A 57,671-nucleotide genomic window follows, 5' to 3' on the forward strand; every position below is an offset into this window, starting at 1 on the left:
TAAACTAATACCTTTAAATCAGAAATAACGACAAATTAATAATGGCAAAAAGATACTTCTATAAACAACTCCAAACGCCTCATACACCATCCTCACTTCATAAGGGTATAGCAATTGCCTTCTGCCCGTGTGAAAGCGTTACAACTCTTGAAGCTTTTTGCGTAAAGTGTCACGGCTTACACCAAGTTACCTGGTCAGTTCTATTTTGCTGATAAAGTTTGTTTTTTCCGGCAGTACCTGTTTGGTTGTTCGGCATGTAGAAGGCTAAAACAATATCAAAATCTTCGTTCTGGTCAAAAATCATTCTGCTTTGAATTAAAATATGGAAAACAGAATCTACATAAGCTTGAAAGATATGTGCGGAGTGGAGTAATTTATTTCCCTTTTAATTTTTTGGGATCTTGTCTATTATCAAAAAGTGTAACAATATAGATTTGGCGATTTTCAATCTTATAGTATATAGTGGTTTGTTTACTTAATATACACCTTCTCAATTCATTAGAGTTAGGACTTGCCTGAAACAACAAAGGGGTTCTCTTGATTAGTTGTAGTTTCTTATCCAGCAGGCGCGAAAATTTTTGGATCTCTTTTGTGGTCCACCGATCTTCAAGATAGTTAATTATGTTTTTTAAATTGCTGAGGGCTTCATCAGACCATATTAGCTTATAGGTATTTTCCATAGATATTACGGGCCGTTTCGTGGCTGTGAACCTTACCTTCCTCAATATCTTTTAAGCCTCTTTTTATCGATGCCAATTCTTCTTTTTCCAATAAATCCCACCAGTCTTTTGATGTGGAATACTCATCTTTAATACTCCGTAACTTTTCAATTACAGAGGAGTCATTAAGTTTTGTTATCCATTCTATAAGACTCAGTTTTTCTGCCGAAATATTCATATATTTTGATGTTATTGACTTTTCAAGCTTTCATATTATGTTACATATCTGTAAAAGTACGCTCAATTAAAGAATACTTTAATACGTTTTCAAATTGCATTGCCTATTATAAAAAACACAATTTATAATTTTCCCATATAAAAATAACACAATTTATTGAAATTGGGTAATGTGGTCTTACCAAGGTTTTGTAATATTCGAAGGTAATCCAACCCCAAAAGTCTCATATACCATCCTTACCTCATAAGGATAAAGCAATTACCTTCTACCAGTGCGCAATTGATAAAGAAAATATTTACACGCTTCCTTCTCATTGGCAAAGTGGCGTACAGAATGTTTCTCCCCCCTTTCCTGATAATATACTTCAAATACTACTGTGTGCTTTCCCTTCTTAATTGTCAGGGCCAATTTGTTCTCTGGCTGCTCGATCCATAAAGGCCATGCAGAAAATACCGGTCTTCTGGGATTTTGAGTTCCTTCAATTTTTGGCCAAGTGTATCAATAGTCATGGTTTGGATGCTTTCCAATTTTCTAACAAATATAATTGTTTTGATTTTGAAAAGCTCCCTAATGAAAACGTGGTGTTTGTTGAAAGAGTCCATGACTATCAAATCTTTTTGTGTATCTTGGTATGTATTAACTTTTGTCTAGCATATATGGACAAAAAGCTACCGTGGTATATAACTTTTAATTGGAAGTCTATTTTGGGAACGATAGCCGTTCTTGGCCTGATAGCAGGGTTAGCGGTTATTATGCTTCTTCCGAAGATTGTACGGAACTGGAAGCTCGAAAATTATCAAGGGGAAACCACAGCCAAGATTCTTTCTGTTAAAGAAAACATTACCACCAGGCAAGGAAGTGAGGGCAATAAGGTGATGGTAGCTAATTATTTTGTTAAATTTCAGTATGCGGTCAACGGCAATCAGTATATGAAGGAAAATTCTTTGGATGGAACTCACAAAAATGCCTACTACCTGAACAAAGTCGCAAAAAGCAATTACGAGATGCCCGTAACTATTCGATATGATCTGGAAAATTCCTCGAAGGCACTCATTATATTTGAGGAATGACTGGAAAAATATTAAATGTCTACGAAAAAAATGGCGCTAAAAACATAACGATTTCAGTAACGGATATGTCAGGCGAGTGGGTCAACGGACGAATTATAGACAACAAAATGTCAGCAGAAACCAAGGCTATTTTTAAAGAATTTCAGAGTCTTGCAGAAAACCAAATTTTTTCTCTATTAGATCAAAGTGCGGAGCGGATAGAAGCATTGGGTCTGAATCTCGGAGAGGGTAAACCAAAAATTTATGACGTACAAATCTTTGAGGATAAGATATCTTTCAAAATAGAATCCGTTACACCCCCAAAAGCCTAAGCCATTTAAAAGAGAAATAATCCCGCTTTTATTTGACGAATTCTTAATATATTCAAGCGTTATTGAAAGGGAGCGGACAAATAAAAAATGTACTTTAAATTATTTTTGACAGGATTATCAATGATTTCTTTCCTTGATAACCAAACTTATAACAGTTACTTTGACTCAAGGGTAATCGACCCCACTTATTCTACCCTGCCAATGGATCGTCACCAATTCAAGCCTGATACTTTGGTGGATCCTATAAACATTAACCGGCTCAAGGCACTGGAATTTTTAACGACAACCTTTGGTGTTATTCCATATGCGGAATCAGCAAAGCTTTGCCCAGTTAAGTCACCAGAATTTTTTGGGTTTTATCATCTGATCAATAAGCAAACCTCTAAACAGTTTGGTATCTTAAAGGTTTATTGCACTGACAAACCCGAAAATTGGCAGTATGACACCAAAAATGAAACATTTGTGGCCATTGAACTCTATGGAAACGACATCAAGGCATGGGATCAGGAATTTATTGGGATGACTAAGGAAATGTTGCTGAAATTCATGGGTTCCCGGTTTCACTATTTAAAAGGACAAACGATTTACGCTGATTTTGGTGAATACGAAGGAATTTTTTGGCTTAAAAATAAAGTCATCCACAAATTTGAAGTTAAAAAAACTTGCAGATAGCTTAAAGAGCTGGATTAGACGTTTATTTCTTCCATCGATTGTCTACCACATTGATGATCTTTACCACTTCGCTGTCAAAAGTATAAAAAATGGTGGTCCGCCTGTATAAAATTATACCTCTAAGATTTTGTTTGCCGGATTGCTTTGTTCCTATTTCGGGGAATGTGCGCAACAAGCCGATTAACTCCTCTACCCTGGTATGATACTTTTGGCCTGATGAACTTCCAAAATTATGTGTGATATAGGTTAATATTTTGAGGTAATTCGTTTTGGCCCTTTTAGTCCAGACAACACTTAGTTCCATCCAAACTGAGCTCTGACTTCCTTCATTACCGATTCGTGATCTTCCAAATTGGCTTTCTCAGTACTTTCTTGAAGGCTTAGTTCAGTATCTTCTTTTTGTTCATCGGTCAAGTTTTCAAACAGTTGGTTTTCAGTAAAATTCGATCTGCTATCGAGTATATTATATACTTGCTCCAACAGTTTTTGGTCCTTGGTTGAACTGATTATCTGTATGATTTTATTTCTAATTTTTTCATTCATACCTAAAGATACAAAGAATTAATCAAACTTGAGGTTGCTAATTGTGACGTTCTTTCCTTTTTTAACACCTATTGAAACAGGCGCTCAACACACAATTTCACAATATAGTAGACAGACAAATATTTTCGGAGCATTACTTTTCAATATATTATAAGTGCAGATAATTACCACATATAGATTAACAAAAAGTAATGCACTTACAAAATGAATCTGTTTTGTCAGCATTAGAATTTATCCTCCTTTTCTCTAAAAGCAGGCATATAAAACCACATAATTTATTTATAAAGGAAAGGTAGATGGTAAAAAATTTCTAAGCTGGGGGTAAAACTATAAATCAAAGCTATTAGGAACTTCTGTGCTCGTAAAACACAAGCCCAAAATTTGAAAAATAAAATAGCGATTTGAAGTGGTTATTAAAATGGGTAATTTCACACTTATCTAAATGATAATGCAGAAGCATGATCTTGCAGGTGACTATAAGCAATTTTCACATGTCGTTTGTCAAATAAATTGGTCTTACGCTCGTTCCAGTCAGTTAATTTTCTTATTATTTCGTTAACATCTTTTTTGTCATTCTGGGCATACAAGTAATCTACCGAAGCCAGCAACTCCAATGAAAAACTGGAAGTATAACCTCTTAACAATTGTATGATATTATCAAGACGTGCACGCTGCTCAGCACTTATTTGAGTATCGATATATGCTTTAATTTCGTCAATTTTATGATAGTTCAATTGCAACGGTTCAAATGGCTTTACCACATTCTGCTCCATTCCCTTTAAATATACCCCATTAAGATGCAACAACACATGATTTACCTGTACGGCATAAGGGCCATAATGGTGTGCTGCAAATTTAAGTTTCAACTTTTCACCACTTCTCTGCAAGAACCAGGCTAATTTATTCGCTACAAATAAAGAGCTCTGCTCACCCATGGCTTCATATTGAAACATTAAATATAACAACATGGCTCTTGCTGGTGTAAGCCTCACTTCTCCCGAAATATTTTCCCTCTGCAATATCTCTTTGATATGTTCATTGGGCGTGTAAACCTCAATCTCACAATCCAGATCATTAAGAGCCGCTTCTATTAATGCTTTTACTTTGTGCCATTCCAAGCCACCATGGCCACAACCTAAAGGGGGTATGGCTACACTTTTAATATCATTCGTTTTAATAGCCTCCTTAAGTGCTGTCAACCCTGTTTCGATGTATTCATATTTTGAATTACCACGCCAATGTTTTTTTGTAGGAAAGTTGATTATGATTTTCTCTTGCATTAAATCACTATCTTCTACTACTAAAACTTGCCCAACAGAGAAGGTGCCTTCATCGCAGGCATTTTTATAAACCTTAAAATTATGTGGAAACCTCTTCTTGAACTGCAATGCGATTCCTTTGCCCATTACCCCCACTGTATTCACCGTGTTGACCAGAGCCTGGGCTTTAGAACTTAATAAATCTCCTTTGAGGTATTTTATCATAGCTTAATAATACAATTTACATTTTTTATCTACAAAAACCTTGATTGACAGGCCCATTTGCAAAAGCATTTTTTCAAAATGAGCTTTGCGCTTATCTGATTTAACCACGATATATGAAATACAGGATACTGGAACATGGCCTCTCACCAAAAACTCAGCTTGTTTATAGTCACGCCGTGAAAGATTACTTTCATCGTTGGCCCATTGCTTGGATTTTACAATGTTCCAATGTATTTTATTGAAGTCTGATTCATTATTGTAAAACTCAGCCAATGCAATTTTGGCATTCATATTTGTAAATACAAACTCTAAATTAGCCTTTTTTATTTTATCAAAGGTACTTACCAAGAATACAATATCTTCCTGCAGGCGCTTCTCTACCCCTTGATGGCCATTCATAATAACGTAAAGCATAGGTGTGTGCCCAGCAAAATAAAAAGGAACATACTCACCTAGATTACCTGCATTTGACAGTGGAATGGGATGTTCATGTCGATCTGTGATCAATTGACCGTGACCAATGTTTATGTACTTTGGGTCCATATCCGGATGCTGGCGAGAGCAGATGCCATGTTGCAAAATATGTTGCACATTTTCCCAATGGACCATTCTATATAAAAATATTTTTTCAGGCACTGACATGCTCAAAAGATCTGATTAATTTAACTCTTTTGCAAGGCTTTAGAGCTTCTTATCTTGAAACCGGAAGTATTCTTAAAATAAAAAATATAAGTGTCATCAAATCAATTGACTAAAAATCCACCACCGCATCCAAAGCATCATCAGCCTCTTTATGAATGAAATTAGCCTGATAATTTATGGTTGTCTTTAAGTTGGAATGCCGGTACAACTTCTGAAGCATCAAAGGATTAATTTTATCCCCGGCAATATTGCCAAAAGAATGCCTGGCAATATGATTTGACAGGTTCTTTTCAATGCCTGTGATTTCTGCAATCTTTTTCAGGTATTTATTAAACCTGCGTGCGGCAGTTCTTGTTTTCCTGAAGATATCCTTAATGCTATTTGGATCAGCATTTTTCAAATCAGGGAAAACAAAGTCTTTATCAGATCTTTTTTCAGGTTCATAGTACTTCAAAATGGTTTTAGCTTTATCGGGTATCTTTAGTGTTACAGGTTTATCATTCTTATTCATCTGGTAGTAAAGCCTGCCATCTTTAAAATCAGACCATTTAATTTTCAGCACATCGGAGATCCTTACCCCGGCAAAGTAGAAGGAGAAAAGCCAAATATTTCTAGCGTGCCAGATAGAAGTATTAGATTCTAATTCCAGGTTTTCAATCTTCCGGATTTCCTCCTGGGTCAATCCCATTTTTAATCCTGAACCAATCCTTATCTTCACATTATCACCGGCGAAAGGATAATATTTTCTGTCGACGATACCCTCTTTGATAGCCAGGTTAAATAGTGTCCTGATAATAATCAGATGATTGGTAATTGTTCTCGGCTTATGCCCTAATTCTCCCTTGCAGAATACTTTGAACTTCTCGATTAACGGACTATTGATTTCATGGAAATAAATGTCAGATCCGCCAAGAAATTTTCTGAAGTTATTCAGAATAGACTTTTCTACATTGGATACTGAGAATGTGCCCTTTCTTTCGTAGCGTTCAATCCTCTCTGCCGCCAATTGAAAGAAGGTGACATTTTTACCCTTCCTTTTGATTTTGTTTTTGATCTCTTCTGAAGATACGAATTCTTCCCTTGTATCAAGCTCAATAGCCGTATTATTGGCTTCGGCAAGTTTTTTAAGGATCAGGTTGTTTAGCCTGACAGCGTTAGGGTGGGATTTGTTTACTTTACCGGTATTTTCATCCCAGTGTTTGTCATCAAAGGATTGTCCAAGGTGGATATATTTTGGCTTCCGGTCTTTGATGATTCTTAATGCCAGGGGATAGGTGGCGATTTTCTCCGGGTTTAAAGGACTTTAAACTACTAGCAAAATCTCAAAGTCGTTGATTTCAGCATATTTATTTAAGACAGTTTGGCAGGTGCATCCATCTACATTTATGATGAGGCAAAGGTTCATAAATACTTGACAGATGAAAATGGAATTGCCGAAATTAAAATTGAAAAATACGACAGTTTAAGAATTACTTATGTCGGTTATAATCCTTTGACAATTACAAAAGGAGAAGAAAACAACTACCGCATTCGCTTAAATCCAAGTGAGCCAATAGGGGTAAAACTGACAAATGAAAAATGGACAATTCGCGGGCAAAAAATTTTTGACCCCAGGTTTAAAAAACAACGATACAAGAATGCATACAGGAAAAAAACCGCTGATGCTTAATTAATATTGTAATCCTTATTTTTACCAAAGAAATCAGAGTTAGTTTCAGTCCGCAAGCCATACATCCCTTACCGTATCATTTATTGTGTCAAAATCTACTGATAACCAATAAATCCACGGCTCGTTCATATATTTGACTCCAGGATCCACCGCATAGTGAAATATTCTTTCATTATATTGGTCCGGATCGCCAAGCATTTCAAGTATTTCAGCTTTGGTTTTTCCAATCAGCAGGCTATCATTCAAAATATTATCGGTCATTTTTCCTTTTGTCCTAAAATCACCTGTTTTCCATTTCTTGCTATCAAACTTTTCATTGTTCTTTTCGGTCTGCGAACCCGTACCACATGAATACATGATCAATGTTAGAATGAATGCTGATATGGTCGCTATTTTATGCATACGCAATTTCTATTTGAAACAATAGTTTTTATTTTTCATGGAAATTTAATATCACCTTTTCTTTTAACCAGGGTCCATTTGTCCTTTTCAATGGTTGTAGTGTCTATTTTGGTAGCAACTACCCAAAGTCCTAAAAAAGGGGTTAATTTGACTGTTCTTTGCCCACCGTATCCAAATGCACCAATATCCCATAGTTGATAATTAATGGTCTGTTTTGGGTTGTCTTTATTTTCATAAATTGTTTCTTCGTTTACCCAGGCGCCAAATCCAAAAGAAAACATTAAAAAGATAGTCGACAAGTATGCTCCAAAAGCAATTAAGGCAGTCACAATTCCAATTATAAAATTTCCTCTTATTGATCTTTTTTTTCGAATTGTCCAAACTAACGTCAACAGTATCATTATTGGAAGCCCCCGCAGAATAATATCATAGAAAATATGCATATCCCTCCAATCGGCAAATTCAATGGGTATGATTTGGCCGACAGTCATTGAGAACAAAGAAATACCAAAGAATGTCAAGGTTAACACAAAAAATATTTTCTGAATAAAGTTCATATTTTAAATTTTCGCCAGGATCTCGAATAAGCTTCGCTAACTCGCCTGATCTCAGCTGAACTAAAGTTAAATATTTATACCGGAAATCATTGCGAGCACCTCGATGAATGCAACCTGATCCGGATCAAGATTCATGACGATTCCTGAAAGTTAAAGGCCAAACGGTACATCAGGCATGTATCGGAAAATTTTTCATCCAATCAAAAAGATCAATCGGCTATTATTAGATTGACTTTGATTTGCTATAAATTAGTTAAAATAGGGACAGATGAGCTTAGCAAGCTTATTAGGTATTTATCCAACATTGTGGAAATGGAAAAGGAAAAAGTATTTAGAACCAAAACCGGGTTTTGCCATATATTTCCGGATAGGATTGTATTAACAAGAGATGGAATCGTTGGCAACCTTTCTGAAATAACAGTAAGTAATAGTATTTCAAGAATATTAACTATTTACACGCTTTTGTTGGTTGGCCCCTGTATTTTGCATTTAACGCATATTCCAGCGGTCAAACCCTTCGGGCCATAGCTTTTGCTTTGGTTAGCGTTTACTTAACATTTGGCATATTCAACAGTCTCAATAATTCTGCTAATCCCGTAATTGAAAGAGAGAAAATAAAATCTGTAAAGTTCAAAAAAGCCATTATCGGAATTACACGATCCAGGTTTGAGGTATATTTTGAGGGTGTTAACAAAAGACTCAAGAAAAGGCTTATTATGCTACCTGGCTCAATGTCAGACGGCTCTAATGAGACTGAAAAAGCCCTAAAAATATTTGAAGATGAGAAATTAATAACCACACGCTAATAAAATACCTATAATTACAAGTAATTGAAGTAGAAGACGTTAAGTTAAAGGCCCATGAAAAAATTACCCGTAAACGAGGCTTTGTGGGATTTGAATTTATCTGACGGAACACCTTGTTACAGAGTTGACTGGAATTCCTATTATCAATTTGATGGATTTAAGGAACAGAAAGTATCTCAATCAAAATTCAATGATGCCAAGTATGGCCGGAATATCAATCCATTTCAAGGCGGGGAATCATTAGCGAAACTTTCCAACGGGAATACCATTCATTGTTTTTACCAAGACTCCAAAATCCGTGAATTCACGCCAGGCAGATCAATAGTAAAGACTTTTTCGAAGAAACTTTCAATGATAGTAATTTATGACTTAGAAGTTGACATTAATGATAATATATGGTTTGTTGAACCAACAGTTCATCGAGTGGTTCAAGTTGAATATTCAATAGGAAAAATAATGTTTGAATTTGGTGGAACCTGGGAAGAAGATGGTGAACTGAATCATCCGGAAGACATCGTCATTTATGGTGAACATGCTTTTATCAGCGATATGGGGAATCAGCGAATTGTGGTGCTGGACACAAATACTAAATCCATCGGTACTTTCCGGCAATTCGATCAGCCCACTTGGCAATATAAAAGGAATGGAGAAACCGAACTTGTCAGTCTTCAAGACGGACTGTATCAACTATAGAAATAAGCATGTAATATAAGTAAAGTGGTAATAACCATACTAATTCTGATAATTCAGCTTTCCGCATTTGGACAAATATCAGTTTGACAGGACGAGTATAATAAATTGAAACCGGGGGTTTAATTAAATTATTTGTGAACATTAGAAAAATGAAACGCATCATCCTTTGGACAACTAATTTGAGCACTTTAGTATTTAGCATGGTCTTTGGAATAGTCTTGTTGACTCGACTTTATGGGTCTAAATACAACTCAGAAGTTTGGCAGTGACAGAATAGGAAGCCGACCCGCTAAGTAAAGGAACGTGATGCGTTCGCGTAGAAAGTTTTCAATTTTCGGTACTTCCCATTGGGCTAGTCTCGATTTTAATGAGGAAACAAGCCCGAATTGGTTAAACATTTTGCGGTTTTATCCACTATTTAATGATCTTTAAACAACCCTCTAAATTCGAAAGTAGCCTATTTTGGCGTATTTAGGGTGTTTTGGGAACGATAGGGACTCGTCTTTCTTTGGCTCATAACCCGAAGGTCGTAGGTTTGATAATTCCATATTTGTTCCAAATCAAATGACGGATAAAATCTCTTGTTAAGATTTGTTTTGCAGGCAGTGTTGGTTCGAACATCCAGTAATGATAGGAATGGGTTATTCTTTAACCTAGAGACACACAAAACAATTATTCCTCCCTAAGACGTTGTTCTATATCCATTCTCTCATGCAGGATACGTACAATCTCAATGTCCAAATTGACTATTCGATAGAATATGAGGTGTTTTCCAACACGATATTTGAAATACCCTTGCCGGATATAATCACAATTAAAACCCTTAATTGGATTGTCGGACAGCACATGAAAAGCTGTATCTATTTGAGTTAAATAGGTATTTCGTTGTTTAATACCCCACTTTTTCTGTGTGTAACTAGCTATACTTTTTAAATCGGCTTTCGCCCTTTGGGTAAGAAAAAAAGCCAAGACTACTCTGCATTCAGTTCGTTAATAAAATCATCTAAAGAATAGTGGGCCCTGCCACTTTTTTCGCCTTCTATTAAAGCATTTTGTAGTGCTTCCAACTTAGTTTCTTCCTTTTCAAGCAGGCGCAAACCCGCACGTATGGCCTCACTGGCCGAGCTATATCGGCCCTTTTCCGCTAAACGGCTAATAAACTTGTCAAAATGTTCGCCAAGTGTAACGCTTGTATTTTTCTGCATAATTTTTTTAATTTAAAGCAAGTATACCAATTAATATTATATATTGGTATATAACGTTTTTCGAGCTTGTTGGTTCTATCCCTGATTAATCAATACATTTCTATGGAAGTTCGGCTTTGGGGAAGCAGCCTGTTCTTTTTCTTCATGTTTGTATTGGAAAAAAGCTTTGCACTTCTTTTTCTATGAATTCATTTTGATAGCAATGCAGCATATTGTTTCATCCGGAATTTCCAAGAAAATTCGAGGCCCTTTAAAATGCATTTTACTTGCTGGTTGTCAAATTAAATTTTAAAACGGTTTATTCGATCAGGAAAGACTTAATTATCTAATGTCATTTTTTATAATCCAGTGAAGCTTATTCAATGACGAAATTTATAAGAATTCTAGTTTAAAACTGCTAAGTTTTTAAACCACCTTCGAAAATGTTAATACCCGTTGTAAATCTGGGATGACAAGGTTCGATATTTGTCCCCTCGCCGCTACACGAAAACCCTCTGATAATGAGAGGGTTTTTGTTTTAAGGCTTTATATTTGTCTGGCAATTGCAAAATCCTCCATAAAATGGTTAGATAATCAAGGCAGTTCCACTTTGCTGATAGACGTCATCTGTTTAATTTTTTATAGGTCAGATGGAACCTTTAATGATACGGTGAAAGAAAAAAGCGGCGTTCGCTCAGTCTTTCACAGTTGTAGATTTACCAAATACCTTCTTCGGTTTGTCTAAGGACAGCAGAAAGTCAGTTGTATTCAACGACATCGAGTTGTGATTTTACAACTCCTGGTTTGTAATCTTACAACCAAAAAGCACTTTGGAACAACCCCGGAAATTAATATATTTGGCTTATGAAACATAGAACCAAAAACCCATCGAAACACCTGGGAAGAAAGATTATGCAAATGCGTGAACTGCTGGGTATCCGACAGGAAGCGGTGGCCGAAAAGTTAGGCGTAAGCCAGCAGGCAGTGTCTAAAATCGAGCAGAATGAAAACGTTGACGATGCTATGATGGAAAGGGTAGTCAAGGCCTTAGGCGTCAACGCCGAAGCGATTAAAGACCTGAATGAGGAAGCGACGGTTTACAATATTGTCACAAATCATGGGACTGCAACTGGTTTAGCCAATCAGAATTATAACTGTACTTTTAATCCATTTGATAAGTGGGCGGAGGCTATAGAAGAAAACAAAAAGCTGTACGAGGTGCTCCTGGAAAGCGAACGGAAGAGAATAGCTTTACTGGAAAAGCTTTTGGAGGATAAGAAGTAATTTTTTAAAATCAGAGTAGAATGAATTTTTTATTATGGCAACCAGTCTGACAAAGACTCATTAAATATTTTAAAATTTGCGTTTTAGTCATAGTATGACTTGGAGTCATGCTATGACTTAGAAGGATTGAGTCCGTACACTTTGTAAAAGGCATGATGCCCGATACTCCGGATAAATTGATTTTTTAATTAAATTGGTTTTTCTTTATTTCCTTTGTACACATTTACAATTATTTAATATGGGTGTAATCACGTTCCATTAAAAACGTTAAATTGATGGTATCAATGAACCCTCTTTCCAATAATGATATAGAAAATGAATTAAGTTATGCCTATCTTCATGCTGTAGCCGCTAGGTCGGGTATAGGATGTAGTTTGGCGACAAGGCATGAAGATAATCGTGGAATTGATGCAAGGTTGAATGCATAGTGTCCTTTCCCGGAAGGCGGTTGTTTAAAGGAAATTGATATCAAAATACAGTTAGTCAAAAAAAGAGAGAGGATGTTTTTATGGCCTCAGTAGAACATCTTGCCGGAGAAATTGATGATAACAATTTGAGATCAGGTGATGTTATTTTAAATCTTTACCAAGAAGATGAAATTATCAAGGCCAAAACAATTCTGGATGCTAAGCAATATATTAAAGCAGATAAAGCACATATGACTGCCGGATCTTATATAAGGGTAAAAGGGAAACTTCATCCAGGTAATCAACCCCGAAATTTAACAGATGTTTCTTTGTTTGAGTTAATTATGCCTTAGACTTAAACGTAAGACCTATAAAAATCAACTAACAAAAAGATTATCAATTATCCGTAAGATGATTTTCAACCAGTTGGGAACTAGTGTTCATTCAAGCATCTACGTTGATTATTAGTATTAAAATTTAGGTACATAATCTTTATGAGCAATTGGGTCATTGTTTCTCTCCAGGCTATCCTGTTTATCGTCTTCATGGTGCCTGCGGTGGTTTAACAGATGCTCGTTCTTTATCAATATATAGCCTTTTTCTCTTGCTTTTCTTCTTGGCATTAATCACCGTACAGTACTGATACAGCACACTTTTTGCAAAAGCTTCTTCGATTGATTTATAGTTAGATGATATTGAATAATCGCCGGAAAGCCTTCGTTTATTGGAGTGCTCCTTTTCAGGAAGTAATTCGGCGATGAGCATTGAGATCTTAGGATTATAGTATTTGATTGAATCCTCTAAAATCCAAGGCATACTCTGTGGATAAGGATTATCAGTATATATGTTCAGGATATCCTCTGAGTCAAGGAACTGAATTTCAATGTATGGATAATCGGATGTATTATGACTCCCTATTAATGAAAATGAAGCCCTCATGGCCTTTTTTTTATCCAGGAAACATGATATACAATAGTTTCGCTGTGCTGGTGTGGGCTCAGGTTCTGGCAATTTGTACGACTCGAAAAGCCGTCCGGCATTCGCCGCTATCCAACTGGAATCCATTCCTAAATTTTGAAGTATATAGCGAGGGCTTCCTGAACGACGTGATGGTATTCACTAAATCATGAAGTTTGCTATCGTCGAATGTTGGCATATCCACGGGTGTTTTACTATTTTCCACCTTAATACGTTCGGCCCAATAATTATGCTTTGCTGCCACAACCCGGTTGGCAAGATTAAGTGCTGAGTCCTGGCTAATAGAGAGGTTTAATTTCTTATGGAGTTGCGTCTCGGAAATATCCGCCGGTTCGCTGGCTTGGACCGGCTCCGACTCCCCAAAAAAGTACGGTTTGTTGTATTGTTCCACCAACCGCATATTATAAGTGCCATTATTCCTGGTTATATGGTAAATCCTGCCACAATACCACTCATAGTTAAAGTTTTGATGATCGATAATGATGATTCGTTTGACCGAATCCAGATTTATTTTAAAGTCGGTTTTTTGGGTAAAACCTGTGATTGACAGAAAAGTGAATACGACCCACAAGAAATTCTTCATGGTACTTTTACATTTACCAGATATTAAAAGTAAGAGATTTAAGCCAAACGGGTATCATTTAACTCGTTTAAAAGTCCGTTCTGATTATATTTGGTTTATTAATAAGTTATCTATTATAATCGAGTCTCAAAAAGATGTTTTTCAAAAAGGATAACAAGCTAAAATTCTGGAAATGGTTTACTGAAAATAAATCTAAAATAGAAAGCTTCATTGAGAATAAAAATAGAACAGATTACTCCATTTATCATCTATTGTCACGCAAGATGAAGAAGGTCCATTCAGAACTAATTCCTGAATTGACTATGGGAGACGATAACTACGTTTTAATCATCAGTTGCGATGGCATTTCCGCAGGAATTAAACCGGTACAAGAACTTGCTGCAGTTGCCCCTGAAATTCCAAACTGGATGATTAAGAAATTTCGGCAGCCAACCGATAAGGTTACACTGAACTATGAAGGTTTGGAACTCGATCTAAATGACCTGCGAATTTCATATGAATTAGACATGGAAAAGGAGAAAGTGGATATAATTCTGAAAATGTGCAATTTTAAAGAGGCGGATATTCGATTCAAATCTCTTGGCTTCTTATACCTTGATCACATTTTAGGCGAATTTAATGTGATGACCAGGGTCGGTTTTATTGACTTTGAGATATTAGAGCAGGATAATGCCGAACTAATCACTTTAGTAGAATTGCGAAAAGTAATTGAGCAAAACTTATATTGAATTAAGGGTGATAAAAAATCACTTTCTACTTCTTTGCATTTACTTTTACGTTAGTCACGGATTTATAAAAACTACTAAACATCAGATGGAGACAAAACTTAATGATCAAGAGGTGGGAATTCTCCGCGAGATATTAAAAAAATTGACAATAAGAAAGCGAACTGATGAGCTTGGCATCCAACATAGTATGGAAAGGTTTGTCACAACCAGTATAACTTTCAAAAAACCGGATCTGGAAACTCTGGACCAGGTAGTCCGAAAAATTGGTCTGATAAATGGGATTAACCGAACCGATAAATAGATAATCCCTTAAAAACTAAATTCTCACTTTTTTGAAATGGCATTACTATTTCTAATAGGCACCATCCTTTTATTAGCTTTATATTGGATCGCAGTAAAATACAATTTGAGCGAATTTGGCACTCCAAGCCTTGTTTTTTGTGTCTGAGGAGCGTAGAAAGTCTGTTGTATCCTACCAGATAAAGTAGTAGATTACCTATTCAAATTGTAGAATACCATACAGTTTTGAGACATTTTTAGAAATCAATATATTTGGCTTATGGAACATAAAACCAAACATCAGGCAAAGCATATGGGAAGAAAGATTGGCCGTATGCGAGAGATGCTTGGCATAAAGCAGGATGTGGTGGCCGATAAGTTAGGGGTCAGCCAGCAGACCGTGTCTAAAATTGAGCATAGGCTGCATTCTTATATCCGTTATCCCTCATCGCCTTCACTGCTAAATGTGCTGGTACTATAGAGTTATCCATTTATATATTTTTTATGTTGTTATTACCACACATCTTCCCAGTTTAAAAAAGCATTTGCCACCTCATCAAAACCAGGTAAATTTGTATCAATTACCGTAACTATTTCTGCTTTTTCATTACCTCCTGCATTTTTACCCCTTATTGCTCTACCTACCATTTGGCTATAAAGAACTAGTGAATCTGTAGGGCGCGTTATTACAGCGCAGCTAGTCTTTGGGGCATCAAACCCGGTTGTCAATATTCCATAGTTACATAAAACCATGGGTTCCTCACTATCTATTTTGAAGTTTTCGATAATATTTTTCCGATGCCTACTGTCAGTAAGGCCTGTTATTGACAATGCATTGATTTCCCTAGCCTGTAAAATTACTGCCATTAGATTGGCATGCTCAACAGTCAAGGCAAACAATATAATACGGCTATGTCTGGTTATTAACTCTTCCACTTTCTGGATAATCAAAATATTTCTTTTATGATCTTCAGATATTGATTTTAAGAATTTATCGGGCCATTTATGCAAATTCTGCCCTGTTTGAGAAGAGAATTCTCAAATTTATCCTTTAGCTTTTTAAGTTTGTAATATTCACTCTGCATATTGATCTTAGCCAATTCTGCAGCCTTTCCAAGTCCCACTATTCCTGGTACATTTAAGGTGCCAGATCTCATCTTGTTTTGATGCCCACCGCCATGAATTTGCATTGCAGGTTTTACTCCTTTCCCAATATATAATCCACCAATTCCTTTAGGGCCATAGATTTTGTGACCGCTGAAGCACAGTAGATCAATATTATCAGCTACATTTATTGGTATTTTGCCAAAGGCTTGAGTAGTATCCGAAAAGAATAGAACGCCATGACTTTTGCATATCTCACCAATTGATTTAATGTCCTGCAGTACACCGGTTTCATTGTTAGCACACATTATACATACCAGAACAGTTGAGTCAGTTATGCTTGCTTTCAAGTCATCTAAGCTTATTAAGCCGTTCCTATCAACATTCAGATATGTAATATCGGCTCCAATTTCCTCTAGATAGTTACAAGTATCCAGTACCGCCTTGTGCTCTGTTTTGACAGTGACGATATGGTTTCCTTTATTATTATAGGCCTGAAAAACACCTTTAATAGCCAGGTTGATTGATTCGGTAGCCCCGCTGGTGAAATATACTTCGTTCGTTTCAGCGGATATCAATTCCGCAACCTCGGACTTTGCATCTTTTACAGCTTTACTGGCTAATTTCCCTTGTAAGTGCGTTGAACTTGCAGCATTTCCATATACCTCTTTGAAATATGGGAGCATAGCATCCAATACTATGGGATCGACAGGAGTAGTTGCAGCATAATCCAGGTATATGGGGTATTTAACCATTTGCTGATTTCAAATCTCAAATTTGCACGTAAATAAAGCAAATTAATCAATAATTGTGAACTAAATCAAAAATCATCATTATCCAGTTGTTTTTGTCAAAAAAAGACAAGTATCTTTATCCACAAAATTTATCCTGAATAAATCGAATTCTTAGCAAACAGTTTATTTTAAATAGGTGCCAGATAGAAGATAATGGTCTTGCATAGACTAAAAATCCACCACCGCCTCCAAAGCATCATCAGCCTCTTTATGAATGAAATTAGCCTGATAATTTATTGCCTGTCCCATGACACCAGGCAGAAAAATCTTTAAGGGGACAGTTTTTTTGCTCAAAGAAATTGCCCGTAGAAATTCATCACGGCGATTGCTCATGTTATTTACAAAAAATCTCATATCAGGCCAATTCCGAATTTGATTTGAGAAATGATAATCCTCGTATTTTCGGAAATCTTAGATATTAACTTTGGTATCTCAGTGGAATAAAGATAATATTAGTGAACAACCGATAAGGCATTTGTTCTTTTATAATGTATGATATAGTCAAATTGTCTTATATCAGTTAAGAAGAAAGGTGATACGGTTTTAGAAGATCCAATATTCCGAGCAAAAAACATGTGGTGTCTTCTTCCGTATTTATTGATATCAAAAAATAAAATTTCTTCATGATTAGCACTGGCAAAATGGTCCAAAAAACTTTCAAGCGATCCTGTTTTAGGAGATCCCGATTCAAATGTTTGCAAGGCCTGTCCGCTTTTGGCCAGGTAAGTGCCAGAAGAAAAAAATGTAGCCATTACCTGATAGGACTTTCCATAATAATCGCCAAGATGTGCACCCAGCGTCTTTGGGTGTCGGCCTACATGACCGTTATGGGCCCAAACCAACAGTTTTCGTAGTTTGTTTTCAAAGTTATCCACGATCCATTTGGTGTTTTCAAACATATATTGATCCCGCTTGTACATGGAAGAATAAGAGGAATTATAAAACAAACTCCGGCCAAAATGATAGTATAATAATTGAATGTTTCTAAGCGCCCAATGATAATCACCGGTAGCGTTCTTGGCGTGCTTCGCATAATTTTTTTCGAATTTCTCTTTAAATGCGCTAATATGACCTAAAAGAGTATCGCTCGTTACTTTTTGCCTGGGGTGGATGCCATTTTTTTGTATATAGGATTTAAATTCTAAAATCTCATTAAAATTATCGGCATCATAGGCGGCGTAAAAGCGTTCTATATGGTCAACGGCTTTGTAAGGGTTCCCAATATCGATACCCCATACATTAATTTTTGTTTTACTTTTTGCATTATATCCTTTAATCCATAGAAGCAATTGATAAAATTCGTCGGACTGATAAAGCCAATAACTAATTTTTGAAAGCAACTCATATTTATTCAAAGAATTTCTGCCATGAACAAAATCATTCAATATTTTGGCTTCGGCCATATGGCATTCAATAGCCAGGTCTGTCAGGTATCCGTGTTGTGTTAAATATTCCAGGACATCTTTTTTCAAAAGTGTAAATTCAGCAGTTCCGTGCGAACAATCACCCAATCCGATTATTTTACTTTTATCAAGCACGCCAGAGAAAGCGCTCCGTTTATTTTCCTTTGACGTGAAGGCCTGTCCGCTATTTTGAATTTTACGCAGGGATTTTGAATGGTTCTGTATTTTAAGATAGGGATTTACCGGTTTGTCATTGATAAATATTTCAATATCATCAAAGTAGGCAGTACTATACGCCCCTCTGACACCCAGCCCAAAATACACCTTGAGTGTATTCTCTTTTATCGGTAAAGAAACCACCACTTTTTCCCAGTCTACAGCCCCATTAACGATAGGTTCATCTGTGTTATCCAAGTCATATGGACCATTTTCGTCTTCCAGTCTTAGCCATATGAACGCACTTCCGTCAAATTGCTTATTAGTTTTAATGCGCCCTGTAATCTTGATCTCAGAATTCTCCGGAAGGTTATATAATTTCTTTAACTCCTGATAAAACAACTTTTGCGACAAAAAAGAAAACGACTTCCCTGAATTTAAAACAAGAGAATTTTTACCAGTATAGCTATAAATTGTATCTAAAGAGAAAGTATTTTTATTTCCTTCCCAGTAACATGGATATTGATTATCATTTACACATTCAAAATCTAACGGATTTTGACCTTGGGCTTGGTAAACTGAAAAAAAAATTAAAAATACGAGGAAAGCAAAATTAAAAAATATAAGTTTTTCCCCCACAAAGTAAAGTGGTGCCACCTGCACATTAAGAACTTCCTTTTTAAATGCTTTCTCCATGTTTATCCAAATGATAACGCCGAAGCATGATCTTTCAGGTGGCTATAAGCAATTTTCACATGCCGTTTGTCAAATAAATTGGTCTTGCGCTTATTCCAGTCCGTTAATTTTCTTATTATTTCACCAACATCTTTTTTATCGTCCTGAGCATAAAGGTAATCTACCGAAGCCAACAATTCCAATGAAAAACCGGAAGTATCACCTATTGACAATTGTATGATATTATCAAGACGCGCACGCTGCTCAGCGCTTATTTGAGTATCTACATATGCTTTAATTTCATCAATTTTATGGTAGTTCATCTACTTTGAATAATATCCCATGATCTCTTCTTAAGATACAAATTCTTCCTTGGTATCAAGCTCAATAGCCGTATTATTGGCTTCAGCAAGTTTTTTAAGGATCAGGTTGTTCAGCCTGACAGCGTTAGGGTGGGATTTGTGTACTTTACCGGTGGTTTCATCCCAGTGTTTATCATTAATGGATAGCCCAAGGTGCATATATTTTGGTTTCCGGTCTTTGATGGATGATGTAGCCCATGCTTTTGCACCCATCTAATGGAGAATGGTATCAACTTAAAATGTATCTTAGGCCCTTTTGGAGCACACATCTAAAAAGACTACGAAAATCTATACTTATGTGGCCACTACAGATATGAATTTCAACAAAAATCCGTTAGATTGGGATTTTGATAAAATAAATATAAGCACCACAGGTGGCATATAGCCAATTGTTACCGGTAATTAAGAAAATCAAAATGAAAAGAATAGTCCCAATAATATTGATATTTATCATTTTTGGATGTTCAGACGCTAAGACAGAGAAAAAAGGACTTCAGGCAAGGGAGATAGCTGAAAATGAAGAGGGGGAGAAAATTGTAGGACTGCCAATTGATTCCTTAAAACTCGAAACAAAACCGAGGAATGTTCTGCTAACGAAAAATTCAAGTCATAGGCTTACACCAATTTATAAAGTCAACTATAATAAAAGAACAGGGAAGCCATTTACGGGATCAAATGCATTTCACTCAAACTATCGGGGATATGGAAAGAATGACGAGAATAATTGGAACAATAATTTTATGCCAGGGTTTGAGGCAAGTTATGGTTACAATTTGGCGAATATCTCACATTACAACAACTTAACAAATAAGGAAAATCTCTTTTTCGACCGACCGGTATTGGTAAAAACACTATACTATCCTGCTTTTACTAAAGACACTTTGAATAATGTACCAGTCAAAAGAGGATATTATATGGTATCGGTTTATGATGAAGATACTAACAAGGATGGATATATAAATGTAAAAGACTTGAGAAGATTCTATCACTTCGATATTGACGCAAAGAACAAATTATTGTTGATTCCAAAAAACTATTCTGTGATGAGTTCAGAATACGACCCCGAAAATGATTTTATGTATGTGTTTGCAAGAATTGATAGCAATGAAAACGGCGAAATGGAATACGAAGAAGAAACTCATATCTTTTGGATAGATTTAAAGAATCCGAAAAATCGGGGATTGCAATACAAAGGAGAATAATACAGGAAAACTACCGCCAGTCGAGATCATAAGTAAGCACAAAAACCGTTTATTCCGGAAGTACCTGATAAAATCAATGGCAATATTTGATTTATTTTCCGGAAAAGCGCAAAATGATTTAATTGACCTGGATAGGTTAGTTGAATTTAAAGATAAAATAGGAATTCGCTATATAGACTTAGCTGAAGAGGTTGAAAATATGGTTGGCTTTAAAGTTGATTCAGTTTCCAAAAATGGGATCGAGGAAAAATATTTACGAACTATTGACCCTGATTTAATTGATGTCTAGTCGTGATAAACGTCTTTTATTGGCCTGATGAAATTATAAATCTGGCGGATCTCCCATAATTTTTTTTAAATTTCCAGCGCATTTTTTTGAACTTTATACCCACAATAAATCGAAGTTAAAATTTAATGAGCATCCCTTATAATTAAAATTATATTTCCTATGAAACACCCCCTGGCAGAAATTCTTGAATCTATAGAAGGAAACGGTACTTTTTCCAACTTTGGCACCAGGCCATTTGTGTTGCCGGGTCTCCACGTAGAGCGCTTTGGAGAGGTTAGTTTTCCTCTTGCGGAAAGTGACGTGAAAAGGCTCATCCCCTATGCACAAAAAGCCCCTTTTGGCAAGGGAACTGCCACAATAATGGATACTTCTATCCGCAGTGCATGGGAAATAGATGCGGAAAAATTGTCATTCCATAATACTCAATGGAGTAAATGTATTGACGAAATTATTGAAAAAAGTAAGCGGGGTTTTGGTATTGAACATGGTAAAGTGGAGGCATCACTCTACAAATTGCTGATCTATGAGGAAGGTGATTTCTTTTTATCTCACCGGGATTCGGAAAAGGAAAAGGGTATGTTTGCTACGCTCATAGTTGGGTTGCCTTCAAGACATTCCGGTGGCAAGCTCATTGTCAAGCATAGTGGGGTTGAGCATGAATACGATTTTTCATTGGATGATTACATGTATACATTTCCGTTTGTTTCCTTCTATGCCGATTGTGAGCATGAAGTAAAACCAGTAACCAGTGGTTATCGTGTGTGTTTGGTTTATAATCTGTTGCTTAAAGAAACAGACAAAACCTATAAGGTGCCTGAATTTACCCAACAGGTTAAAGACATGGCCCATCAATTAGCACTTTTGAAACAGCAAGAATTGGATCAGCCGTTGGTCTTCTTGCTTAATCACCAGTATACCCCCTCGAATTTTTCATTGGACAGTCTTAAATATCACGATCGCCCCAGGGCACAAGCCCTTCTGCAAGCATGCAAGGAGGCAGGGTACGATGCATGCCTCGGATTGGTCACTTACTATCAGATGGGCAGTCTGGATGGTGTTGATTATGGTTATTATGACTATAATTATGATTATGGTGAAAGCGATGGAATAATGGGTGAAGTATATGAGGACTCTTTATACATCGAAAACTGGGCAAAAACAACCACTCCCGGGCTAGGCCGTTTAGAAATTACAAAAAAGAACCTCTTGTCCAGCGTAGATTGGGATAATGATGAACCCATACAAAAATTCGAAGAGGGCTTCACGGGAAATGCCGGTATGACCATAGAGTACTTTTATCACTATGGAGCACTGATTTTTTGGCATAAAAAATATGAAATACATCTTTTAAAAGCCTGTAAAAAGGAAGTACAATTAGAATGGCTGGATTATTACACGGGTCTGGCCAATGATGATAAAGAAAATTATTACAAAAATAATAGCAAAAATTTACTCAGTTTGATAATCAATGATCCAATTGATACCTATTATTTGCCGGAAAATTGCAATGCGCTATCTAAAACACTGATTTTGCTCAAAGACAAGGATCTCTTGAGGGATGCTTTTAGGTCACTATTGTTTCACATGTTCACCAAAATTGATATCGATAAGTGGTTGGGTTTGATAAAAATTTATCCGCTCCCGGAATTTTCAGATTTTTTCAAAAAAATAAGAGAGGAAGGAGAAGATTCACATGTAGCACATTATCTCGATATACTTTACACACTTTCTTTATACGGGTCGGAGCACATGAAATATGGCCCCTTTATTCAAAAAGAATTGAAAGAACTCCCTTATACTATTGAAACGGCAAAAAAGACAAAAAATGATAAAAAAACACAAATCAGGATAATTTATTTGAGTTTGTGTTTGAGTGAAAACAAGACAGATCAGCTTTGGGTGGAAAGGACACTCGAGACCATTGTTCACAAAGCCTCAAGAACTTATGTAAATGACACATTATGCCAGGCTTTGAGTCAATACCACAAAACAACAGGCAAAGCCCAGGGAATGTTGGCGGCACAGCTAAGGGCATTTTGTATAGGCAGTTTAGAGGAGCGGGTTGCCAATAAACCCAGCCCCCCCGGCAACTGGACAAGACCAATTCCTGTGAAAGCTGACCAGTATGAAGAATGGAAATTGCTAAGTGCATTTATGGCTTCACCCACAGAACACGTGTTTGAGTTAAAGAAAAATCAAGAATACCGTGAGCGGATGGAAAGAATAATTAAACATTCTTCTGTAGATCTAACGTGTGAAACCATTAGAAAAGGTAGCCCATATACACTAAAGCTTACCAAAAACCAAAACAGCTATGAAAAATCAATGAGAGAATGGGAAAGAGATGTTGAACTTTTAAAAACAATTTAAAAAGATCATGGTGTCTTTAATACTGCAGGCCGGGCGTTGCCCATAAACTGTAAACTTCGCTGAATCACCCTCCGGTATACTCCAGGCATGTGATTCAGCAATTTGATAATAATTTTGACCGATAGTGGCAAAGCTTTCAAGTGTAGCGTGAAAACATTAATATTTCGCGCAAATGAGCTGCCATCTTATCTGGTTTCGGTCGCATGCATGACGTAAAAATTCCCCTTGTTGCCGGTCCATATGCTAATCATTAGTCGTTATCCTTTTTAGGTGGTACAATAGCAATCCCAAACCGGAAGAATGGCCCATTGACTATATCGTAGTTCTCATCTTCAAATAGATCACCCTGAAGTTCCACGCTTCGAGCAACTGTAATGCCTCCGGAAGCTTGCAGTTGTATGACTTTACCCATACGATAGCTTAGGGAAGGTCCCAACACAATCCGGGTATAGGCCAACTTATCTACGGGTTCGATATCATTGAGAAAATTGATTCTTGTATAATTGACATTGTAGCGCGATCCACTCGCTGCAACATGCAGTCCTGCTGTAAATTTTCCAAAATAGCGATCATAAGCGATGCGACGGGGCAAGCGTACCTCAAGCTTGCCATTTTCTGAGTTAAATGTTAATTGAAGTGTTGGGATCAAGATAGGTTCTCCAAATCTGGGCGTGTATGCGATACCACCTCCATAAGAGAAGCGGCCGGACTTTTTCTTAATAAATTGCAAAGCACCATTAAAGAGAAAATCATCCCCTTCAAGTGCTGTATTGAACGTAGAAGATAACGTAGGATTTAGTGACACTAATACCTTCCAGTTATTCGCTAATTGATGTAAAGCAGTCAAGCGATAACCTAAGATATGCATGTTTTCTCCATCCAAACCCAAATTGAGATCATTATCTGCAAAAAGGGTCACTAATCGGTATTGGAGTCCATGGATCAAAATGGTTTTCTCATTTTTAAGTCTCTTGGTAAGGTTCAAAAAGAAATTATATTCATTCACCTCCACCTCCTGATTCAGCGGTGAATCTATTACCCCGGCGCCTGGAAATCTTGTGAAACTGAATCCTGCTAGTTGAAGATTCTGTGACATAGTGGGCGAGCTGCTTAGTAAGAGTAGCCCACATACAATGTTCAACAATGGTTGATGAGAGAGCGTCATATGATGTATTTTTAAGTAGTTTTCCATATAGCGTATCAGCATACTCATTTTGGCAGGGATACTTTATAAAATAACCGGTAGAGAACCGGAACCAATACCAGTGTGATCACTGTGGCAAAAAGTAATCCGAAGATGATGCCAATCGCAAGGGGTTGCCACATTTCACCACCACCGAGCCATAAAGGAATTAAACCCAAAGAAGTGGTAAAGGTAGTGAGTAGTATGGGGCGAAATCGTTCCTGTACGGCAGCTAATATGGCATCGTATGGAATTCTTTCATTCTCGTCAAGCTCCAATTGAATCCTGTCGATGAGTACGATAGCATTATTGATCACAATGCCTGATAGAGAAATGATGCCCAGGAATCCGGTGAAGCTCAAATGGGTACCGGTGATCAGCAGTCCACCTACGACCCCAATGATCCCAAAAGGAACGGAAAGCAATACGATACTACTTTTCCGCAGTGAGTTAAATTGCATCACGAGAAGCAAGATGATGATGAAAAATGAAATAGGAAGCTTAGCCATGACCGCACTCATTGCATCGCCGCTTGCTTCGGACTCTCCTCCGAGTTCAAAAGTATATTCAATTCCCCATTCATCACGCTGTTCATCGAGCCATTTCAACATTTGCCCGGTTACCTCTACAGCCGTATATCCAGCCTGTAGCTGAGATTCTATCGTAATGGTTCGGTTAAGATCCCGCCTGATAATTTTAGCTAACAGCCAGTCCACACTGATGTCTGCTACCTGGGCCATCGGCACAGTTTTACCTGTTAGTTGACTGTATATGCTCAATCCCTCGAGATCTTCATAGGCTACCTCAAGGCTGCCTTCCGTGCGCATAGATATGGGAATGTTATCCTCCTCTTCGCGATATTCTCCTACAGTGTAGCCCGACAAAGTAGTGTAAGAAGATAACGCAACATCCTGATTGGTCAATCCATTGTAACTAAGCTTTGATTGATTGATATCTACATAAACCTTCTTGATTTTTGGCCCCCAATTGTCATCCACTTTGCTGGTCCCTGCCATGGTCCGTAGCTGACCCTTCGTTTGAGAAGCAATCCTGGTTAACTTTTCTGCATCAGGCCCACTAATTCTGATTTGAATGGGGACATTGGCTCCACCTCCACTTGTTAGTCTTTTCACTGTGACCTTAGCATCCGGAAGGTTGTTAAAAGCAAACTTATCGATCCGGTCGATGACTAACTGATTGTCATTACCAGAAGACGTATTGACCAACAAGTGTGCGTAGTTGGTCTGTTTTTGGTCGGGCTGATAACCCAAATCATAAGACTTAGGACCTTCGCCAATGAAGGAAGACCAGTCCTGCACGCCACGAGATCTCCCGCTTTTGATGAGCAGGCTGTCCGACAAATACCTCTCTATCAGGGAGACTTGCGAATCGGTCGTTTCTAAACTTGTCCCGGTAGGTAATATAATGTCAACAGTCACCAGGTTACGATCACTGTCCGGCATAAATACAAACCCGAGTTTACCCATCCCTAAAAGCGAAAGCGCCAAACAGCCCAGTACCACCGATAAAATCAAAACAGGTTTAGATAATGCCCAAACGATGATTTGCTTATAATAAATGTTGAGTTTTTCGAAGAAACCCGGCTTTTGATGATGGCTGTTCTGCCTGACTTTAATGAATACAATAGCCAGCATGGGTACAATGGTCAATGCCATGAGCCATGAGGAGAGTAGGGTAATAGTAATAACTGAAAACAGTGGGCCCATAATCTCCCCCATCACTGAATCTGCCACGAAAAAAGAGAGGAACGCCGCAGAGGTAGTCAAAGAACTGGTCAGCAATGGAACCATAAGCTCTTTGCTGGAAGAGATCGCAGCATCCGGCGCCTTAGTGCCTCTGTCCATTTTCACCATCATCGATTCAGCCATCACGATGGCATTATCTACCAACATGCCTAACGCCATGATCAGTGCGGCCAGAGAAACCTGGTCGAGGCCAATGTCAAAAACACCCATCAAAAACAGAGACATCACCATGGCAGCAGGGATCAAACCCGCCACGACAATCCCTGTTCTAAGCCCTAGGAACATCAGCATAACGGCCAATACAATGACTATGCTTTGAACGAGGTTAGAGAGAAAATCGCTAACACTTTTAGACACGGAGTGATCCTGTGAAGCAACCCGTTTTCCTATGATACCGACAGGAAGGGTTTGGTTAAAGCTCGCAAGTAGTTCGTCAACCTCTTCACCTAATTGCATGATATTGGCTCCTTCTTTCAATGAAATATGCAGGCCAATAGCTGGTTGGCCATTCATCCTTACAATGGTTTCTCTTGGGGAGATGTAGTCTTCATAGACTTTAGCAATGTCCTTCAAATAGACTGATTCCCTGCCATTCCCAATCGGAATGAGCATATTCTGAATGTCCCGGATCGTTTCAAAATTTCCGGAAGGCTCCAAAATGACACGCTCATCCTCAATACTAATCTGGCCCGCGGGAATGATAATATTCGTGCCGGATATGGCATTCTTAAGCTCATTAGCTGACAACTCGATTTTTGCCAGCTCTGCATCGTTATAATCGATAAATACACGGCGTTCCAACACACCTGAAAGTTCTACTTTGGCCGCATCCCTTAATCGAATCAGCTTATTTCTGAGTTGATCCGCGTACTTCTCCAGCTCCCTGGGTTCATATCCGTCATTTTTTAAACCCACCGCTATGCCATAGGTAATCCCCAAATCCTCATCTTTTAAATCCGGACCTCCGGTAACCCCTGAAGGCACAACCACATTGTGAATTTTCCTTCTTAGACGGTCCCAAATGGGTCTAAGCTCCGACTCGCCAATACTTTCTTTCAGGGCAACTTTGACAATAGAAATACCTGTTCTCGATTCGCTTTCGATATAATCTACTTCCGGAATCTCCTGCACGACTTTTTCTAGTGGGTCCGTTACTAAAAGCTCCATTCTTTCGGGGCTTGCCCCAGGAAAAACCGTGACAATTCTCGCAATTCGAATCGTAAAAGGAGGCATACTGTCCCTTGGCAATGAAGCATATCCTGTGATCCCCAGAATGAGGATGATCCCCATCAGCAAATAGGTAACACGATTATTATTGATTGCAATAGCAGTAAGGTTCATATCATTGCGTTAAAAGTGCGACTTTCATTCCATCATAAAGTGTCCTCAGACCGGCGACGGCTACGATTTGATCCTGCTTCAAACCGGCTCTCACTATAAATCCTCCGGAAGTAAGACTGCCGATTTCTATAGTCACTTTTTTCGCCTCATAGACCTCATTATCTTGTGGTCTCAGGATATAAACAAATTGCCCGCTTTCGTCTTCGCCCACGGCTTTCACGGGGACTATCAATTGCTTCTCCTGATCCTCATTACCAAAGGTGAACGTAACCTCAACCGGCATACCTGGCCGTACCTCATCCGCGGGGTTGGTGAGGGAGGTAATCACCGGATACGTACCGCCGGAAGAGGTGTAACCCACTTCTGTGATGACCCCGTCAAATTCGCTTGATAGCGTGGGTATCCGAATTTTGGTGGGACTTCCATGCTTAACACTACTGATATATTTTTCAGGCACACCTACTTGTGCTTCTAAATCATTATCTTCCTTGCTCATGGTAAGGATAGACTGGCCAGGTCTAACTACTTCGTTGGTCTCTACATTTACGGTCGACACAATGCCGGACATCGGAGAGGTAATTGAGGTGTAAGAAACCTGTGATCGCTGCAGGTTCAATCTCTTCAGAGAGATCTCGTAGGAGCTTTGCGCATTGGATAACGTACTCTTTGCCTTCTCGTAATCGCTTAGTGAGGCATTATTGATTTGGTAGAGTTGCGTGATCCGTTCAAAGGCGGAGGAAGCAGTTTCTAGCTGGACTTTCGCATTCGCTACGTCCAGTTGCGCCTGCTCAAGCGCGAGCAAGGCATCCGTTTGGTCTAGCTGTGCGAGTAGTTGCCCCCTTTTTATACGCTGACCTACTGCAACATTCAACCTGGTAATTAGCCCTCCGGTACGAAAACTCAATTTCGTCTCCGAACCGGATTGGGTGATCCCGTTAAAGGTCCGTGTGGTTAAGCCTCCAAATGACTCTACCACGCCATATTTGATAGGTTTAACCAATTCTTCCTTTTCTTCCTCACTTAAATTGCCACATCCATAGAGTAGGATGAGTGGAAGGAGTGCCAGGTATGGATATTTCATTATTTGCATCAATTCTGATTATTTAAGTATTGTAGTAGTCGGTTATTAAAATCCTGAAGCTGATCTTCGGGCATCAGCATGATAAAGGAACCCACGTTGAATTCTAATTGAAGATGCGCTTGGATAAACTCATATATGGAAAAAGCAGCCGCCAACCGGGCTTCCAATGCTGTCTGTTGTGCATCTATCAGTTGAGTGATAGTTACCTGGCCCTGCTTGTAATTTTCCTGTACCAACGCAAAGTTCTCACGGGCACTCTCTGATGCGGATTTGCTAAATCGAATATTCGTGCTCGCACTCAACAAATCAAGTACGCTGGCACGAACGCCCAGTTCCAGATTCTGATCTAGTAGTGTTTGGGAATGATCCAATCGATCCAGGCTGATTTTAGATTGGTGAATAGCTGCTTTTCTGCCGAGTCCATCAAAAATCGGAAATGACAGTGAGATTCCTGCAAACCAGGAATTGTCCTGTAGTTCAGTCACTCCTAATTCCATAGCAGAAGCATCCAATGTAGCGCCGGCACCACCCCTGCCTAATACCTGAGAGGTCTGTGCCTGTAGCGCAACTGTCGGTACGTAAAGCAATCGCTTGCTCTGTGTGAGTTGACGATTTGCAGCATTTATGTTTGCCACCAGCGCTTTCTTATTGGGGTTTTGACGCTGACTTTCCGCCACTAAAAAATCTGAAACAACCTGCAGACTTTGTGGCGTTTCCACAACTTCAGCAAGTGGGCCTTGACTAAAAGCTTCGAACAAATCATCCTCTAACGATAAATCCTCTACGTCAAACGCTGATCCCAAGGTATTAGCCAACAGTGTGTTTAGCTGTAGTTTAGCTGCTAAAAGTAAGGTTTGCGCCTCGATCACGGACTGGTTGGCAAAAGCTAATTCTGACTCCCACCGGTAGAGGTCTGTGTTATTGGACGATCCAAGGTTTACGCGAATATCTGCCAGCTCCTTATTTTTTCGTGTGTTCAATAGATTTTCCCGTTGCATCAGCACATTCGTCTTGGCTGACAAGACATTTAAATAAGCCGTATAAGTATCGAACAGCACGCTCAACACTTCGGCTTCCGTATTGTACTCCTGTGCTTTTTGTAAATACTTAGAAATCTTGACGGCAGCTATGGCTTGTTCCGAATAGATCAACTGACTAAAGGTGATATTAGCGGTTAAAGACTGCTCAGGCGTATTAAATGCCGCATTGGCCCTTTCCTCGTTGATCTGTGAAGCGGTAAGACTTGATTCTAATGAAGGTAACAGGTTTGCCCTTACAGACTTCACACGCACCTTGCTGAGTTCCAAATCCTGATAACTGATTTGAATATTGAGGTTCGCTGCCAGAGATTTTTCGGCAATCTCTTGGAATGAATACGTTTTGACCGCTCCTTCATCATCTCCTATAATGGTAGCTGTGAAAAGCACTTCAAAAGGAATAGGGAGCTGGATTTTTCGTGCCGTAGCAATATTGACATACAGGCCCTCTTTAGTGTCCAGCGTCACGGGCATGGATGAGGGGTCCGATCCCCGGACAATGCCATCAATCGTGATGGCGAGTTTTCGAATCACCTGCTGCAGGTCGTTTTCATTAGCCATCGATCCAAGCACACCATAATCCATCAGCCTGGCATTACCGGAGAACGTCGGAATCTTTCGATCATTCAGTTGATTGATCAGAAGTTGGATCTGCGATTCGGTTTGACTAAGAAGCACAGTTAAATATGCTGCGTCTGTTTCTTCCGATATTTGATTGACCACCTGCTCCATCTTAGCGCCAATAGTGATGATGGATAGTTCAGTATTCAACTTTTTGGAAAGCGAATCAATAAGGTTCCGGGCTTTTCGCTCATCAACTGTCGATGCTGCTCTCTCATCCACGAATACTACCACTTTCTTGAAATCATGGATCTTGTTAAAAGCTTCCAGCTCTTTTTCCAGGTTCCGTGTCTGCCAGATGTATGTGAAATTCGTCTTTCCCGAGGTTCCGTTTACATAGGGGATTTCCTGCAATGTGGGGTCGATAATTCCTAAAGCAACGACAGGTATCGAGAGGTTGCTCACCAATGACAGACCTTTTGCAGTGATACTTCCTAAAGCAATAACGAGATCAACCTGACCATCTAATTGATCATAAGATCTTTGAGCGGACTCAATATCGGCAATTCCAAAGGTGGTAGCTCCCAAACCGACTTCTCGTGATGCGCCTGCGGTCTGGTCGATTTCCTCTATCATCTGATGTACGATGGTCTCCAAATTAGGAGACCGCTCAAAATCAGAAATCACACTAATTCTAAATGGCTGTGCATGTGCGAAAACGATGCAAAAAAGCAGTACAAAACTTATAGCAAACTTCATAACTTAGGTGTGTGGAGTGTTCAATTATTTAATAGGGTTTCCTATGTATCTTTCATCTGCTTTATAGATTTCTACTTTTCTTTCACCTGCATCCCAAACCGCAATTGTTTCATCTTGCTTTTTTTGCGCAAAAAGGTGGGTTGATATGACACATAAGGTAACTGTGAATAAATGAATGATATTTTTCATGCCTGTATAGTTTTAATTTCGATGCGAAGCTATTTCCGCTACCAACTCACAGCAAAAAAGATTTACGAATCGCCGGCGTCAGTGAACCAAATTGCAATTGTGATTAACAAAGCCTTTCAATTATCAAAATGAATCATTCATGCAACCAAATCATCATTTCATTCATTTCATTATGTTTTAATAAAATCCGAATATATTATTGTGACGATGAGTAAAGCATTATCGAAGACTGAACGATTTCTCAAAGTTGGTCCCTACATCCTTTGGTTTGGGATGAATGCCGCCATCAGTTTGGTATTAAGTTATCAGAGAGGTATGGCAGATACCATTTACTATTTGGTCACTTATTTCTTTTTTGGCTCCATGGTCATTTGGTTTTTTGGATATAAGCTCTTTCCGGAATACTTAGCAAGAGAAGGAAAAATCGATCCAAGACTAGGCTTATTTATTGGTATCAATATCATTCTTTTAGTCATCGGCATTAGTTCTCATTCTATAATGGCTGAAGTGTTAGACTTAACACAAATCAGTGACAGATATGCTCCTAAATCAGTCAGGATAGCCTTATGGGTTCTTTTGGTTCTGTTGGGAATAATTTTAATGGCCAGTATTCGGGTAGCAGGTTTCTATCATCTCAAAACGGTTCAAAAAATTGAGCATAAAGCTGAAAGAGCTGAGGCCGAACTGAAATTGTTAAAAAGTCAAATAAGTCCGCACTTCCTTTTTAATACACTGAATAACATTTATGGTCTTGCCTATCTGAGAGATGAAAGAGCTGCCGAAATGATTTCAAAACTATCCAAGATCATGCGCTATTTACTGTATGATTGTGACCAGCACAAAGTGCCTTTATCTAAGGAAAGGGATCTGATAGAACACTATTTAAGCATACAGCTACTTAAACATGAAGACCCCTTGAACGTAGACTTCTACTATGCTGGAATCACGAACAATAATATTATTGCACCAATGATCCTTATCAATTTTGTTGAAAATTGTTTTAAACACTCCGATCTGGAAAGCAATCCCCAAGGCTGGATTAAAATCGGCCTGGAAGTAGAAAACAACGAACTTAATTTTCGAACAGAAAATACGATCAGGGATGAAGTCGGGGAAATTCCAATAGACCGCAAGGGAATCGGGCTTACGAATTCATTAAAACTTTTAGAAGCTAATTATCCAGGGAAACACGAAGTCGAGATAACTAAGGAAGATCACGTTTATCAGTTAGATCTAAAGATTACATTATGAATATGAAATGCCTTATAGTCGATGATGAACATATTGCCCGAAAACTTCTTTCGGATTATGTCGGTAAAGTTCCGGAGTTGGAATTGGTTGCTGTCTGTAGTTCTGCGCTACAGGCGCTCAACCATATTAAAAAGGATAACATAGATGTTTTGTTTCTCGACATTCAAATGCCTGATCTTTCAGGTCTGGATTTTCTGAAAATTTTACCCAACAGGCCTGCTACTATTCTGACCACCGCATATTCGGAATACGCGGTACAGAGTTATGAACTGGATGTTGTAGACTATTTATTAAAACCAATAGATTTCGACCGGTTCTACAAGGCTATTACCAAAATCATTTCCTTAAAAGACTCTAAAGTCGATTATTTCTCAAATTCTGCCTCCTCCCAACATACAGATAAACTATTCATCAAAGCCGATAACAAAATCATTAAAGTCGCATTTCATGAAATAGTTATCATTAAAGGTCAGGGGCCTTATGTGCAGCTTATTACCGTTGATAGCCGCAAAATCATGTCGTTGCAGTCCATGAGTAAGTTAGAAGAATTACTTCCCAGGAATTTTTACAGAACACATCGCTCCTACATTGTCAATATCGACCATATAGACAGCATTGATGGTAACATGATTAGATTAAAAGATCATGTCGCCGTATTGAGCAAAAACAAACGAGACGAATTCCTTGAGTTAATTGATCAGCTCAATTTATTGGGAGATTGATTTATGGAGGTAAGAGCGACAGCATAGCAGAATAATAATCCTGGGTTATCGAAGCAAGCGAAGATCAAGGCTTGGACAGCATTTTAATCTACCAACGGTAATTGCACATTACTTTTTCTGTTTGGTCAGCCTTCGCTTCATTTTTTACATCAATGAGGTTTTTGAGAAATGTTCGAATATTCCGTTTGTTTCACCAGCAGCCGTTTTAAGGTATTAGGGTTACTAAATCCCTCAGTAATAATCCGGATTAAATTCATCCTTGATAAGCCAATAAAGATATAGTTTTTAAGACGGTGACTGAGCCGGTCATGGGGTCAAGAATAGTAGCTTTCCTTGAAAGTACGTCAAGTGCATTAAACGCAACTTCCGGAGCCATTCTAACAGCAAAAGGTTATATGGGTTTGATCTGATTCTTTCAATTTCTTGTTTTAAATTCTTGGTGCTTTAAGTCGCAGGAAATCTGTGCTTAACCTATTATTAATCGGGCCTAAGTGAAAGACTTTGAGAGACCGGTAATTGTGTGTTGCTTTAGTAGTGTCCAGGCCCCACTGCTTTTTGTCGCATAATCAGCGTTAATAATTCTCCCCTGGGCATCATAAGCATAGCCATAAATATGCTCTTTAGCTGCCTTATCGGGATTCTGGTTTTTCCAGGAAACAGATGAAATACTACCGTCATACTTTGCGGTAACGGGCTGGGCATTTACCTGGATACCCGTTGTCGCAAAATTGAGTGAAATGCCAAACAGATCATCCAACGCATTGGCATCCGTATTGGAAGAGAGGCCCGAATTATTGATGCCCGTCACCCAGCCTCTGACGTTATACGTAAAATCGACAGATTGTAAAAAGGAAACACCATTATCTGTCGAATGAATGTTTCGTTCTATTACCTGGCCTAATTCGTTGTATTCATAGTTCTCAACCAATACGGTGGCACCTGTCCCGACTTTTCTCCATTTGTTCACTAATCTGTCATTGAGGTCATAATCATACGTTTCCAGCATCGTAAATGAATCACTGGTAGAATTGTGATCAAAATACGTTTTTTGTACTGTCCCTTTAAAATCGTTGTATAACACGGAAAGCTTATCCAGGTCTCCCAAATGATTTTCCTTTACTACCTGAATAGGTCTGTACTTCTCATCATAACGTACGACAGCATTCAGCCACCTGGAAGAGCCCAGTATCTTCACCTTTGATCCGGTTACTAAATTCAATACCGCATTGGAGGCCGCAACAGTGAATCCCGATGGAACCGCATAAGCATAACTATGTCCTTCGGCATCCCATCCGGAATTGCTAACAAAACCGTAATTGTCATAATAGGTAATCTGCAATAAATCCGACTCGGCTACCGTACTTGGAAATGATAAATTGAGTGTATAGCCAACCGCACTGGTGTTGGTATCTTTATGATGACCATAGGCTGCACCAAGAACTGTCGATGCCAATGTTGCTCTACTGCTATTCGATGCATATACGCCGACTGCAATGGGTCGGTCAAACGCATCATATTTCACAAAGGTCCATTCTCGCGGACTGGCATTCCGTTGGTTTCCATCCTGAGATAACACCAGCCTGTGCCAGGAGTCATATACAAAATATACCGGCGCAACTTCCGGGTTTTTACTTTCAATCAAACGGTTTTGTTCATCATAGGTATAAATAAAACACAGGTCATTAGCATCTGAAACGGCAAGATTCCAACCTGAGGTACTTGCCAGTTTGACTGCTGCCGGTGGAATCACACTTAATAAATTACCAAAAACGTCATAGGCGTAATAGGTCTTATAAACGCTGCCATCTGTTCCTATTGACTCATTAAGAATAAGATTTCCGAGCGGATCCATATAGTTTCGAATTTTCCTTCCATCTTCGTCGGTTAATTCCGAATAGGATAAATATCTGGCCGGATAGGTAGCGCTTGTGACCGGCATTCCGCTTCCGCCCATGGTCCACTTTCTGATGGCTCCACTGTTATCTATTCCAACATCTGTCTCTTTAGTCTTGTTATTATTATGCCAGTCACTGCCCGGTGCTGTACTGCTTAAAAGTCTGCTGAACGGTGAGTCATCAAAATTCGATAAACTGAACGGTTTGTTATCGCTTTCCAGTCCTGAAGTACCGGTACTGTAAAATAAACCCTGGTTTGTAATGGACGCAGCATCATATGAACCAATGTTCCCATCTTCCGGATACGCAAGGTACTGTTTCAACTGCCTGCCATAGGCATCATATTCAAAGGGTTGCACAAGGCTTGATTCCGCATTGTCAGTGCTTTTGGAGGCAACGGATTGAATGGGCTTCCCTATGCCGTCGATAAAGCTGGTAACAGTATGTTTTTGTACGCCTTCAATCGCGTTCGTTAAAGCAACTCCACTACTTAATCCACTAATGGCAGCGATTTCCGTTTTAACATAATTTACTGCTTCGCTTTCCGGTTGCACCGGGGCCACATGAACTTGTATTGCAGCCCTGAAACTTCCGTGTGTCGATGCTTGTATATAAAAACCCTCAGAAAGTGTAATGGTTTCCCTGGCAAGATATTCCCTATTACCCAAACTGTTATTTATTGTGAAGTTATCTCCGGTAAAGGTCGTTATCTGCGAAAAAACCGGCGATGTGTTCAGAAGAAGCCCAACAATGAATATGCATGTATAGTTTTTCATGGTCTATATAGATTTCAGGTTATTTATCAGTCCAGGGGATCGTTTAAGCAACCGTTAAAAAATAGTTGACGAAATTTTGTTATGGGTTCATCGCCGCAACCGGGATTACTCACGGTTACCCTTACTTCCAGGTTTATATCTATAAAATGAAAGACCTCTATGGGTGCACCAGGTGCAAATGACTCCCAGGGCCCTCCATTGATACGATGGCTCCATTCATAGGAATAATTGGAATTACAACCCCCGGATGCATTCACTGAAAACGTCAGGGACCTGGAGCATGAATCAGACGATACTACGTTTAGACCGATCCCTCCAACAGTCATTGCAACGTATTTGATAGCTATGCCTCTTGAACCGGATACGGAAAAATTTGCCTCAGCATTGGTTGCGTTAACCTTTACCATCTTAACGCCTTCATCAAAATAGGTATGGGTAACATTTCTATTCGTGGTGGAATAAGTGCTTCCATCATCCATATCCCAGAAAAATGTGGTGGTACCGTAACTGAAAGGATCACTCACATGAAAGGTGACAGGATTTTGAATTTCATCAATACCCGGCCCATCGATCAATACAGCTACGGTATTTCCGTCTACGTAGGTTTTTCTCTCCACAACATTATTGTCATGGTCGCTTACTGTGGATAATCGTTGTTTCTTATCGTATGTGAAAGATAAGGTCCGGTTGTTGGTATCTGTGGATGAGTCAGGACCTGTAAATGCATTTGAGCTTATCGATGTGGTTCGTGTGAGTTGGTCATTGGTGATGCTGGTGCTGGCAACAAGCCCCAGGGCATCATAATTAAAATTTGTAGTGGTGCCGCCAAATGCTGTTTGAGTATCGATCAAGCCGCTGTTTTCAATGTAGGAACTTGTATTAATCAATTCAAAATCTACATTTCCCGGAACGAATTGGGAAAACAGTGATTTATGAGAGGGAATATAGTTATCCGCGGGAATCCTTTTTAAGGATCGATAAACCCGGTGAGGATAAACTTTATCATTTCCAACAGTACCTGTTTTCTGATATGTTTGGTAGGTTACGCCGTTTAATGTTCGTGTTCCATGATCATCTACTATCTGGTAGGTTTCTATTGGCGTTGTTCTGATATTTCTATGCCACAATCCATATATTCCTCCAATAACGCCACTTGCATTTGCGTCAGTGGGAGAATAATCACCGGGATATAGAAAGTTGCTCAGGTACTTGAGTCCCGGGAGGTTTTCATTATATGATTTTGCATCACTTAACAGGATGTCAAACTCGTTTTGATCCCCACCATTTATATCTATCGTATAATCGTATTCTGTGACATTTGTCGTTGTGATGTTGGCATTATTGGGATCATATTGAATGACCTTCTTTTTGGTCATTAAAATAGGTTTCACTTCTATAGCATAGCTGGCCGCTTGGTTACAACTGGCGAAATGGCGCTTTTCAACCACTACGCCATACAAGGTTTTCAGCGTCTGGGTGTTCAGATCATATTCAAATATTTCAGTTACAACCGGTGTTCCGTCTAATTTGACTATTTCTTTTTTTTCCATCAAACCACCACCCCACCCCTCAGTAAAAGGGACATTAATACTCATCACCCCACTAAAAGCGTTCGTTGTTTTCGTTACCGTTACACCACTCTTAATCCATAATTCATGGTTATTATTTTGTGGTGTATCCAAATCTCTGAATGTATATTTTGTCTTGCCCAACCCGGTAACCACAGCTACATTGGAATATCCGACACGAATACCCTGCTGACCGGTTAAGAAACCAATTGGTTGCGAGTGCCTTTTAATGATGACATCATTAGCAGTACTCCCGGTGGCACCGGTAACTATGCCTTCATAGTAAAGGGGTTCCGCATAGAGTATCCCACTTGACCTGCCGGAATTTGTAAAATCATTATATTCATAAGTAATGGTTTGAGATGGCTGCCCGGTACCCGGGTTGGAAACGATTTGCGAAACACGCGCTCCTCCGGCGTATTTATTTACCCCGGCGTCCTGATCATAATACTGATTGCTTTCAAACACAAATTGGACACTCGCACCGGTGCCATATGTAATCTTACTGATCAGATTGGCAATTACCCTGGTGCTGTTGGTTGACCTGTCAGCTCCTGAAAAGTTTCCATATACCGGATGATCAAACGCAGGAAGTCCCTGAAATGAGTTTCCATAGAATCCCCAGTGGTCGGTACTTTTTGAGTTCTTGGGAGGAAGGTTAATATTTTCATTGTAATCAAATGAGGCGATTAACCGCCCTTCATCATAGACGCTTTCCAGTTTTAACCTTCTTGTGTTTGTGTTGGGACGGGTAAAGCCATCAGAATAAAAATACCCATAATTCAGCCAAAAGGATCTGATGAAATTGCCCGTATTATCAAATACTTCAATTCTTGAAAGGCTTTTGCTCCCCCATAAATCCAGTCTTTCGTCTGAAGAAAGGACAAATGAAACTGATCCAAGACTTGAAGTAATGCTACTGATTACTTTTGTATAAACAGTTGTGTATTCAATTCTGCTGTAATCCTGAAAGAACAGGCAACTGCGATGATCATTACCGGCCTGGTGTACATAGTTTATAGATTGGACGTGTTCAGTTCTTTGATTTCCGCCTGACTGATAGGTAAAAGTAATTTCCTCCGTTTGATTTGGCGTCTGTATTTTTGTCAGATACCAGACCGTAGTATGATTACTAACCACATCGCCCTTGTATCTTACTATGCTTGTTTCTTTTGAAGAACTGGTATTGGCAAAGATATATCTTGTGCCTGTTTCGTCAATGATGACCCACTCCGTGCCGCCGCAAACTGCCGGTTCAATCTTTATATTGCTGATTGGAATGGTGTAGGCCGCTCCATTTTCATCTATGCTAAACCTGCCAGATAAGCCCATGACATTGAAGTAAAAGTCATCAGGTTGCCCATCCCAGGTTTCTGACTGGATATTGTCAATGTAATCATAGTTGGTTTCATTAGCAGCAAGGTTGTCTCCTGCCAGGCCTCCTCTTGCATTTTCTCCACAATAACCATTTAAGAATTCATCCGGCATGCCTCTTACTGTTCTGGTAATAACTCCCCCCACCTGTAGATTCCATCCCAGTCCGACCCAGTTGGCTATCTCGTTAACTTTATGCCCTCCTGCATGATATGAAAGAGCTATCGGCACACTAAGTGCCCTACCGGGAAGGGAGAATAATGGAACCGAAATACCAGGAACACCTGTAAAATGATTTATCGGTATTGCCGTTTCCCGCGTCATTGAATTGGAATTGTATGATCCCGGGGTATAAGTGGTCTGCCCTGGCGCCGGCTTTACGAGCACACCTACGTACAATATTATAATACATCGTAGTGTCAACTTATTTAACCTGCTCATTGGTTTCGTATTTTGGTTGAATATCATTTTTAGTCTTATTTCTTAACCATGGTAATCTAATATTGGCCTGTTCACTTTCTTAAAAGTCAGCTCATTGGTTTGGAAGCCGAACCTGACTTGAAACCTGTTTCCAAATGGGCTTTTGATGTTACTTTCAACGACATTATACAAGAGCATCACAGTTCCCGTAATTTTCGTATGCACCCTAAAACTTCTTCCGATTCCAGCCATAAATCCTGGCTCCCAGGTTTGAACCTCTTCAGCTACATCCTGATCCTGTTCTTTTTTACTTAAGTAGTCATATTGCCCATAGACAAAAAACCGGTTTACAATATCGTAGCTAAGAAATGAGTTGAAACCATAGACTTTGGTATCATATTGGGTATTCAAAGATTTGGAATCAAATGTTAAATCAACCCGATATGTACCTCCCAGGCCTATTGAAAGCTTTTTATTTAACCGGAATCCGACTAAAGGAGCCAGGTCAATAAGCACCGGGTCAGACATTTGTATATCGAAATTCCCACCCAATATTATCTTTTCATCAACAGGTCTTCCTTGCAATGAATTCCGCCTTTTTGCGGTGCTCATGTCAGTGGAATTGGATATAGATGCATACTTTTTCCTGAGGTCGGCAAGCTTATTTTTCAGATGCTCTATTTGATCAATGTTTTCTGCTATAAAATCCCTCGTATAATCAATCCCTGACTTTTTCCCTTCGGATTTTAGGTGAGCCGGATCTGTATACTGTTGTGGCTGATCTATATACTTTTCGCCCATACTTTTATAATGCTCTTGTAAATCATTCACAGATCTCGCCAGTTGTCCGGATTGTTTCTCCAGCGCTTTGAATTCATCCATTTGACTTATCCTTTTTTCAACCATTCCAGGAAGGGTTTTAGCTGTGGCTTGCGAACAGGTCAATACACTATCCGGCAATTGGCTTAACATGCCGGGATCATTCCCATTGACCTTTAACCAGTTGGCTAATTCAGGATATTTGTCTGACAACAAACCCATCTTCTCATACTCCTCAAGCCCTGACAAATAGCGCTTACCTTGATCTTTAACCCACGCTTGCCCCCTTATGCTCAAATGCCCACTATCCAATACATGCTCCGGAAGAAATCGACCGTATTGATCAGACATCCCTACAGAATCAGGAATTCTGCTTTTCGCCAACTGCTTGTAAGCATCAAAAAGGCTGTCTGATTTTTGCTTTGCCAGCCTGATTCGGCCTTTCATTATTTTACTGCTGTCCTTGCTATAATACTTCCGGTATTTCTTAAGCCTTTTGGCAGGGGAAGTGATCTTTTCAAGTTTGTTTTTGTGCTTTTCTGAAATTGATATCTTAACGTTTTCAATTTCTTTTAAAAACTGAGCTTCTTGCGCATGCCAACTCGTAATGATGTTGGATACTCTATTCGCCGTTTTGGCATATTTACTTTGGGGAAACTTCGAAGATTGTGAAAAACAAAATGGTCCAATCATCATCAAGGTCAAAAAAAGTATCAATCGTGTATGAATAAGCTTTGAAAAGTCCATTTGAAACAATTTCAATTTCAGGAAAAACATTATATACGACCTTGACATTTGTTGATTCTTCAGTTGCAAAACAAAAGATCCCAGATCATCCATAACTTTACAGCTTCGATCAATTCCATGTACCAAATGCATATTTGGATAATTCCTATAAAATGATCCGGGACAAATACTTCTGATAAAAGTATCACCGGACAGTGACATGACATGTCACCGGGCAAAAAAAGTTTTGACTTATTGGAATCCTACCCACAAATGTGTCCCGGAAGGGTGCAATACCCATTGTAGTGTCAACGCTTTCTATTTAAAATGCTTAGCCTGATAGTTTATGGTCGTCTTTAGGTGGGGAGCCCGGGGGAAGACTTCCCATAAAATCCCCGTATTTTGAAGACTATTAACCCAAATAATGCATGCAGCAGATAATTCGTCAGCGAAAGTCTTCCTAAATATCTCAGAGCTTTAATTTTTTTCAACCATTTATTATTTGTTCTGATTCTTCTCTTTCGATGGATAACTATGGGTGATTACTTCGACGATGAATTTGGCTACGTCATCTGGCGAATTCATATCAATTTTTAAATCCCCTGGTAAAAATGAGGGTAGGGCGCTTTATTGCTCACTGTTTTCCATAAAACCAAGCCAATTACTGAAATAATATGGGGGCCGGATAAATACTTTGTCAATATCCAGGTCGTCAAATCCATGTTGCAATAGCTGTGACACTTTCCGGTTGCATGGTAGCAGAATAAATAGCTACAGGATGCTGTTTACAAACACTGCTAAATCGTTAACGTACTGATTCAATTCACTGGAAATAGTGATATACCTGACTAGAGCTAGCTACTCAATTCGACTACAAATAGGGATTGATACAGGCTTGATCTGTGATTAATTTTGTTATTTAGAACGATTCTAAATAAATCTAAACAAAAATTAGTAAAAAACCTAAATATTTTAATTAATTATTCAATTTCATTATTAACTATGAAAGTAATATACAATTTTCTTTGCCTGCTGTTACTACTTGCAGGAAATACTGCAATGGGACAAATAGGTACTATTGCCGGTAACATAACTAACTCAGCAGGAGACCCGTTACAGGCGGTCAATGTGAGTCTCGCAGGCACCGAAAAAGGAGCAGCGACTGATATAGACGGAAACTTTCGAATTAACGATGTATCTCCCGGACAATATCGTCTGATTATTTCCGCTGTGGGTTATAAAACGCTAAAAATCAAGATAGAGGCCGTTGCCAACCAGCTTACAACAGTACCGGGTATTGCGCTGGAGGCACAACAGGAGGAACTCTCTGAAGTAGTAGTTAACGCTAAAAAAAACAGATACCTGGAGAATGTTCCCTCAGCGTCTATACGCCAGGTAACCAGTATTGCCAAACTGCCTCAAAACGTTCAGGTTATTAGCAGTGAGCTTCTTATTGATCAGCAAGTTACGAGTATCATGGATGGGGTAATCAGAAACGTGAGTGGTGTAACCATGATGGAACACTGGGGAAATTTTGCCAATTTGCGTATGAGAGGATTCAGAGTCCCTGCTTTTAGAAATGGCTTCAATGTAAGTGACATTTGGGGGCCTTTAGCAGAAGATATGAGTATAGTCGACCGTATCGAATTTGTAAAGGGGCCATCAGGTTTTATGTTATCGGCAGGTGAACCGGGAGGTTTTTACAATGTGGTAACAAAAAAACCGACCGCCCAACCTTTGGCGCAAGTCACTTTAATGGCGGGAAGTTTCGACTTCTTCAGGGGTTCGGCAGATTTTGGCGGGGATCTGACGGGCGATGGAAGATTACTTTACAGACTCAATGGCTTTTTCCAAACAACAGACAGTCATAGAGGAGATGAGGACGTACAACGTTTTGCGCTCGCACCTGCCCTAACTTATAATCTCACAGAACGGACTTCCATAAATGCCGAGTTGAATTACCAACAAGCTGAAACCTACATGGGATCTGCCTACGTGTTTGCGCCTGTATCTGTAGGGTATGGCGGATTGGACAGGGATTTTAGAATGACAGATACCAATTTCCCAGTCACCGACATTGAAGAAACCACCATTTATGTTAATCTCCATCATAAATTTTCCGATAACTGGACAGGAACACTACAGCTAGGCTATCTAAAATATGACCAGGAAGGTAATTCAGCCTGGGTTGCTGGCGTAGCAGATAATGGAGATGCTAATCGAACTGTTTCTATTTGGGACGCCTTATCTAAAGGTTATTACGCACAAGCTTTTGCCAATGGTAAAATAAATACCGGGGATGTCAGCCATACCATTTTAGGAGGCATTGACTACTTTGATAAGGAGTACTGGGCCGATTTTTCCAATCGTGTGGTGGAACAAACCCCGTTTAATATCTTCAATCCTACTTACGGAATATTCCCGGTACCCCCGTTTGACCGGTCGGTAGACGTGGAAGACAGATCTGATGATCCGTTCGAAGGGTTTGAATCAACTGCTTTTTATCTGCAAGATGAGATCGGATTCCGGAATGATCGGATACGACTGACACTTGCGGGAAGATATACGATGCTGGAAACCCAGGGAAAAGAAGAGGATGACAATAAATTTACCCCGAGAGTGGGATTAAGTGTCGATGTCATATCGGACTTAACCGCCTATGCGCTCTACGATCAGACATTCTTACCACAAGCCGGAATAAGTGCCGATGGGTCAACATTTGATCCGGTCGATGCCAATAACATTGAAGGAGGGTTGAAAAAATCGTTTTTCGATGGGAAACTAAGAGCCACGCTCGGCGCTTTCCGGATCACTAAACAGAATTTATTGGTGGGGGATCCGCAAAATCCGGACTTCTCCATCCAACTGGGAGAAGTGCAGTCACAAGGTATTGAATTCGACATGCAGGGAGAGATCTATCCAGGGTTAAGTGTTGTTATTAATTATGCCCATACAGATGTAGAAATTACCGAAGACACCAACCCCGACCTCATTGGCACGAGAGTAGCGGGACATGCAAGGCATATGACCAATGGATGGTTCACCTACAATTTTGCTGATAAATCCCCTTTGAAAGGTTTTGGGGTTTCACTTGGTTATCAGTATCAAATCGACCGTTCCACCTGGGCATGGGCCTCAGACAACGAAACACTGCTGCCCGATTATTTCAGATTAGATGGAGGAATTTTCTGGAAAAAGAACAAGTACAGGATTCAATTAAATGTGAACAACTTATTGGACGAATATCTGTATTCCGGCGCGAACTTCAGTGATTTCCTATATTGGCAATCTGAACCGGGTATTAACGGAAGACTGGCTTTTACTTATAATTTTAAATAATCACTTATTATATCTCAAAACGGCTGATACTAAATGATAGTGTCAGTTGTTTTTAATGTAAATAAAATGAAAAAATTTATTTTAATGGATCATTGATCTTTTGATTAGCAGAGCATTTTGATCTCTAAGCATTAATTTTGATTAATTTTAACTAATTTAGATCAATCTTTATTCAAAATTTTAAAACTAATTATGAAAGCACATACGGCCAGTCTTATCAATGCCATTCTACTAATCATACTCTCTGCCTGGGGATACATGGATTCCGAATCTCCGTCTGTCACCGCACTCATACCGGCTTTTGTGGGTGTGGCCCTTTTGATATGTAATCCGGGAGTGAAAAAGGAAAACAAAGTTATTGCCCATATTGCAGTGTTACTGACTTTAATTATCTTCATCGGACTTTTCAGACCACTTATGGGTGTAATTGATCGTGGAAATACCATAGGTATTATCAGGGTAGCTATAATGCTCATTAGCACTGTCGTAGCCATGATATTTTTCATAAAGAGTTTTATTGATGCCCGGAACAACCGCGCTAAGGCTTAAAGGGTATTTTAGCTGAGATCTAATCGCCGGATCAGAGAATTGAAACTATCCGGATGATGGGCAGCGCAAAATCTGCCCTTTTTAAGGTTTTTGATAAAATAGAGACACATTATTTCATAACTTAAATCTAATTTTAAAAAAGAATTCCTCACATTCAATTTAACAAATGAAGTATATGAGCCAACTAAAAGAAATGACCCAGAAGCATTGTGATACAAATAAAACTGATTTCTCTGATCTCAAGGCCTTGTTTCTCAATTGCACACTTAAGAAAAATCCCGAAATATCTCATACGGAGGGATTGATTCAAATCTCAAAGGGGATTATGGAAAAAAACGGTATCACCACAGCGCTACTGCGTCCCGTTGATTATGACATTGCCTCCGGTGTTTACGGCGATATGACAGAATATGGCTGGGAGAAGGATGATTGGCCAACGATTTATGAGCAGGTGAAAAATGCGGATATCGTAGTGATGGGCACGTCCATTTGGCTAGGCGAAAAAACCTCTGTTTGTACCCAGGTGATTGAGCGTTTGTATGCCAATTCGCATATTCTGAATGAGGCTGGCCAATATGCTGATTATGGTAAGGTGGGCGGATGCCTGGTTACAGGGAATGAAGATGGCGCCAAACACTGCGCCATGAATGTCTTGTATTCACTCCAGCACCTTGGATATGTCATCCCTCCGCAGGCAGATGCCGCCTGGTTAGGAGAGGCTGGTCCCGGTCCGTCCTACCTGGACGAAGGTTCCGGTGGCCCGGAAAATGATTTTACCAACCGGAACACCACGTTTATGACCTGGAACCTGATACACATGGCGCGCATGATCAAAGATGCAGGCGGAATACCGGCACATGGCAATCAACGATCTGAATGGGATGCAGGATGCCGTTTTGACTTTGCCAATCCTGCATACAGATGATCACTTCCCGGTACAACCCGGTGATGAAAAAGAAATGGCCTTTAAAGTGATGGAAAGTGGAAAGTTGCCATTGTCTGGCAAATGTTTGTTGGTTTTAATAAAGTTTTCCACCTCTTCAAAATGCATATCCCAGCGACATCCCTGCGTAGACAGGTATAGAGGTACTACAACATCCCACAGGAGGAACATAAAACACCCTGAACATAACGCCGTTTTCCCAGTTTTGATAACGGTATCCTACCAACACCTGAATATCATTTTCAAATTTCGACTCATTTGAATCCACTGAACGAAAAACATAGATATCGTAATTTATCAGATAATTCAGACCCAGCTCCAGGCCTGATTTTTTCCCATAGATAAAACTACCACCCAAAAATGAAGTATAGGAAGAAAAACCATCTATCAGACCCAGGCCACCTCTTAGAGAGAACCTTTTTGCCGGATTGACTGGTAAGTATCTTTCATAGCCAAGCCCTGCGCCAAATGCAACAGCGCCACCGAGTTCAGCAAAAACGAGATTATTCTTGGTTTCAGCAGTATTCACGGTCTCAGCCGTTTCTTGACAAAAACCCTTAATACTGAAAAAAAATATCAAGATAAAAATGATTTTTTCCATATGCTAATTTAAGGTTTTGAATGAGCTAAATTTCATGAGCAATATTTACAACTCATGATTAGGTGGAATCATTGCGATGCGTGAGCCTAAGTTTTTTATCATGAAATCTAAGGTTTTCAAATCAAGTTTATCGCAACAAAAAAATTTATAGGAAAAATTTTGAAAGGTTGAATTAAACAGCGTTATGTTCTAACTTTCAATTTTAGCAACTCGATAATAATTTCTAATATACAGTAAAATTTTTGGGTTATCAAGCGCTCCTGATTATCTAATGCTCATAGCATACTAATACAGGATTAACCGGAAAAAGACAATCAATCATAGCTACCATTTTTACAGATGGTTTAAAAACAATTTCATCCATGAAAAGAATAGATCATATCATTATTAAAGCTGAAAACTTCGATGAAGCTATACAGGATTTTACCGATGCAGGCTTTAAGGTTTACTACGGTTCAAAAAAGGAAAAGGCCTACAATGCACTGATATATTTACAAGATCATAGCTTTATTGAGCTCCTGAAGACACAGGTCGTCCCTCCATTGGCACGATTACTTACCAAGTGGGGCGTATTTAGGGTAATCAGTCCCATTTTTCATAGACTTGGTAATTTTTATTTCAAAAAGGGTCCCATATTGGACTATCCTGTTTACAGTGCAAATATCAAGGCATTTCATGAGCGGGTGAAAAAAAGCAGTTCCAATCTCAAAGAGGATGCCAGACGTAAAAAACCCGATGGTACAGTGGTGACATGGAAGTGTTTTATGCCCAAAAAGCTCCATCTTCCTTTTGTCATGTCAGATTACCACCCTCAAAAAATGTCTGAAAATGAAACGGATACTCACCCAAATGGCATAACAGGCATCAAAAATATTGATATTAGGTTTAATAAAAACACCGCCTTGTTCAAAGGTGAGATACAGGATTTTTACCAGATCGGTAAAAGCAACATCAAAGACACTGACCATGGGTTTTCCGTAACTACTGATAACGCAATCATTAATTATATCGAATCAGACGATCATAGTATATCTTTGTTAACCTTATCCCCTGCCAGTGGACCAGTCAATGACAAATTAGGTAAATATGGCGTAACCAGCGCCAATTAACCATAAACGGAATTCCTTTCTGTGATGGATTTCAGCTGGTTTTTAATCTGTCAAATGTAGGTTGAGGCTGTGTAAAAATAACAATATTGCATTGTATACCAAATTAAATTCTGTTTTAGTTGATTGGAGGATAAAATAAATAATATATGGTCATTTTATCGATTTTTCTCAAAATAATATTTTGGGGTGAGCTTTCAACGTTTCATTTTTACACAGTCTGGGTTGCTTAAAAGTATTATTTCTGATTAAAATTTATTCAGAGATCATCTGTTCATTCGTACGATAGAAACAGTGCTGTAACAAGGTCTGCCAAACCTCTTTCTATGAGGCGGAATGGCAGGAAGTTCTGTACATCATTAGCCAGGTATCGGTTGTCTGAGAGCTTCTTGCCGTTTATTCCTGGAAGCAGGATCGGTTTTTTTCTTCTTTTTACGGCGCCCCCACCATATATAGATTCCGGTTATGTATAATACGGGGAGAAATAAACTGCCGATCATCGCTAGTATGCGGGTGGTAAGCCCCCCGATTTCACCGTAGTGAATCTGACGTTGATAAAGACCCAGAATTTTACTTCCAAGTGGCAAATTCCTGGGGTCATAGGTGACAATAAGCTCTCCGGTGTATCTATCCAGATAGCTGTAAGTACGTATATAGGGCCCTGCCTGTATCTTGTCAATATTGTGTTTAGTAACCCTGATAGGTTTATCCTGCCCCTCCGGATAGTTTAAACCCAATAGTTTGTGTTCAGGCACTATCTTATCCGCCCTGTTTAGCGCCTGGATAAATGAAAGCTCCTCAGCCCCTTCGTAGTAGGAGGACTTTATATTTGACCAATCGAATTTTTCCGGAAGTGGTGATAAGGTAACAAGCGTAACAAGCGCTGTAACCAACACCGGAAACGTAAAATACGCACCGGTAAAGGCCAGAAACCATATGATCAAATGCAAATAAAATCCACCGACATTATGCAGGTCGTAGTTTACCCTTCTCCAACGCGCCTTCCAACGAATGGTGAACCTTTGTCTGATTGAATTTTTATTGACGCTTTTTGGCCACCATAAATAAATACCGGTGACAATCAGGACAAAACACAACAAAAGAGAACTAATACCTGTTATCCATTGGCCGGCTTTTCCCAGGGTAAGATTCATGTGTATTTGAAGTACCCAGTAAAAAAAGGTTTTCTTTTTTCTTTTCTCAAGAATTTCGGCCGTATAGGGATTTACAAAATACGATAAGCCTTTATCTTCATAAAAAGTCACTAAATAAGCCTTTTCCGCCCGGCGCTGCGGCGAAAAGGACAGCAGCTTTTTGCCAGTTCTTGACTCCAGCTTTTTTACCACTTCCACGGGGGGCAGCAGCGGTAAATGTTCGTCCTGTTTAATCCTTTGGTTACGGGAATATGATTCTATTTCCGGGGCAAAGACATATATCGCTCCGGTTAGCCCCACAACAGCCAGGATGCTCCCCACCGTCAGCCCGAGCCACAGGTGAACCTGCAAAAGGAATTTCCTGGTATTTTTCTTCTTTGATCCGGATTTTTTCATAGCAAAAGATTTTGATATGGCGGGTCTTCAGCAATGTTTCATTCTATAAATTACTAAAAGGTGTAACCTATTGTGACCATAAAGTTGCGGGGATTGCCGGGAAAAACCCTAGCTGAATTAAAACCTCCAACCCAATGTTTTTTGTCAAAAACATTATTAATATTTGCCGAAAGATTGTAGCGATCAAAATTATAATACACCGCTGCATCTGCGACTCCATAGGCAGGAATTCTGAGATTTTCCTGATTCGTCCTTCTTCCGGAAACAAAATTATAGCCGACACCCGCACCAAGACCTTTAAAATCACCGTCTTGTATTACGTATTTCGACCAGAATCCTCCCTGGTGGTGAGGGGCAAGTATCTGAACTTTTCCTATATTACTTTCATCTTCATCTTTTGTAATTTTTGCTTCATTCAAAGCATAATTGAAAAGGAGACTCCAACCATCTGTGATTTTCCCGGTCGCTTCTATTTCTACGCCCTGAGAAGTGGTTTGACCTCTTTGTTCATAGTTGTCGGGGTTATCATCAAGAGGTACCGGAATGAGTACGTTGTTCCTTTTGATTTGATAAGCTGAAATAGTAGCTAATAACCTGTTATTTAAGAAATTTCGCTTTATTCCTAATTCAAACTGATAGCTGTCTTCCGGATCGAATGGCCCTCCGAAACTGGGATCTATCTGAAAAAGCGGTCTTACAGGTGTAAAACCGGTTACATAACTGCCATAAACATTGGTTTGATCATCTAATACATACGTAAGCCCGACCCGTGGTAAAAAAGCATTCTGATTAATCAGGCTATCCTGTCCTGCACTACCTTCTATAATATCACGATAATATTCCTGTCGCAAACCCAACAGTACCTTAAACCTTCCGGCTTCTATAAAATCCTGCAAATAGAACCCATACATTCTTTGTCGCGTTCTGGCATCTCCGTCTGTTCTAAAGAACGTAGGCTGATAGTTGAGTGGGTTATAATAATTGGCAAAATTGGGCTGACCAAAAATCATATTGGGTACTCCCTGTGCTTCGGTTGCGGCGTACCATCGGTTCCCTCCGCTTTGTGAAAGATAGGCATAATCAAAACCGATCAATGCCTTATGTCTAAATTTTCCGGTTTCAAAGTCAGCGGTAAAGTAAGAGGTCATATTATCGGTAGTAAGCGTTTGTTTTCTGACAAAGTAACTCATAACAATTGTATCAGAAACGGCATCCGCAAACCGGCCCCCATGTTCGGCATTGTCCTCCAAAAAATTATTTCTCAAATAGGATACATTAAATGAAATGTTGTCGGTTATCTTTTGAACCAGGGAGGCATTGAAAGAAAGCACATCGGCTATGTAATGATCATCCAGTTGATTTACACCAAAACTTATGGGTGTCGACTCAAAATCATTCCCTCTTATTTGTTGCCCCCGGTAAATAACGGTATTGTTCCTGGAGTAGGTCAAATCCACATTGATAGAAGTGCCTTCTGCGGGAAGAAAAGTAAATGAGGGGGCGATAATGGTAGCATTCCTTGTAATGTTATCCATGAAGGTTTCACCCTGTTCATGCGCGATATTTAGACGGTAAAGCACTTTACCGGTCTCATTCAACGGCCCGGTCAAATCAACAAGCCCTCTAATGGTGCCCCAGGAACCTGCAGAGAAACTGACACTTTGCTTTTTTGTCTTCAGTGGTTTTTTGGTGACATAATTGACAACACCTCCCGGTTCAATACTTCCAATCAATGCAGAGTTTGGCCCTTTGATGACTTCTACGCGCTCATAATGCCCGATAATCGGTAGTGTATACATGGCATTAAAATTGGTTCTGAGACCGTTAAGTAACACGGTATTCCCTCTGAATCCCCTTAATACAAGGCCTCCGGTGGTCAGGGAGCTTTCATTAACACCCGCAACATTCTTGGCGATATCACCTGATCTGTACAACTGCTGGTCAAACATCAGTTCTTTGGTAATGGTTGAAACGGTGACCGGTAAATCTTTTACGGGAATAGCCACTTTGGTAGCTACAAAAGAATATTCGCTCTTGTAATCTGTTTCAGGCCTGCCTAAAACTTCTACGGTTTGAAGTTGTGTAGTGCTGGTACTTAATGAATGATTAACAATGAGGGTTTCTCCGCCGGAAACAATAATATCCTGTTTATAGGACTCAAAACCAATAGCAGATATGATAAGGTTATAAGTTCCTTCAGGAACATCCTGAAGGAGATAAGCCCCATTGATGTCTGTGGGTGTACCATAAGTGGTCCCCTGAAGTACGACACTAATGCCAGGTAATGGCTCCCCTTCTTTGTCAGTGATTATTCCTTCAATAGACCCTGTAATTTGTTGAGCCTTAGCAGAAATAAACAGCAAAAATAATAGTAAATAAAGTAATAATTTTTTCATATTTTAGTAATATTAACTTCGGCTAATTAACATGTTGACTTATGGCATATTTGGACAAATATGAAAGCTAATATTATGTGAATCAATCCCTATTCATAGTGAAATTAATAGCTAAAAATAGTGACATCAGATATAGGCTGTTTTATACTTTCTTTGTAGACCAATTATCAGTTATCCGTTTCACAGATCTGCATGCTGTGGTGATCTGATTTGCCATCGGTAAGGATACAAGGGAGGGAACCCAATATGCTTTCCTATAAAAACTGTCTTTTTTAATGTAAACTTGCCTTCCTTTCGGATTAATATAAGTAACCGTATCACCAACTGATCCCGATCGATACGCATTACCAGATATACCATGCTTGGATTTCATCATCCAAATTGTATAGCTGGCTTGTGCTGCCTGGCAATTTGACTAAATCCGATACATAATTGAAAAGTTTCTGAGCCAGGTAATAAAACAGCCCAACATTTACCAAACCTCACATTAATAAATTCGATATTTACCACCATTACCACTCAAAAAGGGGAGCAATGAGCCCATTGAGTTTAGCTATATTTTTTAAGCCAATTACATTTTTGTTCTTACAATGAAACATATTCTGACCTTTATTATATGCATCACTTTTATTCTCAATGTGCATGCACAGGAATCCAGATGGGGGGTAACTTCGAGCCTGGGCGTGAGTGAACTGGCTATACCCATTGCAGATAACCAGGCCTCTGAATTGAAACCTTCTTATGGTCTTGGCCTCGTATCAGAAATCCAGCTAATCAATCACCTCAGCGCCCGCCTTGGGGTGAGATACACCAGAAAAGGCGGGCAAAAAAATATTCAGGTATGGGATGGATTCAGAGATGTAACGGTCAGTAAGCGGGCGTTTAGATTGTCATTGATTGAAATTCCCGTGGCGGTGAGCCTTGATTTTGGTAAGAAAAACGGATTTATTTTAACAGGGGGCATTTACTACGGTCTGGCATTTTCGGGTAAGGCCGTTCGGCAGGACAGGGGTGAGCCGGAAACCAGTGAGTCAATAGCGTTTACTGATACCTTCAATCCCGTTGAAGGGAGATTTCAGATGAAGGGCGCTGATTTTGGCTATATTGCTATGATAGGATATAAGCTGGACGACGTAATCATCGACCTGGGTTTAAATGCCAGCATTGCTACCGTCCGGCCCGACAATCATCCGGTCGATGAATATGAATGGAAGCATGTGGTTGTAAAAGTGAATGTGAGTTATTTTTTTAATGAATGATTCGCCTGTATATATTAAAAGCTTTAAAACACATCTCCTTTTCCTTACCCTTTTCTTAAATCCTTTTCAACTGACTCAAATCCATATTGATGAACCAATTGGTCTGTCATTTGATCAAGCGATGGTTCAAAAAGACTTCCAGGGTCAAACTTTTCTGGTTATTGGAAAAGACTATGAGGATGTTGCAGGAATCAAAAAGCAGGATGGTAGTGTCTATACAATTTCAGATGAGGGATTAGTTTTTATGAATTCGTCGGTACAAATGCTTGAAGCATTTATCCATATTTTCAATAGTGAAATTGATCTCGACGGGGACTATGACGAAGTGCTGAGAAAAAAGCAGCTAAAAAAGGTCGCACAGGCGATGAAGAAAACAGATCGGCCAGCATTAAAGGAGAGCCATTGGTAGCCCTTTATTTTGGAGCAGGCCATGGGTGGCTTATTGTAGCAGTCATGTTAAACAAAAGATAAGATAAATAATTATTCACAACTGACCTTCGATAACAAAATGAAATTTGAATCGGATAACAGGGTCTCTTTTTAAATACAACCCGAAGGTCAACGAGCTCTGCTTAGTCGCTGATTTTAAGTTTTATTTTAACGCTGACAAACAGGCATTTGAACTTGACCAGAACCCTTATGGGGAGCCTGATTTAACCACCATCTCAAATGTCACAAGTGAGGAGAACGGTTCTGCCTTGAAGTTTGATGCTGTGTATCGTGGAGAGGAAATGGCACGTATTTCGGTCGGCGATCAAAAACTTTTCCTTTGAAACATCTGATCAATTGCCTATTATTAAGCAGGCATTGCGTATGTCATTCTGCGAAAACTTTGTGATCGATTGGTTAGATGCACTTTCAAATACAAGAAGAATTCATAAAAAACAGCCTCGGCGCCAAGATATGGGAAGTAATCAGAGGCTCTCTCACGATTTTTTACCTTCCAATCGCGTTTAGCAAGTACCTGATCAACCGATTACGTGGCATTAAAGAGCCCGAACCAAGAGCGCAAAACGTCTGGCTGGAACACGGTCAATTCGATGGCTTTAAACTGTGGTCCCTCGCCTTAAATAACGAACAATCAACAAAGATGGTAGAATCGGATACGCTTGACTTTCCGGATTGGAAAGACTGGGAGGACCCTTTCAGACACTTGTTGAAATTCAAGACAGAACCGCCATTACCTGAACTTGAGTATACTTTTTTTGACGAAGTAGACCTCCAAACCGAATCTGGCGTTTATTTGGTAAGAATCAATAAGAAAGGAAAAGGAATGACCCTTTGTCTGCTATCTGTCCAAGAGAAAAGACTCATTGACATCGCCAGGATTAAACCACTAAGCTGGTGGCTGGAGAAAACCGAAAGTGGCGACCTTCAACTTACCGGGTATGCTGATAAGGGAAAACATGTGGTGAAGGTTAAAACCATAAAAACCAGGGTTAGCCTGCAATAGACTACCCATCGCGCTTGTTGTAAGACATTTTCGACAAAATGCTTCGTGCCTTTGGGGTGCCCTTTTTAACCACCAAGACACAAAGGTTTTCGCCTGCAAAATAAAAGCCAGTCATAGCATGGCTCCGAGCCATACTATGACTATAACGTAATTGTAACGAACAGCAAGATAGCGCAAGCATCCCGCTTGTGTTTTCCAACGTCGTCAAAAGACACAAGCGGGACGCTTGCGGCCATGCTTTGGAAAACGCTTGCGTCGGGGATGTTGATGTTGTTAAGGTGTACTTTTACTATTCCTCGGTGAAGCCGTTTTTGAACATGCTGACTATTTCATTGTCGAGTTCGATGGTGTGTACGTGGGTCAGGTCACTGATGTCAAGGACTTTTATTTGGCGGCGGTTGGGCGCCAGGACGTAGAGAAAACTGTCGGAGCAGATCAACACAGGACTGGGCTCATTCATTTGTCTCAGTACCTCGATTTCAGATGAGGAAGTTCTTCCGGTTGCCGCGAGGGCCGGAATGTCGGCCATCTCAACCACCCTTTCAGCCACCTCTGTGCCGTCATTGGCATTATAGACCCTTACATGACCGTCAGTGGTGTGTAAAACATAATACTGGCCGTCAAAACTCATCATGTCACCGGCCACGTCATCACCCGCGTACAGGCTGGTCATAGTTTGAGCCTCCGGGTCGATGACAAAGACACCGAAATTACGGGAGCGGCCAAAAAACAGGTCGCTGTTATCGTGGGACTTCACCGTCGCAATCCATTGACCGGTCTCAGAATTGAGGCCTCCTATATTTTCAATCAGGCTTATATTATCCTGGTTGTCCACGAGAATAACACCATCTGGGGAGCCAAAAACGCCATACTCACCGTTTGTGGCGTTGCCGTGAATGTTGGTCACTTCCACACCACCGTTATCATCGATGACAGTACCATCGGCATTCACAAATTTTACCACCTGGGGTAGGCCTATGCCCTCTGGCAGAGCAGGTGCCGTTCTAAAGGTGACAACAAATTTGCCATTATCCAGCCTGAAGGCCGCCCCGTGGTGCTCGACGGCGTTTTGGAGGGACATTACAGTGGGGGTATAGGCAGGAAGCTCAAGCTGCGATTCTCTAACGTATGTGATTGAGCCATCGCCATCGTTGAAAATTACCATATGACCGAGCGAGGTAGAAAAATGAGTAGGTAAGGGGGTGTCAACACTGGTTGGCAGCCACGATGGCTGATTTTGATGACCGTGATCGATGTGGTTGATCACGCCCGAATCAAAGAATCGCACCTTGTTGCCAGCCCGGTCGATCTTGACAAGGTATCTGCCCGAGCTACTGGTGTAATGCCGGGCGTTTTCGGTCATGTCACCACTTATGGTATGGATGATTTCTCCTGTATTGGTCTGTAATAAATCTATGGCATTTTCACGCATCAGGGAAATGCGTACCCATTCGCTTTCCATCTCTTCAAATGTTACAGCAGGTGTTACGTCATTGGCGTCTTCATCATCATCACAGGCAACGAACAAGGTCAGCAATAATAAAACAGACCAGGGTTGTAATATCAGCTTTTTCATAGTATTTAATGTTTGTTTCCGTTATGTATATATAATTAGCGTTGTTATTGAACCATTCGTCGTTTTGCCTGGCAACCAGCTACTGGTTTACCAGCGCATTTCTTTCATTTCAGGTTCAACTATCTGTTAACTGTCGATTGATTGTTTATTCAAAAAATTTTACTGAGATATTGCCATTGGCATCTTCAGCCCAAATGGTCAGCAGCTGATTATCCTGCATGTCGAAAACAGCCTGCTCATTAGATAACAGGTCAGACAAATCGATCATCTGATGATCGGGCAAGTCCGCGCCCGTGTTGGGCCTGAACTGATGGGGCCAGTTTGATGAACCCCAAATCCATTCCTCACTGATTTCTCCTTCCTGCATGGGATTTTCCTCGTTTCGCCCGGATATGTAGATCCAAAGAAAGACAATATCGGATGACGATACGTTAGCCGTATTGCTGCTGACGCTACCGGTAACCGTTCTGGCTGCGGCATCTATAGTAACCGGACTGATTTGCGGCGCGTAGTCCCTTTGGATGTACAAGGTGCCATGATGCGTGGTATTATCTGCATAAGAGGTCTCATTGCCGGCTACATCAGTGGCTTTAATCGAAAAATGATATGGACCGGCCAGCACCAACGCCCCATCGGGAATAAAGCTGTTTCTTCCATCCAGGTATATCGTAGGATCTTCCCCGGCGTCGCTTTGAAACACAAAAGGATCATCCAGCGCTTCGCGGGTAATTACATGGTTGTAACGAAACAATACGAATTCGCCGGTGTTGGTGATCCTGCCGTGGGTATGACCGTCAAAACCACTATGCGACTCAATGACAATTTCTGAGATACCTGACGCATCACTTACCTCAAATGCCAGGGGTATGCTCATTGCTTCGCCGGCTACGACCGAGAAGTGTTCGGGCATAATGTTTGATGAATTTGCGAAAGGTCCTATTTCCGGGCTAAGCAAGTCCTGATCATCTCCGTCGTCTGAATCCAAACAAGCACTCAGGAATAATAGTTGTGAAACAATGGTTATCAAAAAAAGGCCTTTTTTCATGGTTTTTACATTATTTATGCAACTTTGCTGCAAATAAAAAAATTGGTGGCAAAAATGCAACGTTGTTGCATTAATTATTCTTAAAATTGACAGGAATTTTAAGAGACACAATCAAATTACGCCCCTGTTCAGGCAAGTTGATCAACCTGTACCGGCTGATATGATTGAAATAGGCTGTATTGAATACATTGTTGATATTCACCCTGAAGTGCAGCGCCTGTCTCAAGGCATCTACCCTGAAACCCATGCCTGCATTGACAATAAAGCTCGATGGCGTGGTTCTTTCATTTCTATCTACGCGGTCTTGCTCAAATATTTGTTCGACACTTGCAAAAACATAAGCATCGCTTAACAGTGAATTCGCCCAGGTAAAACCACTGTATTCCACACTGCCCAATACCGATGCGGCCGGCGTAAGTGGCAGGGGCAGGTCGGTATCAAGGTTTAAGTTTTGCACCAATTCGGCTACCAGAGCTACTTTCAATGGAAAAGGCAACTGGTAATTGGCCATCAGCTCCAGGCCATTGAATAAAGCATCGTTCTGTTGATACTGCCACATCGTACCTCCTGAAGACAGGTAAGAAAAACGCCCGGTAGGCGCCAGGTAAATGTATTGGTCATAGTAGGCATAAAAAGCAGCAAGCTCTAAAAGTGTGTTTTCCGATTGATGCCTAAAGGTGAGGTCTGCCTGATAGCCTCTTTCAATCTGCAGATCACGGTCGCCGATTTCATGTCTGAAATTGCCGTGATGCACTCCGTTGCTGGACAATTCTATGGCTGAGGGAAAACGAAAACTATTCCCTACATTCAGTTTAATGTCGTTTTTAGCATTTAAGTGATGC

58 protein-coding genes and 1 pseudogene (1 of these 59 running past the window's edge) are annotated in these 57,671 nt (G+C 39.7%); 24 read left to right on the plus strand and 35 right to left on the minus strand.

Annotated elements, in window-relative coordinates; genetic code table 11:
- Window positions 1–374: 374 nt before the first annotated feature.
- Together AC04NP_RS15615 and AC04NP_RS15620 are read right to left on the minus strand one after the other, a co-directional pair.
- The gene (locus tag AC04NP_RS15615) at window positions 375–680 is read right to left on the minus strand and encodes a type II toxin-antitoxin system RelE/ParE family toxin (RefSeq protein ID WP_482860724.1); all 306 of its coding nucleotides are present in this window, start codon (window positions 678–680) and stop codon (window positions 375–377) included.
- A complete protein-coding gene (locus tag AC04NP_RS15620) occupies window positions 664–897 on the minus strand; it encodes a hypothetical protein (RefSeq protein WP_482860725.1) in 234 nt (77 codons plus the stop codon). Before AC04NP_RS15620 ends, AC04NP_RS15615 begins: the two co-directional genes overlap by 17 nt.
- Window positions 898–1,553: 656 nt before the next feature.
- Between AC04NP_RS15620 and AC04NP_RS15625 the strand changes: the two genes are divergently transcribed.
- The 3 genes from AC04NP_RS15625 (at window position 1,554) to AC04NP_RS15635 (ending at window position 2,950) form a co-directional block, all read left to right on the plus strand.
- A complete protein-coding gene (locus AC04NP_RS15625; protein ID WP_482860726.1) occupies window positions 1,554–1,967 on the plus strand; it encodes a hypothetical protein in 414 nt (137 codons plus the stop codon).
- On the plus strand, window positions 1,964–2,278 hold the full coding sequence (locus AC04NP_RS15630) for a hypothetical protein (protein WP_482860728.1): 315 nt from the start codon (window positions 1,964–1,966) through the stop codon (window positions 2,276–2,278). The genes AC04NP_RS15625 and AC04NP_RS15630 overlap by 4 nt, the downstream gene beginning before the upstream one ends.
- An 87-nt stretch (window positions 2,279–2,365) precedes the next feature.
- Complete coding sequence (locus AC04NP_RS15635; protein ID WP_482860729.1) at window positions 2,366–2,950, plus strand: hypothetical protein; 585 nt, start codon at window positions 2,366–2,368, stop codon at window positions 2,948–2,950.
- A 22-nt stretch (window positions 2,951–2,972) separates the two neighbouring features.
- Here the strand turns inward: AC04NP_RS15635 and AC04NP_RS15640 are convergent, their stop codons facing one another.
- From AC04NP_RS15640 to AC04NP_RS15665, 6 genes and pseudogenes are all read right to left on the minus strand, one after another.
- Window positions 2,973–3,254 (minus strand): type II toxin-antitoxin system RelE/ParE family toxin, encoded by a 282-nt coding sequence (locus tag AC04NP_RS15640; protein WP_482860730.1) that lies wholly within the window; start codon window positions 3,252–3,254, stop codon window positions 2,973–2,975.
- Window positions 3,245–3,493: a hypothetical protein gene (locus AC04NP_RS15645; protein WP_482860731.1), complete on the minus strand. Its 249-nt coding sequence runs from the start codon at window positions 3,491–3,493 to the stop codon at window positions 3,245–3,247. Before AC04NP_RS15645 ends, AC04NP_RS15640 begins: the two co-directional genes overlap by 10 nt.
- Before the next feature lie 434 nt (window positions 3,494–3,927).
- Window positions 3,928–4,977, minus strand: a complete 1,050-nt coding sequence (darG, locus tag AC04NP_RS15650; RefSeq protein WP_482860733.1) for a type II toxin-antitoxin system antitoxin DNA ADP-ribosyl glycohydrolase DarG — start codon at window positions 4,975–4,977, stop codon at window positions 3,928–3,930.
- A 3-nt stretch (window positions 4,978–4,980) separates the two neighbouring features.
- Window positions 4,981–5,619 (minus strand): type II toxin-antitoxin system toxin DNA ADP-ribosyl transferase DarT, encoded by a 639-nt coding sequence (gene darT, locus AC04NP_RS15655; RefSeq protein ID WP_482860734.1) that lies wholly within the window; start codon window positions 5,617–5,619, stop codon window positions 4,981–4,983.
- A 109-nt stretch (window positions 5,620–5,728) separates the two neighbouring features.
- Entirely contained in the window at window positions 5,729–6,625 is an 897-nt protein-coding gene (locus AC04NP_RS15660; RefSeq protein ID WP_482860735.1) for a tyrosine-type recombinase/integrase, read from the minus strand.
- A gap of 54 nt (window positions 6,626–6,679) precedes the next feature.
- Window positions 6,680–6,901: pseudogene (locus tag AC04NP_RS15665) on the minus strand (Arm DNA-binding domain-containing protein); the annotation flags it as partial.
- A gap of 78 nt (window positions 6,902–6,979) precedes the next feature.
- Between AC04NP_RS15665 and AC04NP_RS15670 the strand changes: the two are divergent.
- A complete protein-coding gene (locus AC04NP_RS15670) occupies window positions 6,980–7,288 on the plus strand; it encodes a hypothetical protein (RefSeq protein ID WP_482860736.1) in 309 nt (102 codons plus the stop codon).
- 45 nt (window positions 7,289–7,333) lie between these two features.
- Here the strand turns inward: AC04NP_RS15670 and AC04NP_RS15675 are convergent, their stop codons facing one another.
- Together AC04NP_RS15675 and AC04NP_RS15680 are read right to left on the minus strand one after the other, a co-directional pair.
- The gene (locus AC04NP_RS15675) at window positions 7,334–7,690 is read right to left on the minus strand and encodes a hypothetical protein (protein WP_482860737.1); all 357 of its coding nucleotides are present in this window, start codon (window positions 7,688–7,690) and stop codon (window positions 7,334–7,336) included.
- Between the two features lie 35 nt (window positions 7,691–7,725).
- Complete coding sequence (locus AC04NP_RS15680) at window positions 7,726–8,247, minus strand: hypothetical protein (protein ID WP_482860738.1); 522 nt, start codon at window positions 8,245–8,247, stop codon at window positions 7,726–7,728.
- An 860-nt stretch (window positions 8,248–9,107) separates the two neighbouring features.
- Between AC04NP_RS15680 and AC04NP_RS15685 the strand changes: the two genes are divergently transcribed.
- Window positions 9,108–9,746, plus strand: coding sequence for an NHL repeat-containing protein (locus AC04NP_RS15685; protein WP_482860739.1), 639 nt, complete (start codon window positions 9,108–9,110; stop codon window positions 9,744–9,746).
- A 672-nt stretch (window positions 9,747–10,418) separates the two neighbouring features.
- Here AC04NP_RS15685 and AC04NP_RS15690 read toward each other — a convergent pair.
- A complete protein-coding gene (locus AC04NP_RS15690) occupies window positions 10,419–10,715 on the minus strand; it encodes a type II toxin-antitoxin system RelE/ParE family toxin (RefSeq protein WP_482860740.1) in 297 nt (98 codons plus the stop codon).
- Window positions 10,716–10,717: 2 nt separating this feature from the next.
- On the minus strand, window positions 10,718–10,951 hold the full coding sequence (locus AC04NP_RS15695) for a type II toxin-antitoxin system ParD family antitoxin (protein WP_482860741.1): 234 nt from the start codon (window positions 10,949–10,951) through the stop codon (window positions 10,718–10,720).
- 843 nt (window positions 10,952–11,794) lie between these two features.
- On the opposite strand from AC04NP_RS15695, the gene AC04NP_RS15700 reads away from it, so the two are divergent.
- The 3 genes from AC04NP_RS15700 (at window position 11,795) to AC04NP_RS15710 (ending at window position 12,974) form a co-directional block, all read left to right on the plus strand.
- Window positions 11,795–12,214, plus strand: coding sequence for a helix-turn-helix domain-containing protein (locus AC04NP_RS15700; RefSeq protein WP_482860742.1), 420 nt, complete (start codon window positions 11,795–11,797; stop codon window positions 12,212–12,214).
- 275 nt (window positions 12,215–12,489) lie between these two features.
- The gene (locus AC04NP_RS15705) at window positions 12,490–12,642 is read left to right on the plus strand and encodes a hypothetical protein (RefSeq protein WP_482860743.1); all 153 of its coding nucleotides are present in this window, start codon (window positions 12,490–12,492) and stop codon (window positions 12,640–12,642) included.
- 80 nt (window positions 12,643–12,722) lie between these two features.
- Window positions 12,723–12,974: a hypothetical protein gene (locus AC04NP_RS15710; RefSeq protein ID WP_482860744.1), complete on the plus strand. Its 252-nt coding sequence runs from the start codon at window positions 12,723–12,725 to the stop codon at window positions 12,972–12,974.
- A 190-nt stretch (window positions 12,975–13,164) separates the two neighbouring features.
- Here AC04NP_RS15710 and AC04NP_RS15715 read toward each other — a convergent pair whose 3' ends face one another.
- Both AC04NP_RS15715 and AC04NP_RS15720 read right to left on the minus strand, forming a co-directional pair.
- Complete coding sequence (locus tag AC04NP_RS15715) at window positions 13,165–13,560, minus strand: hypothetical protein (RefSeq protein WP_482860745.1); 396 nt, start codon at window positions 13,558–13,560, stop codon at window positions 13,165–13,167.
- Window positions 13,561–13,618: 58 nt separating this feature from the next.
- Entirely contained in the window at window positions 13,619–14,182 is a 564-nt protein-coding gene (locus tag AC04NP_RS15720; RefSeq protein ID WP_482860746.1) for a hypothetical protein, read from the minus strand.
- A 134-nt stretch (window positions 14,183–14,316) separates the two neighbouring features.
- Between AC04NP_RS15720 and AC04NP_RS15725 the strand changes: the two genes are divergently transcribed.
- The 3 genes from AC04NP_RS15725 (at window position 14,317) to AC04NP_RS15735 (ending at window position 15,670) form a co-directional block, all read left to right on the plus strand.
- The gene (locus AC04NP_RS15725; protein WP_482860747.1) at window positions 14,317–14,910 is read left to right on the plus strand and encodes a hypothetical protein; all 594 of its coding nucleotides are present in this window, start codon (window positions 14,317–14,319) and stop codon (window positions 14,908–14,910) included.
- 85 nt (window positions 14,911–14,995) lie between these two features.
- A complete protein-coding gene (locus tag AC04NP_RS15730) occupies window positions 14,996–15,211 on the plus strand; it encodes a hypothetical protein (protein WP_482860748.1) in 216 nt (71 codons plus the stop codon).
- Window positions 15,212–15,469: 258 nt separating this feature from the next.
- Window positions 15,470–15,670, plus strand: a complete 201-nt coding sequence (locus AC04NP_RS15735) for a helix-turn-helix domain-containing protein (RefSeq protein WP_482860749.1) — start codon at window positions 15,470–15,472, stop codon at window positions 15,668–15,670.
- Window positions 15,671–15,702: 32 nt separating this feature from the next.
- On the opposite strand, the gene AC04NP_RS15740 is transcribed toward AC04NP_RS15735, so the two are convergent.
- The 6 genes from AC04NP_RS15740 to AC04NP_RS15765 all read right to left on the minus strand — a co-directional run bounded on the left by AC04NP_RS15740 (window position 15,703) and on the right by AC04NP_RS15765 (window position 19,896).
- Window positions 15,703–16,200: a DEAD/DEAH box helicase gene (locus AC04NP_RS15740; protein ID WP_482860750.1), complete on the minus strand. Its 498-nt coding sequence runs from the start codon at window positions 16,198–16,200 to the stop codon at window positions 15,703–15,705.
- Window positions 16,173–17,048 carry a cysteine desulfurase family protein gene (locus AC04NP_RS15745; protein ID WP_482860751.1) on the minus strand — a complete coding sequence of 292 codons (876 nt, stop codon included), beginning with the start codon at window positions 17,046–17,048 and terminating at the stop codon, window positions 16,173–16,175. The genes AC04NP_RS15740 and AC04NP_RS15745 overlap by 28 nt, the downstream gene beginning before the upstream one ends.
- A gap of 207 nt (window positions 17,049–17,255) precedes the next feature.
- Window positions 17,256–17,420: a hypothetical protein gene (locus tag AC04NP_RS15750; protein ID WP_482860752.1), complete on the minus strand. Its 165-nt coding sequence runs from the start codon at window positions 17,418–17,420 to the stop codon at window positions 17,256–17,258.
- A 119-nt stretch (window positions 17,421–17,539) separates the two neighbouring features.
- Complete coding sequence (locus AC04NP_RS15755; protein ID WP_482860753.1) at window positions 17,540–19,342, minus strand: erythromycin esterase family protein; 1,803 nt, start codon at window positions 19,340–19,342, stop codon at window positions 17,540–17,542.
- 2 nt (window positions 19,343–19,344) lie between these two features.
- Window positions 19,345–19,644, minus strand: a complete 300-nt coding sequence (locus tag AC04NP_RS15760; protein WP_482860754.1) for a hypothetical protein — start codon at window positions 19,642–19,644, stop codon at window positions 19,345–19,347.
- A gap of 30 nt (window positions 19,645–19,674) precedes the next feature.
- A complete protein-coding gene (locus AC04NP_RS15765; RefSeq protein WP_482860755.1) occupies window positions 19,675–19,896 on the minus strand; it encodes an Arm DNA-binding domain-containing protein in 222 nt (73 codons plus the stop codon).
- A gap of 203 nt (window positions 19,897–20,099) precedes the next feature.
- Here AC04NP_RS15765 and AC04NP_RS15770 point away from each other — a divergent pair, with 203 nt between their 5' ends.
- The 3 genes from AC04NP_RS15770 to AC04NP_RS15780 all read left to right on the plus strand — a co-directional run bounded on the left by AC04NP_RS15770 (window position 20,100) and on the right by AC04NP_RS15780 (window position 23,544).
- Entirely contained in the window at window positions 20,100–20,885 is a 786-nt protein-coding gene (locus AC04NP_RS15770) for a hypothetical protein (protein WP_482860756.1), read from the plus strand.
- A gap of 76 nt (window positions 20,886–20,961) precedes the next feature.
- Window positions 20,962–21,174: a hypothetical protein gene (locus AC04NP_RS15775; RefSeq protein WP_482860758.1), complete on the plus strand. Its 213-nt coding sequence runs from the start codon at window positions 20,962–20,964 to the stop codon at window positions 21,172–21,174.
- 159 nt (window positions 21,175–21,333) lie between these two features.
- Complete coding sequence (locus AC04NP_RS15780) at window positions 21,334–23,544, plus strand: 2OG-Fe(II) oxygenase (protein WP_482860759.1); 2,211 nt, start codon at window positions 21,334–21,336, stop codon at window positions 23,542–23,544.
- A gap of 250 nt (window positions 23,545–23,794) precedes the next feature.
- Here the strand turns inward: AC04NP_RS15780 and AC04NP_RS15785 are convergent, their stop codons facing one another.
- The 5 genes from AC04NP_RS15785 to AC04NP_RS15805 all read right to left on the minus strand — a co-directional run bounded on the left by AC04NP_RS15785 (window position 23,795) and on the right by AC04NP_RS15805 (window position 31,461).
- The gene (locus AC04NP_RS15785; protein WP_482860761.1) at window positions 23,795–24,640 is read right to left on the minus strand and encodes a DUF6268 family outer membrane beta-barrel protein; all 846 of its coding nucleotides are present in this window, start codon (window positions 24,638–24,640) and stop codon (window positions 23,795–23,797) included.
- 113 nt (window positions 24,641–24,753) lie between these two features.
- Window positions 24,754–27,834, minus strand: coding sequence for an efflux RND transporter permease subunit (locus tag AC04NP_RS15790; RefSeq protein ID WP_482860762.1), 3,081 nt, complete (start codon window positions 27,832–27,834; stop codon window positions 24,754–24,756).
- A gap of 1 nt (window position 27,835) precedes the next feature.
- On the minus strand, window positions 27,836–28,924 hold the full coding sequence (locus tag AC04NP_RS15795; RefSeq protein ID WP_482860763.1) for an efflux RND transporter periplasmic adaptor subunit: 1,089 nt from the start codon (window positions 28,922–28,924) through the stop codon (window positions 27,836–27,838).
- Window positions 28,924–31,272, minus strand: coding sequence for a TolC family protein (locus tag AC04NP_RS15800; protein ID WP_482860764.1), 2,349 nt, complete (start codon window positions 31,270–31,272; stop codon window positions 28,924–28,926). The genes AC04NP_RS15795 and AC04NP_RS15800 overlap by 1 nt, the downstream gene beginning before the upstream one ends.
- A 24-nt stretch (window positions 31,273–31,296) precedes the next feature.
- Entirely contained in the window at window positions 31,297–31,461 is a 165-nt protein-coding gene (locus tag AC04NP_RS15805; RefSeq protein WP_482860766.1) for a hypothetical protein, read from the minus strand.
- A 207-nt stretch (window positions 31,462–31,668) separates the two neighbouring features.
- Here AC04NP_RS15805 and AC04NP_RS15810 point away from each other — a divergent pair, with 207 nt between their 5' ends.
- The gene (locus AC04NP_RS15810) at window positions 31,669–32,712 is read left to right on the plus strand and encodes a sensor histidine kinase (protein ID WP_482860768.1); all 1,044 of its coding nucleotides are present in this window, start codon (window positions 31,669–31,671) and stop codon (window positions 32,710–32,712) included.
- Window positions 32,709–33,434: a LytR/AlgR family response regulator transcription factor gene (locus tag AC04NP_RS15815; protein WP_482860769.1), complete on the plus strand. Its 726-nt coding sequence runs from the start codon at window positions 32,709–32,711 to the stop codon at window positions 33,432–33,434. Before AC04NP_RS15810 ends, AC04NP_RS15815 begins: the two co-directional genes overlap by 4 nt.
- 487 nt (window positions 33,435–33,921) lie before the next feature.
- Here AC04NP_RS15815 and AC04NP_RS15820 read toward each other — a convergent pair whose 3' ends face one another.
- The 4 genes from AC04NP_RS15820 to AC04NP_RS15835 all read right to left on the minus strand — a co-directional run bounded on the left by AC04NP_RS15820 (window position 33,922) and on the right by AC04NP_RS15835 (window position 41,503).
- Window positions 33,922–36,105: a DUF6443 domain-containing protein gene (locus AC04NP_RS15820; protein WP_482860770.1), complete on the minus strand. Its 2,184-nt coding sequence runs from the start codon at window positions 36,103–36,105 to the stop codon at window positions 33,922–33,924.
- 26 nt (window positions 36,106–36,131) lie between these two features.
- Window positions 36,132–39,488 carry a PKD domain-containing protein gene (locus AC04NP_RS15825; protein ID WP_482860772.1) on the minus strand — a complete coding sequence of 1,119 codons (3,357 nt, stop codon included), beginning with the start codon at window positions 39,486–39,488 and terminating at the stop codon, window positions 36,132–36,134.
- 42 nt (window positions 39,489–39,530) lie between these two features.
- Window positions 39,531–41,033, minus strand: coding sequence for a hypothetical protein (locus AC04NP_RS15830; protein WP_482860773.1), 1,503 nt, complete (start codon window positions 41,031–41,033; stop codon window positions 39,531–39,533).
- 335 nt (window positions 41,034–41,368) lie between these two features.
- Window positions 41,369–41,503, minus strand: coding sequence for a DUF418 domain-containing protein (locus AC04NP_RS15835; protein ID WP_482860774.1), 135 nt, complete (start codon window positions 41,501–41,503; stop codon window positions 41,369–41,371).
- 511 nt (window positions 41,504–42,014) lie between these two features.
- On the opposite strand from AC04NP_RS15835, the gene AC04NP_RS15840 reads away from it, so the two are divergent.
- The 3 genes from AC04NP_RS15840 (at window position 42,015) to AC04NP_RS15850 (ending at window position 45,825) form a co-directional block, all read left to right on the plus strand.
- A complete protein-coding gene (locus AC04NP_RS15840) occupies window positions 42,015–44,351 on the plus strand; it encodes a TonB-dependent siderophore receptor (RefSeq protein WP_482860775.1) in 2,337 nt (778 codons plus the stop codon).
- A 192-nt stretch (window positions 44,352–44,543) separates the two neighbouring features.
- Window positions 44,544–44,900 carry a hypothetical protein gene (locus AC04NP_RS15845; protein ID WP_482860776.1) on the plus strand — a complete coding sequence of 119 codons (357 nt, stop codon included), beginning with the start codon at window positions 44,544–44,546 and terminating at the stop codon, window positions 44,898–44,900.
- 175 nt (window positions 44,901–45,075) lie between these two features.
- Window positions 45,076–45,825: a flavodoxin family protein gene (locus AC04NP_RS15850; protein WP_482860778.1), complete on the plus strand. Its 750-nt coding sequence runs from the start codon at window positions 45,076–45,078 to the stop codon at window positions 45,823–45,825.
- 115 nt (window positions 45,826–45,940) lie between these two features.
- On the opposite strand, the gene AC04NP_RS15855 is transcribed toward AC04NP_RS15850, so the two are convergent.
- Window positions 45,941–46,444: a hypothetical protein gene (locus tag AC04NP_RS15855; protein ID WP_482860779.1), complete on the minus strand. Its 504-nt coding sequence runs from the start codon at window positions 46,442–46,444 to the stop codon at window positions 45,941–45,943.
- A 362-nt stretch (window positions 46,445–46,806) separates the two neighbouring features.
- Between AC04NP_RS15855 and AC04NP_RS15860 the strand changes: the two genes are divergently transcribed.
- Window positions 46,807–47,553: a VOC family protein gene (locus AC04NP_RS15860; RefSeq protein WP_482860780.1), complete on the plus strand. Its 747-nt coding sequence runs from the start codon at window positions 46,807–46,809 to the stop codon at window positions 47,551–47,553.
- A gap of 356 nt (window positions 47,554–47,909) precedes the next feature.
- Here the strand turns inward: AC04NP_RS15860 and AC04NP_RS15865 are convergent, their stop codons facing one another.
- Complete coding sequence (locus tag AC04NP_RS15865) at window positions 47,910–49,100, minus strand: PepSY-associated TM helix domain-containing protein (protein WP_482860781.1); 1,191 nt, start codon at window positions 49,098–49,100, stop codon at window positions 47,910–47,912.
- 53 nt (window positions 49,101–49,153) lie between these two features.
- Window positions 49,154–51,496: a TonB-dependent siderophore receptor gene (locus AC04NP_RS15870; RefSeq protein ID WP_482860782.1), complete on the minus strand. Its 2,343-nt coding sequence runs from the start codon at window positions 51,494–51,496 to the stop codon at window positions 49,154–49,156.
- 590 nt (window positions 51,497–52,086) lie between these two features.
- Here AC04NP_RS15870 and AC04NP_RS15875 point away from each other — a divergent pair.
- From AC04NP_RS15875 to AC04NP_RS15890, 4 genes are all read left to right on the plus strand, one after another.
- Window positions 52,087–52,755, plus strand: coding sequence for an outer membrane beta-barrel protein (locus AC04NP_RS15875; RefSeq protein ID WP_482860783.1), 669 nt, complete (start codon window positions 52,087–52,089; stop codon window positions 52,753–52,755).
- 121 nt (window positions 52,756–52,876) lie between these two features.
- On the plus strand, window positions 52,877–53,164 hold the full coding sequence (locus AC04NP_RS15880) for an SUKH-4 family immunity protein (protein ID WP_482860785.1): 288 nt from the start codon (window positions 52,877–52,879) through the stop codon (window positions 53,162–53,164).
- A gap of 106 nt (window positions 53,165–53,270) precedes the next feature.
- Window positions 53,271–53,528 (plus strand): DUF8184 family protein, encoded by a 258-nt coding sequence (locus AC04NP_RS15885; RefSeq protein WP_482860786.1) that lies wholly within the window; start codon window positions 53,271–53,273, stop codon window positions 53,526–53,528.
- A 77-nt stretch (window positions 53,529–53,605) separates the two neighbouring features.
- Window positions 53,606–54,208 (plus strand): hypothetical protein, encoded by a 603-nt coding sequence (locus AC04NP_RS15890; RefSeq protein ID WP_482860787.1) that lies wholly within the window; start codon window positions 53,606–53,608, stop codon window positions 54,206–54,208.
- 289 nt (window positions 54,209–54,497) lie between these two features.
- On the opposite strand, the gene AC04NP_RS15895 is transcribed toward AC04NP_RS15890, so the two are convergent.
- From AC04NP_RS15895 to AC04NP_RS15905, 3 genes are all read right to left on the minus strand, one after another.
- On the minus strand, window positions 54,498–55,784 hold the full coding sequence (locus AC04NP_RS15895; RefSeq protein WP_482860788.1) for a YncE family protein: 1,287 nt from the start codon (window positions 55,782–55,784) through the stop codon (window positions 54,498–54,500).
- A gap of 145 nt (window positions 55,785–55,929) precedes the next feature.
- Entirely contained in the window at window positions 55,930–56,829 is a 900-nt protein-coding gene (locus tag AC04NP_RS15900) for a DUF4625 domain-containing protein (protein ID WP_482860789.1), read from the minus strand.
- Between the two features lie 70 nt (window positions 56,830–56,899).
- Window positions 56,900–57,671: the 3' portion of a TonB-dependent receptor gene (locus AC04NP_RS15905; RefSeq protein ID WP_482860790.1), read on the minus strand. 1,622 nt of this gene lie beyond the right edge of the window; the window shows 772 of its 2,394 coding nt (coding positions 1,623–2,394); the start codon falls outside the window, past its right edge; the stop codon is at window positions 56,900–56,902.

The sequence above is a fragment of the Agaribacillus sp. DX54 genome (assembly GCF_056858335.1).

Excerpts from the sequence above, each read along its gene's own strand:
- AC04NP_RS15615 (WP_482860724.1), bottom strand. The coding sequence starts at position 680 with ATGGAAAATACCTATAAGCTAATATGGTCTGATGAAGCCCTCAGCAAT.
- AC04NP_RS15620 (WP_482860725.1), bottom strand. The coding sequence starts at position 897 with ATGAATATTTCGGCAGAAAAACTGAGTCTTATAGAATGGATAACAAAA.
- AC04NP_RS15625 (WP_482860726.1), top strand. The coding sequence starts at position 1,554 with ATGGACAAAAAGCTACCGTGGTATATAACTTTTAATTGGAAGTCTATT.
- AC04NP_RS15630 (WP_482860728.1), top strand. The coding sequence starts at position 1,964 with ATGACTGGAAAAATATTAAATGTCTACGAAAAAAATGGCGCTAAAAAC.
- AC04NP_RS15635 (WP_482860729.1), top strand. The coding sequence starts at position 2,366 with ATGTACTTTAAATTATTTTTGACAGGATTATCAATGATTTCTTTCCTT.
- AC04NP_RS15640 (WP_482860730.1), bottom strand. The coding sequence starts at position 3,254 with ATGGAACTAAGTGTTGTCTGGACTAAAAGGGCCAAAACGAATTACCTC.
- AC04NP_RS15645 (WP_482860731.1), bottom strand. The coding sequence starts at position 3,493 with ATGAATGAAAAAATTAGAAATAAAATCATACAGATAATCAGTTCAACC.
- darG (WP_482860733.1), bottom strand. The coding sequence starts at position 4,977 with ATGATAAAATACCTCAAAGGAGATTTATTAAGTTCTAAAGCCCAGGCT.
- darT (WP_482860734.1), bottom strand. The coding sequence starts at position 5,619 with ATGTCAGTGCCTGAAAAAATATTTTTATATAGAATGGTCCATTGGGAA.
- AC04NP_RS15675 (WP_482860737.1), bottom strand. The coding sequence starts at position 7,690 with ATGCATAAAATAGCGACCATATCAGCATTCATTCTAACATTGATCATG.
- AC04NP_RS15680 (WP_482860738.1), bottom strand. The coding sequence starts at position 8,247 with ATGAACTTTATTCAGAAAATATTTTTTGTGTTAACCTTGACATTCTTT.
- AC04NP_RS15685 (WP_482860739.1), top strand. The coding sequence starts at position 9,108 with ATGAAAAAATTACCCGTAAACGAGGCTTTGTGGGATTTGAATTTATCT.
- AC04NP_RS15695 (WP_482860741.1), bottom strand. The coding sequence starts at position 10,951 with ATGCAGAAAAATACAAGCGTTACACTTGGCGAACATTTTGACAAGTTT.
- AC04NP_RS15700 (WP_482860742.1), top strand. The coding sequence starts at position 11,795 with ATGAAACATAGAACCAAAAACCCATCGAAACACCTGGGAAGAAAGATT.
- AC04NP_RS15705 (WP_482860743.1), top strand. The coding sequence starts at position 12,490 with ATGGTATCAATGAACCCTCTTTCCAATAATGATATAGAAAATGAATTA.
- AC04NP_RS15710 (WP_482860744.1), top strand. The coding sequence starts at position 12,723 with ATGGCCTCAGTAGAACATCTTGCCGGAGAAATTGATGATAACAATTTG.
- AC04NP_RS15715 (WP_482860745.1), bottom strand. The coding sequence starts at position 13,560 with ATGAGGGCTTCATTTTCATTAATAGGGAGTCATAATACATCCGATTAT.
- AC04NP_RS15720 (WP_482860746.1), bottom strand. The coding sequence starts at position 14,182 with ATGAAGAATTTCTTGTGGGTCGTATTCACTTTTCTGTCAATCACAGGT.
- AC04NP_RS15725 (WP_482860747.1), top strand. The coding sequence starts at position 14,317 with ATGTTTTTCAAAAAGGATAACAAGCTAAAATTCTGGAAATGGTTTACT.
- AC04NP_RS15730 (WP_482860748.1), top strand. The coding sequence starts at position 14,996 with ATGGAGACAAAACTTAATGATCAAGAGGTGGGAATTCTCCGCGAGATA.
- AC04NP_RS15735 (WP_482860749.1), top strand. The coding sequence starts at position 15,470 with ATGGAACATAAAACCAAACATCAGGCAAAGCATATGGGAAGAAAGATT.
- AC04NP_RS15745 (WP_482860751.1), bottom strand. The coding sequence starts at position 17,048 with ATGGTTAAATACCCCATATACCTGGATTATGCTGCAACTACTCCTGTC.
- AC04NP_RS15750 (WP_482860752.1), bottom strand. The coding sequence starts at position 17,420 with ATGAGCAATCGCCGTGATGAATTTCTACGGGCAATTTCTTTGAGCAAA.
- AC04NP_RS15755 (WP_482860753.1), bottom strand. The coding sequence starts at position 19,342 with ATGGAGAAAGCATTTAAAAAGGAAGTTCTTAATGTGCAGGTGGCACCA.
- AC04NP_RS15760 (WP_482860754.1), bottom strand. The coding sequence starts at position 19,644 with ATGAACTACCATAAAATTGATGAAATTAAAGCATATGTAGATACTCAA.
- AC04NP_RS15765 (WP_482860755.1), bottom strand. The coding sequence starts at position 19,896 with ATGGGTGCAAAAGCATGGGCTACATCATCCATCAAAGACCGGAAACCA.
- AC04NP_RS15770 (WP_482860756.1), top strand. The coding sequence starts at position 20,100 with ATGAAAAGAATAGTCCCAATAATATTGATATTTATCATTTTTGGATGT.
- AC04NP_RS15775 (WP_482860758.1), top strand. The coding sequence starts at position 20,962 with ATGGCAATATTTGATTTATTTTCCGGAAAAGCGCAAAATGATTTAATT.
- AC04NP_RS15780 (WP_482860759.1), top strand. The coding sequence starts at position 21,334 with ATGAAACACCCCCTGGCAGAAATTCTTGAATCTATAGAAGGAAACGGT.
- AC04NP_RS15785 (WP_482860761.1), bottom strand. The coding sequence starts at position 24,640 with ATGTCACAGAATCTTCAACTAGCAGGATTCAGTTTCACAAGATTTCCA.
- AC04NP_RS15790 (WP_482860762.1), bottom strand. The coding sequence starts at position 27,834 with ATGAACCTTACTGCTATTGCAATCAATAATAATCGTGTTACCTATTTG.
- AC04NP_RS15795 (WP_482860763.1), bottom strand. The coding sequence starts at position 28,924 with ATGCAAATAATGAAATATCCATACCTGGCACTCCTTCCACTCATCCTA.
- AC04NP_RS15800 (WP_482860764.1), bottom strand. The coding sequence starts at position 31,272 with ATGAAGTTTGCTATAAGTTTTGTACTGCTTTTTTGCATCGTTTTCGCA.
- AC04NP_RS15805 (WP_482860766.1), bottom strand. The coding sequence starts at position 31,461 with ATGAAAAATATCATTCATTTATTCACAGTTACCTTATGTGTCATATCA.
- AC04NP_RS15810 (WP_482860768.1), top strand. The coding sequence starts at position 31,669 with ATGAGTAAAGCATTATCGAAGACTGAACGATTTCTCAAAGTTGGTCCC.
- AC04NP_RS15815 (WP_482860769.1), top strand. The coding sequence starts at position 32,709 with ATGAATATGAAATGCCTTATAGTCGATGATGAACATATTGCCCGAAAA.
- AC04NP_RS15820 (WP_482860770.1), bottom strand. The coding sequence starts at position 36,105 with ATGAAAAACTATACATGCATATTCATTGTTGGGCTTCTTCTGAACACA.
- AC04NP_RS15825 (WP_482860772.1), bottom strand. The coding sequence starts at position 39,488 with ATGAGCAGGTTAAATAAGTTGACACTACGATGTATTATAATATTGTAC.
- AC04NP_RS15830 (WP_482860773.1), bottom strand. The coding sequence starts at position 41,033 with ATGGACTTTTCAAAGCTTATTCATACACGATTGATACTTTTTTTGACC.
- AC04NP_RS15840 (WP_482860775.1), top strand. The coding sequence starts at position 42,015 with ATGAAAGTAATATACAATTTTCTTTGCCTGCTGTTACTACTTGCAGGA.
- AC04NP_RS15845 (WP_482860776.1), top strand. The coding sequence starts at position 44,544 with ATGAAAGCACATACGGCCAGTCTTATCAATGCCATTCTACTAATCATA.
- AC04NP_RS15850 (WP_482860778.1), top strand. The coding sequence starts at position 45,076 with ATGAGCCAACTAAAAGAAATGACCCAGAAGCATTGTGATACAAATAAA.
- AC04NP_RS15855 (WP_482860779.1), bottom strand. The coding sequence starts at position 46,444 with ATGGAAAAAATCATTTTTATCTTGATATTTTTTTTCAGTATTAAGGGT.
- AC04NP_RS15860 (WP_482860780.1), top strand. The coding sequence starts at position 46,807 with ATGAAAAGAATAGATCATATCATTATTAAAGCTGAAAACTTCGATGAA.
- AC04NP_RS15865 (WP_482860781.1), bottom strand. The coding sequence starts at position 49,100 with ATGAAAAAATCCGGATCAAAGAAGAAAAATACCAGGAAATTCCTTTTG.
- AC04NP_RS15870 (WP_482860782.1), bottom strand. The coding sequence starts at position 51,496 with ATGAAAAAATTATTACTTTATTTACTATTATTTTTGCTGTTTATTTCT.
- AC04NP_RS15875 (WP_482860783.1), top strand. The coding sequence starts at position 52,087 with ATGAAACATATTCTGACCTTTATTATATGCATCACTTTTATTCTCAAT.
- AC04NP_RS15880 (WP_482860785.1), top strand. The coding sequence starts at position 52,877 with ATGGTTCAAAAAGACTTCCAGGGTCAAACTTTTCTGGTTATTGGAAAA.
- AC04NP_RS15890 (WP_482860787.1), top strand. The coding sequence starts at position 53,606 with ATGCACTTTCAAATACAAGAAGAATTCATAAAAAACAGCCTCGGCGCC.
- AC04NP_RS15895 (WP_482860788.1), bottom strand. The coding sequence starts at position 55,784 with ATGAAAAAGCTGATATTACAACCCTGGTCTGTTTTATTATTGCTGACC.
- AC04NP_RS15900 (WP_482860789.1), bottom strand. The coding sequence starts at position 56,829 with ATGAAAAAAGGCCTTTTTTTGATAACCATTGTTTCACAACTATTATTC.